Annotated in this window: 50 protein-coding genes, 1 other RNA gene and 1 pseudogene (2 of these 52 running past the window's edge); 28 read left to right on the top strand and 24 right to left on the bottom strand. The window is 57.4% G+C overall.

The window, feature by feature from the left end; translation table 11 throughout:
• From fdrA to AC4ICF_RS17790, 5 genes are all read left to right on the top strand, one after another.
• Positions 1-533, top strand: partial view of an acyl-CoA synthetase FdrA gene (gene fdrA / locus AC4ICF_RS17810; protein ID WP_163330124.1) — the 3' end only. It extends 1,009 nt beyond the left edge of the window; only the last 533 of its 1,542 coding nucleotides appear in the window; the start codon falls outside the window, past its left edge; it ends in the stop codon at positions 531-533.
• Positions 533-1,948, top strand: coding sequence for a YlbE family protein (locus tag AC4ICF_RS17805; RefSeq protein ID WP_316380169.1), 1,416 nt, complete (start codon positions 533-535; stop codon positions 1,946-1,948). The genes fdrA and AC4ICF_RS17805 overlap by 1 nt, the downstream gene beginning before the upstream one ends.
• A gap of 11 nt (positions 1,949-1,959) precedes the next feature.
• Positions 1,960-3,504, top strand: coding sequence for a xanthine permease (locus tag AC4ICF_RS17800; RefSeq protein WP_316380170.1), 1,545 nt, complete (start codon positions 1,960-1,962; stop codon positions 3,502-3,504).
• A gap of 120 nt (positions 3,505-3,624) precedes the next feature.
• Positions 3,625-4,581, top strand: coding sequence for a carbamate kinase family protein (locus AC4ICF_RS17795; RefSeq protein ID WP_316380171.1), 957 nt, complete (start codon positions 3,625-3,627; stop codon positions 4,579-4,581).
• Position 4,582: 1 nt separating this feature from the next.
• The gene (locus tag AC4ICF_RS17790; protein ID WP_316380172.1) at positions 4,583-5,962 is read left to right on the top strand and encodes an amidohydrolase family protein; all 1,380 of its coding nucleotides are present in this window, start codon (positions 4,583-4,585) and stop codon (positions 5,960-5,962) included.
• 18 nt (positions 5,963-5,980) lie between these two features.
• On the opposite strand, the gene AC4ICF_RS17785 is transcribed toward AC4ICF_RS17790, so the two are convergent.
• A complete protein-coding gene (locus AC4ICF_RS17785; protein WP_316380173.1) occupies positions 5,981-6,901 on the bottom strand; it encodes a LysR substrate-binding domain-containing protein in 921 nt (306 codons plus the stop codon).
• Between the two features lie 215 nt (positions 6,902-7,116).
• On the opposite strand from AC4ICF_RS17785, the gene AC4ICF_RS17780 reads away from it, so the two are divergent.
• The 5 genes from AC4ICF_RS17780 to AC4ICF_RS17760 all read left to right on the top strand — a co-directional run bounded on the left by AC4ICF_RS17780 (position 7,117) and on the right by AC4ICF_RS17760 (position 11,899).
• The gene (locus tag AC4ICF_RS17780) at positions 7,117-8,448 is read left to right on the top strand and encodes an MFS transporter (RefSeq protein WP_041908551.1); all 1,332 of its coding nucleotides are present in this window, start codon (positions 7,117-7,119) and stop codon (positions 8,446-8,448) included.
• A gap of 36 nt (positions 8,449-8,484) precedes the next feature.
• Positions 8,485-9,234: an SDR family NAD(P)-dependent oxidoreductase gene (locus AC4ICF_RS17775; protein ID WP_316380174.1), complete on the top strand. Its 750-nt coding sequence runs from the start codon at positions 8,485-8,487 to the stop codon at positions 9,232-9,234.
• Between the two features lie 12 nt (positions 9,235-9,246).
• Positions 9,247-10,092, top strand: a complete 846-nt coding sequence (locus AC4ICF_RS17770; protein WP_233003280.1) for a transketolase — start codon at positions 9,247-9,249, stop codon at positions 10,090-10,092.
• Positions 10,092-11,090, top strand: coding sequence for a transketolase family protein (locus tag AC4ICF_RS17765; protein WP_166712139.1), 999 nt, complete (start codon positions 10,092-10,094; stop codon positions 11,088-11,090). Before AC4ICF_RS17770 ends, AC4ICF_RS17765 begins: the two co-directional genes overlap by 1 nt.
• A 74-nt stretch (positions 11,091-11,164) precedes the next feature.
• Positions 11,165-11,899, top strand: coding sequence for a class I SAM-dependent methyltransferase (locus tag AC4ICF_RS17760; protein WP_233003281.1), 735 nt, complete (start codon positions 11,165-11,167; stop codon positions 11,897-11,899).
• On the opposite strand, the gene AC4ICF_RS17755 is transcribed toward AC4ICF_RS17760, so the two are convergent.
• Positions 11,893-12,495, bottom strand: a complete 603-nt coding sequence (locus tag AC4ICF_RS17755) for a short chain dehydrogenase (protein WP_163330128.1) — start codon at positions 12,493-12,495, stop codon at positions 11,893-11,895. The two genes, AC4ICF_RS17760 and AC4ICF_RS17755, sit on opposite strands and share 7 nt — an antisense overlap.
• A 97-nt stretch (positions 12,496-12,592) precedes the next feature.
• Between AC4ICF_RS17755 and AC4ICF_RS17750 the strand changes: the two genes are divergently transcribed.
• Both AC4ICF_RS17750 and AC4ICF_RS17745 read left to right on the top strand, forming a co-directional pair.
• Positions 12,593-13,480 carry a LysR family transcriptional regulator gene (locus AC4ICF_RS17750; RefSeq protein ID WP_163330129.1) on the top strand — a complete coding sequence of 296 codons (888 nt, stop codon included), beginning with the start codon at positions 12,593-12,595 and terminating at the stop codon, positions 13,478-13,480.
• A 20-nt stretch (positions 13,481-13,500) separates the two neighbouring features.
• Positions 13,501-14,682: an aminotransferase-like domain-containing protein gene (locus AC4ICF_RS17745; protein ID WP_316380175.1), complete on the top strand. Its 1,182-nt coding sequence runs from the start codon at positions 13,501-13,503 to the stop codon at positions 14,680-14,682.
• 54 nt (positions 14,683-14,736) lie between these two features.
• Here the strand turns inward: AC4ICF_RS17745 and AC4ICF_RS17740 are convergent, their stop codons facing one another.
• A complete protein-coding gene (locus tag AC4ICF_RS17740) occupies positions 14,737-15,156 on the bottom strand; it encodes a nuclear transport factor 2 family protein (RefSeq protein ID WP_316380176.1) in 420 nt (139 codons plus the stop codon).
• 97 nt (positions 15,157-15,253) lie between these two features.
• Here AC4ICF_RS17740 and AC4ICF_RS17735 point away from each other — a divergent pair, with 97 nt between their 5' ends.
• Positions 15,254-15,985: a helix-turn-helix domain-containing protein gene (locus tag AC4ICF_RS17735; protein WP_316380177.1), complete on the top strand. Its 732-nt coding sequence runs from the start codon at positions 15,254-15,256 to the stop codon at positions 15,983-15,985.
• On the opposite strand, the pseudogene AC4ICF_RS17730 reads toward AC4ICF_RS17735, so the two are convergent.
• The 7 genes and pseudogenes from AC4ICF_RS17730 to AC4ICF_RS17700 form a co-directional block, all read right to left on the bottom strand.
• Positions 15,975-16,115: pseudogene (locus tag AC4ICF_RS17730) on the bottom strand (HigA family addiction module antitoxin); the annotation flags it as partial. The gene AC4ICF_RS17735 and the pseudogene AC4ICF_RS17730 overlap by 11 nt on opposite strands.
• A 78-nt stretch (positions 16,116-16,193) precedes the next feature.
• On the bottom strand, positions 16,194-17,363 hold the full coding sequence (locus tag AC4ICF_RS17725; protein WP_116343831.1) for a beta-barrel domain-containing protein: 1,170 nt from the start codon (positions 17,361-17,363) through the stop codon (positions 16,194-16,196).
• Between the two features lie 10 nt (positions 17,364-17,373).
• Positions 17,374-19,569 (bottom strand): type I secretion system permease/ATPase, encoded by a 2,196-nt coding sequence (locus AC4ICF_RS17720; protein WP_116343805.1) that lies wholly within the window; start codon positions 19,567-19,569, stop codon positions 17,374-17,376.
• Complete coding sequence (locus tag AC4ICF_RS17715; protein WP_316380178.1) at positions 19,566-20,969, bottom strand: TolC family outer membrane protein; 1,404 nt, start codon at positions 20,967-20,969, stop codon at positions 19,566-19,568. The genes AC4ICF_RS17720 and AC4ICF_RS17715 overlap by 4 nt, the downstream gene beginning before the upstream one ends.
• 82 nt (positions 20,970-21,051) lie before the next feature.
• A complete protein-coding gene (locus AC4ICF_RS17710; RefSeq protein ID WP_439209993.1) occupies positions 21,052-31,155 on the bottom strand; it encodes a BapA/Bap/LapF family large adhesin in 10,104 nt (3,367 codons plus the stop codon).
• Positions 31,156-31,920: 765 nt separating this feature from the next.
• On the bottom strand, positions 31,921-32,277 hold the full coding sequence (locus AC4ICF_RS17705) for a hypothetical protein (RefSeq protein WP_028014145.1): 357 nt from the start codon (positions 32,275-32,277) through the stop codon (positions 31,921-31,923).
• Between the two features lie 204 nt (positions 32,278-32,481).
• Entirely contained in the window at positions 32,482-33,399 is a 918-nt protein-coding gene (locus AC4ICF_RS17700) for a LysR family transcriptional regulator (RefSeq protein ID WP_316380180.1), read from the bottom strand.
• Between the two features lie 98 nt (positions 33,400-33,497).
• Between AC4ICF_RS17700 and AC4ICF_RS17695 the strand changes: the two genes are divergently transcribed.
• Positions 33,498-34,220, top strand: coding sequence for an SDR family oxidoreductase (locus AC4ICF_RS17695; protein ID WP_316380181.1), 723 nt, complete (start codon positions 33,498-33,500; stop codon positions 34,218-34,220).
• Positions 34,221-34,273: 53 nt separating this feature from the next.
• Here the strand turns inward: AC4ICF_RS17695 and AC4ICF_RS17690 are convergent, their stop codons facing one another.
• The 3 genes from AC4ICF_RS17690 to AC4ICF_RS17680 form a co-directional block, all read right to left on the bottom strand.
• Entirely contained in the window at positions 34,274-35,020 is a 747-nt protein-coding gene (locus tag AC4ICF_RS17690; protein WP_316380182.1) for an SDR family oxidoreductase, read from the bottom strand.
• Between the two features lie 101 nt (positions 35,021-35,121).
• Positions 35,122-36,003, bottom strand: a complete 882-nt coding sequence (locus tag AC4ICF_RS17685) for a helix-turn-helix domain-containing protein (protein ID WP_316380183.1) — start codon at positions 36,001-36,003, stop codon at positions 35,122-35,124.
• An 18-nt stretch (positions 36,004-36,021) separates the two neighbouring features.
• Positions 36,022-36,627, bottom strand: a complete 606-nt coding sequence (locus tag AC4ICF_RS17680; protein WP_316380184.1) for an NADPH-dependent F420 reductase — start codon at positions 36,625-36,627, stop codon at positions 36,022-36,024.
• Between the two features lie 119 nt (positions 36,628-36,746).
• Between AC4ICF_RS17680 and AC4ICF_RS17675 the strand changes: the two genes are divergently transcribed.
• From AC4ICF_RS17675 to AC4ICF_RS17665, 3 genes are all read left to right on the top strand, one after another.
• Positions 36,747-37,652, top strand: coding sequence for a LysR family transcriptional regulator (locus tag AC4ICF_RS17675; protein WP_316380185.1), 906 nt, complete (start codon positions 36,747-36,749; stop codon positions 37,650-37,652).
• Between the two features lie 129 nt (positions 37,653-37,781).
• Positions 37,782-38,558 (top strand): isocitrate lyase/PEP mutase family protein, encoded by a 777-nt coding sequence (locus AC4ICF_RS17670; RefSeq protein WP_316380186.1) that lies wholly within the window; start codon positions 37,782-37,784, stop codon positions 38,556-38,558.
• Entirely contained in the window at positions 38,542-39,588 is a 1,047-nt protein-coding gene (locus AC4ICF_RS17665; protein ID WP_316380187.1) for a bifunctional transcriptional activator/DNA repair enzyme AdaA, read from the top strand. Before AC4ICF_RS17670 ends, AC4ICF_RS17665 begins: the two co-directional genes overlap by 17 nt.
• Positions 39,589-39,729: 141 nt before the next feature.
• Here the strand turns inward: AC4ICF_RS17665 and ssrA are convergent.
• Together ssrA and smpB are read right to left on the bottom strand one after the other, a co-directional pair.
• Positions 39,730-40,093, bottom strand: a transfer-messenger RNA (tmRNA) gene (ssrA, locus tag AC4ICF_RS17660).
• Positions 40,094-40,182: 89 nt separating this feature from the next.
• A complete protein-coding gene (smpB, locus tag AC4ICF_RS17655) occupies positions 40,183-40,665 on the bottom strand; it encodes an SsrA-binding protein SmpB (RefSeq protein WP_008502505.1) in 483 nt (160 codons plus the stop codon).
• 156 nt (positions 40,666-40,821) lie between these two features.
• On the opposite strand from smpB, the gene AC4ICF_RS17650 reads away from it, so the two are divergent.
• Both AC4ICF_RS17650 and AC4ICF_RS17645 read left to right on the top strand, forming a co-directional pair.
• Positions 40,822-41,259, top strand: coding sequence for a type II toxin-antitoxin system RatA family toxin (locus tag AC4ICF_RS17650; protein WP_008502504.1), 438 nt, complete (start codon positions 40,822-40,824; stop codon positions 41,257-41,259).
• Positions 41,249-41,536, top strand: a complete 288-nt coding sequence (locus AC4ICF_RS17645; RefSeq protein ID WP_316380191.1) for an RnfH family protein — start codon at positions 41,249-41,251, stop codon at positions 41,534-41,536. Before AC4ICF_RS17650 ends, AC4ICF_RS17645 begins: the two co-directional genes overlap by 11 nt.
• Positions 41,537-41,639: 103 nt before the next feature.
• Here the strand turns inward: AC4ICF_RS17645 and bamE are convergent, their stop codons facing one another.
• The 3 genes from bamE to nadK all read right to left on the bottom strand — a co-directional run bounded on the left by bamE (position 41,640) and on the right by nadK (position 44,742).
• Complete coding sequence (bamE, locus tag AC4ICF_RS17640) at positions 41,640-41,978, bottom strand: outer membrane protein assembly factor BamE (protein ID WP_316380192.1); 339 nt, start codon at positions 41,976-41,978, stop codon at positions 41,640-41,642.
• 138 nt (positions 41,979-42,116) lie between these two features.
• Positions 42,117-43,778: a DNA repair protein RecN gene (gene recN / locus AC4ICF_RS17635; protein ID WP_316380193.1), complete on the bottom strand. Its 1,662-nt coding sequence runs from the start codon at positions 43,776-43,778 to the stop codon at positions 42,117-42,119.
• An 85-nt stretch (positions 43,779-43,863) separates the two neighbouring features.
• Positions 43,864-44,742 (bottom strand): NAD(+) kinase, encoded by an 879-nt coding sequence (gene nadK, locus AC4ICF_RS17630; RefSeq protein ID WP_008502500.1) that lies wholly within the window; start codon positions 44,740-44,742, stop codon positions 43,864-43,866.
• Positions 44,743-44,864: 122 nt separating this feature from the next.
• Here nadK and grpE point away from each other — a divergent pair, with 122 nt between their 5' ends.
• Positions 44,865-45,458, top strand: a complete 594-nt coding sequence (grpE, locus tag AC4ICF_RS17625; RefSeq protein WP_032644906.1) for a nucleotide exchange factor GrpE — start codon at positions 44,865-44,867, stop codon at positions 45,456-45,458.
• Between the two features lie 51 nt (positions 45,459-45,509).
• Here the strand turns inward: grpE and AC4ICF_RS17620 are convergent, their stop codons facing one another.
• Positions 45,510-46,796, bottom strand: a complete 1,287-nt coding sequence (locus AC4ICF_RS17620) for an HlyC/CorC family transporter (protein ID WP_439209997.1) — start codon at positions 46,794-46,796, stop codon at positions 45,510-45,512.
• 19 nt (positions 46,797-46,815) lie between these two features.
• A complete protein-coding gene (locus tag AC4ICF_RS17615) occupies positions 46,816-47,607 on the bottom strand; it encodes a cytochrome C assembly family protein (protein ID WP_116343829.1) in 792 nt (263 codons plus the stop codon).
• A 166-nt stretch (positions 47,608-47,773) separates the two neighbouring features.
• Here AC4ICF_RS17615 and ffh point away from each other — a divergent pair, with 166 nt between their 5' ends.
• The 7 genes from ffh to AC4ICF_RS17580 all read left to right on the top strand — a co-directional run bounded on the left by ffh (position 47,774) and on the right by AC4ICF_RS17580 (position 53,190).
• Positions 47,774-49,135 (top strand): signal recognition particle protein, encoded by a 1,362-nt coding sequence (gene ffh, locus AC4ICF_RS17610; protein ID WP_096218409.1) that lies wholly within the window; start codon positions 47,774-47,776, stop codon positions 49,133-49,135.
• A 116-nt stretch (positions 49,136-49,251) separates the two neighbouring features.
• Positions 49,252-49,500, top strand: a complete 249-nt coding sequence (gene rpsP, locus AC4ICF_RS17605; RefSeq protein WP_022649067.1) for a 30S ribosomal protein S16 — start codon at positions 49,252-49,254, stop codon at positions 49,498-49,500.
• Between the two features lie 15 nt (positions 49,501-49,515).
• Positions 49,516-50,055: a ribosome maturation factor RimM gene (gene rimM, locus AC4ICF_RS17600; protein ID WP_003863136.1), complete on the top strand. Its 540-nt coding sequence runs from the start codon at positions 49,516-49,518 to the stop codon at positions 50,053-50,055.
• A 31-nt stretch (positions 50,056-50,086) separates the two neighbouring features.
• Positions 50,087-50,854: a tRNA (guanosine(37)-N1)-methyltransferase TrmD gene (trmD, locus tag AC4ICF_RS17595; protein WP_008502493.1), complete on the top strand. Its 768-nt coding sequence runs from the start codon at positions 50,087-50,089 to the stop codon at positions 50,852-50,854.
• 43 nt (positions 50,855-50,897) lie between these two features.
• Positions 50,898-51,245 (top strand): 50S ribosomal protein L19, encoded by a 348-nt coding sequence (gene rplS, locus AC4ICF_RS17590; RefSeq protein WP_002914145.1) that lies wholly within the window; start codon positions 50,898-50,900, stop codon positions 51,243-51,245.
• A 132-nt stretch (positions 51,246-51,377) separates the two neighbouring features.
• Positions 51,378-51,782: a DUF2946 domain-containing protein gene (locus tag AC4ICF_RS17585; protein ID WP_316380194.1), complete on the top strand. Its 405-nt coding sequence runs from the start codon at positions 51,378-51,380 to the stop codon at positions 51,780-51,782.
• A gap of 37 nt (positions 51,783-51,819) precedes the next feature.
• Positions 51,820-53,190, top strand: a complete 1,371-nt coding sequence (locus AC4ICF_RS17580) for a PepSY-associated TM helix domain-containing protein (protein ID WP_491466113.1) — start codon at positions 51,820-51,822, stop codon at positions 53,188-53,190.
• Positions 53,191-53,192: 2 nt separating this feature from the next.
• On the opposite strand, the gene AC4ICF_RS17575 is transcribed toward AC4ICF_RS17580, so the two are convergent.
• From AC4ICF_RS17575 to AC4ICF_RS17560, 4 genes are all read right to left on the bottom strand, one after another.
• Entirely contained in the window at positions 53,193-53,678 is a 486-nt protein-coding gene (locus AC4ICF_RS17575; RefSeq protein ID WP_316380196.1) for an OmpA family protein, read from the bottom strand.
• 12 nt (positions 53,679-53,690) lie between these two features.
• Positions 53,691-54,911, bottom strand: a complete 1,221-nt coding sequence (gene dgcN, locus AC4ICF_RS17570) for a diguanylate cyclase DgcN/YfiN (RefSeq protein ID WP_316380197.1) — start codon at positions 54,909-54,911, stop codon at positions 53,691-53,693.
• Positions 54,904-55,392, bottom strand: coding sequence for a regulatory sequestration protein YfiR (gene yfiR, locus AC4ICF_RS17565; protein ID WP_226857725.1), 489 nt, complete (start codon positions 55,390-55,392; stop codon positions 54,904-54,906). Before yfiR ends, dgcN begins: the two co-directional genes overlap by 8 nt.
• A gap of 201 nt (positions 55,393-55,593) precedes the next feature.
• Entirely contained in the window at positions 55,594-55,968 is a 375-nt protein-coding gene (locus AC4ICF_RS17560) for a DUF2799 domain-containing protein (protein ID WP_116343787.1), read from the bottom strand.
• Between the two features lie 213 nt (positions 55,969-56,181).
• Between AC4ICF_RS17560 and aroF the strand changes: the two genes are divergently transcribed.
• Positions 56,182-56,720, top strand: partial view of a 3-deoxy-7-phosphoheptulonate synthase AroF gene (aroF, locus tag AC4ICF_RS17555; RefSeq protein WP_041908638.1) — the 5' portion only. The gene runs 532 nt beyond the window's last position; the window shows 539 of its 1,071 coding nt (coding positions 1-539); the start codon lies at positions 56,182-56,184; its stop codon lies beyond the right edge, outside the window.

Genomic DNA, 56,720 nt, shown 5'->3' with positions numbered 1-56,720 from the left:
AGCAGAAATACATTCGCGGCCTGTTCTGCGGCGGCACCCTGTGCGATGAGGCGATGTTCGCGGCGCTTGCGAAATTCGACGACGTTTACAGCAACATCCAGCCGGATCCGGCTAAGCGCCTGAAAGACATCAGCGTCAGCCAGGCCCACACCTTCCTCGACTTTGGCGACGACGATTTCACCAACGGCAAGCCGCACCCGATGATCGACCCGACCAACCGCATCAGCCGCCTGCTGCAGGAGGCACGCGATCCGGAGGTGGGCGTCATCGTGATGGACTTCGTGCTCGGCTTTGGCGCGCACGAGGATCCGGTCGGCGTGATGATCGACGCCATCAAGGAGGCGCAGGCGATCGCGAAGGCCGATAACCGTCCGCTGGAGATCCTCGGCTACGTGCTCGGCACCGACCAGGATCCGCAGTCGCTGGCGCAGCAGTGCCAGCTGCTGACCGATGCAGGCGTCATCTGGGCCAGCAGCAGCACCAATACCGGATTATTGGCTCGCGAATTTGTCTGCAAAGGGGAGAAAGCATAATGACGACCTTATTCAACCAGCCGCTGAACGTCATCAACGTCGGCATTGCGATGTTCAGCAACGATCTCAAAAAACAGCACGTCCCCGTCACTCAACTGGACTGGACGCCGCCGGGGCAGGGCAATATGCAGGTGGTGGAGGCGCTCGACCAGCTGGCGGAAAAACCGCTGGCGGAGAAGATCGCCGCCGCGAATAAAATCGCTCTTGAGCGCATTATTCAGTCCCATCCGGTGCTGGTGGGTTTCGAGCAGGCCATTAACGTTGTGCCGGGCATGACCCGCACCACCATTCTGCACGCCGGTCCGCCTGTCGCATGGGAAAACATGTGCGGGGCGATGAAGGGCGCAGTCACCGGGGCTCTGGTGTTTGAAGGGCTGGCGACGGATCTGGAGGATGCCGCAAGGCTCGCCGCTTCAGGCGACATCACCTTCTCGCCGTGCCACGAGCACGACTGCGTGGGCTCGATGGCGGGCGTCACCTCCGCATCAATGTTTATGCACATCGTTGAGAACAAAACCTACGGCAACCGCGCGTTCACCAACCTCAGCGAGCAGATGGCGAAGATACTGCGCATGGGCGCCAACGACCAGAGCGTGATTGACCGTCTGAACTGGATGCGCGACATGCTCGGCCCGATGCTGCGCGACGCGATGAAGATCGTTGGCGAAATCGACCTGCGCCTGATGCTGGCCCAGGCGCTGCATATGGGCGACGAGTGCCACAACCGCAACAACGCGGGCACTACGCTGCTGATCCAGGCGCTGACCCCGGGGCTGATTCAGGCGGGCTATCCGGTGGAGCAGCAGCACGAGGTGTTCGAGTTTGTCGCCAGCAGCGACTACTTCTCCGGCCCAACGTGGATGGCGATGTGTAAAGCCGCGCTGGACGCCGCCCACGGCATTGAGTACAGCACCGTCGTCACCACCATGGCGCGCAACGGCTACGAGTTCGGCCTGCGCGTCTCCGGCCTGCCGGGGCAGTGGTTCACCGGCCCGGCGCAGCAGGTGATTGGCCCGATGTTTGCGGGCTATAAGCCGGAAGACTCCGGGCTGGACATCGGCGACAGCGCCATCACCGAAACCTACGGCATCGGCGGCTTTGCGATGGCGACGGCCCCGGCCATCGTTGCGCTGGTGGGCGGCACGGTGGAGGAAGCCATCGACTTCTCCCGCCAGATGCGCGAGATCACCCTCGGCGAAAACCCGAACGTCACCATTCCGCTGCTCTCGTTTATGGGTATCCCGACCGCCATCGACATCACCAGAGTCGCGGGCAGCGGCATTTTGCCGGTCATTAATACCGCCATTGCCCATAAGGACGCGGGCATCGGCATGATTGGGGCGGGCATCGTTCACCCGCCGTTTAGCTGTTTTGAAAAGGCGCTGTTGACCTTCCGCGATCGCTACTTTTTATAAGGCAAGCATCCATGAAAAACATGAAACTGGAGTGGAAAAGAGGTGACTGGGCGGCTTATTTCGGGTTGATGACCAACAACCTGACCAATTTGCTGACCATGATGGGGCTGCTCATTTTTGTCGTCGGCATCCCGAAGGAGATTGTTTATGGACGCATCGCGCCGGCCTTCGGGCTGGCGGTGCTGGTGGCGAGTATTTGCTACGCCTGGTTTGGCCTGCAGATGGCGCGCGCCACCGGGCGTACGGACGTCACCGCGCTGCCGTCTGGCCCGAGCGCGCCGTCGATTTTTACCGTCACCTTCCTCGTACTGATGCCGGTTTATCAGCAAACGGGCGATGCAGATTTCGCAATCCAGATCGGCCTGGTGTGGTGCTTCGTGGAAGCGATGATCCTCGCGGGCGGCTCGTTCCTGGGAGAGACCATCCGCAAGATGATCCCGCGCACCGTGCTGCTGTCGTGCCTGTCCGGACTGGGACTGCTGCTGCTGGCGATGAACCCGATGCTGCAGGCGTTCGAAGCGCCTACCGTGTCGTTCATCGTTCTGCTGCTGATCTTCATCAACTGGTTCGGTAAAAAGCCGATTTTCGCCAAAATCCCGACAGGTCTGCTGTTGCTGATTGCCGGTACGGCATTAGCGTGGATCTCCGGTCTGCAAAGCCCGGAAGCGATCAAAGCGTCCATGTCCTCCTTTGGCTTTAACCCGCCGGAGGTGCACGTGGACAGCTTTATGCAGGGGCTGCCGCACGCGCTGCCGTATCTTGCATCCGCCGTGCCGCTGGGGCTGGCGAACTATATCTTTGACCTGGAGAACATCGAAAGCGCCCATGCGGCGGGGGATGAATACCCTACCCGCAAGGTGATGCTGGCGAACGGCCTGGCGTCGATGCTCGGCTGCCTGATGGGCAACCCGTTCCCGGTGACGGTCTATGTCGGCCACCCTGGCTGGAAAGCGATGGGCGCCAGCATCGGCTACACGCTCGCCTCCGGGGTGACCATGTTCATCGTACCGCTGTTCGGACTGGGGGCGTTTATGCTCGCCATTATTCCGATGACCGCCATCGTGCCGATTCTGGTGTTTATCGGCGTCGTCACCGCCAACCAGGTGGTGAGGGAAACGCCCAAAGTGGAGGTGCCGGTGATCTTTATCTGCCTGTTCCCGTGGATCGCCAACTGGGCGCTGACCATGATGAACAGCGTGATGGGGGCGGCAGGCACCAGCGCGACGAAAATCGGCACCGATGTGCTGCACAGCAAGGGGATTTACTACGAGGGCCTGGTGCATCTCGGCAACGGCGCGCCGCTCGCCAGCATGCTGTGGGGCTGTATCGCCATTTTCGCCATCATTAACAAGCCGCTGCGCGGTGCCGTGGCTGCGGCGGGTGGGGCATTGCTGGCGCTGTTCGGGGTGATCCACGCTCCGGTCGTGGGCTTTGCCGAGGGCAGTTCGCTGATGTTCGTCACGGCCTACCTGATGATGGGCGGCATGTTTGTGGTGAAGCATTTCCTCGATAGCCGGGAAGTTGCGAGCGCTGCTGCACCAGTATCTGAAGCTTAAGGCATTGCCCCCTCACCCTAACCCTCTCCCCAAAGGGGAGAGGGTGTAATCGTCCCCTCTCCCCTTTGGGGAGAGGGCCGGGGTGAGGGGAACATACCGCACCGTTGCGAAGGAAAACGTATGAAAGAGCTTATGGTCGTCGCCATTGGCGGCAACAGCATTATCAAAGACAACGCCAGCCAGTCGGTTGAACATCAGGCACAGGCGGTTAAAGCGGTGGCAGACTCCGTGCTCGAAATGCTGGCCTCCGACTATGACATCGTGCTTACCCACGGTAATGGCCCCCAGGTGGGGCTGGATCTGCGCCGCGCTGAGATTGCCCACGAGCGAGAGGGGCTTCCCCTGACGCCCCTGGCAAATTGCGTGGCGGACACCCAGGGCGGCATCGGCTACCTGATCCAGCAGGCGCTTAACAACCGCCTGGCGGCGCGCGGGGAGCAAAAGGCGGTCACGGTTGTCACCCAGGTGGAGGTGGATAAAAACGATCCCGGCTTTACGCACCCGACGAAACCGATCGGCGCGTTCTTCAGCGAGGCGCAGCGCGACGAGCTGCAGCAGGCGCACCCGGAATGGCACTTTGTTGAGGATTCGGGCCGGGGCTATCGTCGCGTGGTGGCCTCCCCACAGCCGCTGCGCATTGTCGAAGCCGATGCGATCAAGACATTGACGCAAAAGGGCTTCGTGGTGATCGGCGCGGGCGGTGGCGGTATTCCCGTGGTGCGCTCGGCGCAGGGCGATTACCAGAGCGTCGACGCGGTGATTGATAAAGATCTCTCCACCGCGCTGCTGGCGCGCGAGATCCGCGCCGACGTGCTGGTGATTACCACCGGCGTGGAAAAGGTGTACGTCAACTTCGGCAAGCCGAACCAGCAGGCGCTGGACACCGTCAGCGTGGCGCAAATGACGCGCTACATGGACGAAGGCCACTTCCCGGCGGGCAGCATGCTGCCCAAAATCGTCGCGTCGCTGGAGTTTTTACGCCACGGTGGCAGGCGCGTGATTATCACCTCGCCGGACTGCCTGCCCGCCGCTCTGCGTGGTGAAACCGGTACCCATATTGTGAATGAAGGAAGATAAGATGAATGAGAATAAAAGCCGCCGTGAGTTTATCAGCCAGAGCGGCAAAATGGTCACCGCCTGCGCGCTGTTTGGCGCAACCGGCTCCGTCGCGTATGCTGCCGACTCTGCAAAACCAACCAGCGAGACGGGCAAGCCGATGAACATCACCGCGAAGCATTACTATCTGGACAACGTGCTGCTCGAAGCCGGGTTTAATTTCGACGGCAGCGTGGCGACGAGCACCCGCACCGAGCTGAAAACGCTGGAGATCAAAGACGGGAAGATTGTCGCCCTGCGCGACAACGGCAGCCACGCCGACGCGACCCTGCCGCGCTACGATGCGGGTAAAAAGCTGATGCTTCCGGCAATGCGCGACATGCACATTCACCTGGATAAAACCTTCTACGGCGGCCCGTGGCGCTCCCTGAACCGCCCTGCAGGCACCACGATTCAGGACATGATCCGCCTTGAGCAGAAGCTGCTGCCGGAACTGCAGCCCTATACCCAGGAACGCGCGGAGGCGCTTATCGACCTTATCCAGTCGAAAGGCTCCACTATCGCCCGCAGTCACTGCAACATTGAGCCGGTCTCCGGCCTGAAAAATCTGGAAAATTTACAGGCGGTCTTATCGCGCCGTAAACCCGGCTTTGACTGCGAAATCGTCGCCTTCCCGCAGCACGGCCTGCTGCTCTCCAACTCAGAAAAACTGATGCGCGAAGCGATGCAGGCCGGGGCGCACTACGTGGGTGGGCTGGACCCGACGAACGTTGACGGTGCCATGGAGAAATCCCTCGATCTGATGTTCCAGATTGCGCTGGACTGCGACAAAGGGGTGGATATTCACCTGCATGAAACCAGCCCGGCGGGCGTGGCGGCGGTGAACTATATGTTGGAAACCGTGGAGAGAACGCCGGAGCTGAAGGGCAAGCTGACCATCAGCCACGCCTTCGCGCTGGCGACGCTCAACGAGCAGCAGGTGGATGAGATTGCCACCCGCATGGCAGCGCAGCAGGTGACCATCGCCTCCACCGTGCCGATTGGCACCCTGCACATGCCGCTGAAGCAGCTGCGCGACAAGGGGGTGTTCGTGATGACGGGCACCGACAGCGTAATCGACCACTGGTCGCCGTACGGCCTGGGTGACATGCTGGAGAAGGCGAATCTCTACGCCCAGCTCTACATTCGCCCGAACGAGCAGACGCTCTCCCGCGCGCTCGGTATCGCCACCGGCGACGTGCTGCCGCTGAACGACAAAGGCGAACGGGTATGGCCAAAAGCGCAGGACGACGCCAGCTTTGTGCTGGTGGATGCCTCCTGCTCCGCCGAAGCGGTGGCGCGCATTTCGCCGCGCACCGCGACGTTCCACAAGGGGGATCTGGTCTGGGGCACGGTCGCCTGACGCCACGTTGGGGTATCGCTACAGGTGATACCCCGACAATCGCAACTCACGGTCAATCCACTCGACGAACTGCTGGATCTTCCACGCGCGTTCGTTCATGTGCGGCATCACCAGATGGTGCGCGTTGATGGCGATACCCATTTCATCAGGCAGCACCTGCACCAGCGAGCCATCCTTCAGGTGATCGGTAGCCATCATTTTGCTCTCCAGAATAAACCCAAGCCCCATGCGCGCCGCTTCAAAGCTCATGTAGGAGCGGTCGAAGCTGAGGCTGAAATTAAGCCAGGGCCTGTCGATATTGTGCCAGGCGAACCATTTTTCCCAGTTCACCAGGGTGCTGGTGGACGAGATAAGCGACTGTTGCAGCAGATCGGCGGGCGTGCTGATGGGATGCTCTTCTGCATAGTCCGGCGAGGCCAATACCACCAGCGTGTCGTTTTTAATGGTCATCACCCGGTAGGCGTCCCAGTCCGGAATACCGTGACGGATATCAATGTCGATATTATCTCTGGCGAACTGCAGGTTCTCATAGGAGCAGGTGAGATTGATGGTGATATCAGGATATTCGGCGCGGAATCTGCCCAGACGGCGCAACAGCCAGGACAGCCCGAAGGTGGGGGAAGAGTGCACGCGGAGCACAGCATTGTCTTTTTCTTTCACGATCTGATCGGTGGCGCGCCCGATGGCGCTCATTGCCGCCGAGACCTCCCGCAGATATTTTTCTCCCGTCGGGGTGAGTTGAACCCCTTTGCCGCTGCGGATGAATAACTTCTTGCCCAGCCACGATTCCAGCGACGCGATCTGGTGGCTTACCGCTGACGGCGTGACGTTGAGCTGTTCCGCCGCCTGATGGATGCTCAGGGCGTTGGCAACGGCGATAAACGCCTGCAAATTTCTGAGCGAGGGCAGCGATAACGTCTGGCGATCCTGCGCGGGCATGGCCTACTCCTTAAACGATAATTGATAAAAAACATAACATTGAGACTGCGAGCGGGCAATTTTATCCCGATGTTATTTTTTTGAGCTGTATCGCGAATCAAATTTATCTCAGCAATAAATGAGCTTTATTGAATGGCGTTTCATGGTTGAGCCGATATATTGACGTTGAACGCAATAATAAAACGACTCACGGTGTTCGAATAATGAGGTAAGTTATGTCTCGTATAGAACAAGCTGTCCCCTACATAAAGACTAAAAAAACCAATTACCGTTTCGTTGTGCTGGCATTAATTTTTATTGTTTACGCCATTAACTATGCTGACCGAACAAATATTGGTGCGGTACTTCCGTTTATCATTGACGAATTTCATATCAATAATTTCGAAGCCGGTGCCATCGCCAGCATGTTTTTTTTGGGATACGCCCTGAGCCAAATTCCTGCGGGCTTTTTTATTGCCAAAAAGGGAATTCGCGGCATGGTGGCACTGTCGATATTCGGCTTCTCTGCCTTTACCTGGCTGATGGGCACCGCAACCTCGGTTCTGGGCCTGAAGTGTATCCGCCTGGGGCTGGGGTTAACAGAGGGGCCGTGCCCGGTCGGGCTGGCCTCCACCATTAATAACTGGTTTCCGCCAAAGGAGAAGGCCACGGCCACGGGCGTCTACATCGCCGCCACCATGTTCGCGCCCATCCTCGTGCCGCCGCTGGCAGTGTGGATCGCCATGACCTGGGGCTGGCGCTGGGTCTTCTTCTCCTTTGCGATCCCCGGTCTGGTCATTGCCGTCCTGTGGTATCTGCTGGTACGCACCAAGCCGTCCGAGAGCGCATTCGTCTCTAAAGCGGAGCTGGAGACCATTACCGCCGGTCAGGAGACCCCGGACGCCAGACGGGAAAACATCGTGATTTCACCGGGCTTTGCACGCCTTGACCGGCTGATCCGCGTGCGGGAATTAGCCCCGGTAAGCACGGTGAAAGGGCTGTTTACGTCGAAGAATATTCTCGGCGACTGTCTGGCCTATTTTATGATGGTCAGCGTGCTGTACGGACTGTTGACGTGGATCCCGCTCTATCTGGTGAAAGAGAAAGGCTTTACGTTTATGAGCATGGGGCTGGTCGCCAGCATGCCGTGCATCGGCGGATTTATCGGTGCGATTTTTGGCGGCTACGTCTCCGACAAACTGCTCGGCCGCCGACGTAAACCGACCATGATGTTTACCGCCATCAGCACCGTTTTAATGATGGTCATTATGCTGAATATTCCGCAAAGCACCGTGGCGGTTTGCGTCGGGCTATTTTTTGTCGGCCTCTGTCTGAATATTGGCTGGCCCGCTTTTACAGCTTATGGCATGGCTGTTGCGGACAGTAAAACCTATCCCATTGCCGCGTCCATTATCAATAGCGGCGGTAATCTCGGCGGATTTGTTTCCCCAATGCTGGCAGGTTATCTGCTGGATAAAACAGGCAGTTTTAATTCCGTGTTTATTTATTTCGGTATTTGCGCAGCCATTGGCTTAATTATGATTATGCTGCTGGAAGAGCCGAAATAAAACATTAAATCTCTCTTGTCCGAATGGAGTAAATATATGTTACTGAAAAATAAAGTCGCCGTTATTACCGGCGCGGCTTCCGTACGCGGTTTGGGTTTCGCTACGGCGAAATTATATGCCGAACAGGGCGCGAAAGTGGTCATTATTGACTTAGACGCCGAAGCCAGTCGGGCTGCCGCCGCGAGCCTGGGCGACCAGCATCTGGGCCTTGCGGCGAACGTCAGCAATGAATTACAGGTTAATGCCGCCATTGAGCAGGTGCTGGGGAAATACGGGCGCATCGATATTCTGGTGAATAACGCCGGCATTACTCAGCCGATCAAGCTGATGGATATCAAACGCGAAAATTACGATGCGGTGCTTGACGTCAGCCTGCGCGGCACGCTGCTAATGTCCCAGGCGGTTATTCCCACTATGCGCGCGCAAAAGTCGGGCAGCATCGTCTGCATTTCATCGGTATCGGCCCAGCGCGGCGGCGGCATCTTTGGCGGCCCACACTACAGCGCCGCAAAAGCGGGCGTGCTGGGGCTGGCAAAAGCCATGGCGCGCGAGCTGGGGCCAGACAATGTGCGCGTAAACTGCATCACGCCGGGGCTTATCCAGACGGACATTACCGCAGGCAAGCTGAGCGATGAGATGAAAACGTCCATTCTGGCGGGCATTCCGCTTAACCGCCTCGGAGACGCGCAGGATATTGCCCGCGCCGCGCTGTTCCTCGGCAGCGACCTCTCTTCTTACTCCACCGGTATCACGCTTGACGTGAACGGCGGGATGCTGATCCATTAAGGAGATACGACGATGACGGATACCACAGTTCAACAGGTTGCCGCCGCGGCCTGGCGCATTCGCCGCTACGCGCTGCGCATGGGCGAAGTGCAGGGGCAGGGCTACATCGGGCAGGCGCTGGGCTATGCCGATGTGCTGGCCACCGCGTTTGCCCACGGGATGAACCTTAAGCCGGGCGAGCCGGAGTGGGAGGGGCGTGACCGTTTTTTGCTCTCTCACGGCCACTACGCCATTGCCTGTTACGCCGCCCTGATTGAAGCGGGAATCGTTCCTGAAGAGGAGCTGGAGACCTACGGCGCGGACGACAGCCGCCTGCCGATGTCCGGCATGGCAACCTACACGCCGGGCATGGAGATCTCCGGTGGTTCGCTGGGGCAGGGCTTAAGCATTGGCGTTGGCATGGCGCTGGGGCTGAAGCGCAAGCAGAGCGCGGCATGGGTCGTTAACTCCATGTCGGACGGCGAGCTGGACGAAGGGTCAACCTGGGAAGCGGCGATGTCGGCGGCACATCACGGCCTGTCGAACCTGATCGTGCTGGTGGACATTAACCGCCAGCAGGCGGATGGCAACTCGCACGCGATCCTCGGCTTTGAGCCGCTGGAGGATAAATGGACCTCCTTCGGCTGGTACGTGCAGCGCGTCAACGGCAACGATGTCCCTTCACTGGTAACGGCGTTTGATAACGCCAAATGCTACCCGGAAAACCAGCCGCGCGTCATTTTGTGCGACACGCTGATGGGCAAGGGCGTGCCGTTCCTCGAAAAGCGTGACAAGAACCATTTTATTCGCGTGGATGCTGACGAGTGGCAAAAGGCACTCGCCGTGCTGGATGCCAACAAACCTGAAGGAGTGCTGTAATGAGCCAGACCACGGAGAAAAAACCGCGTTTAACCACGTCGGCGATGATTGCCTCTATCGCGGAAGAGGGCCAGGAGACGCGAGCCGCACCGTTCGGCCACGCGCTGGTGAAGCTGGCGGAACAGCGACCGGAGGTCGTCGGCATGACGGCGGATCTGTCGAAGTACACCGATCTGCATATTTTCGCTCAGGCCTACCCGGAACGCTTCTTTCAGATGGGCATGGCCGAGCAGTTGTTAATGGGGGCCGCGGGCGGCATGGCGAAAGAGGGTTTTATTCCTTTCGCCACCACCTATGCCGTCTTCGCCACCCGCCGCGCCTACGATTTTATCCATCAGGTGATTGCTGAAGAGCACCTGAACGTGAAGATCTGCGCGGCGCTGCCGGGGCTAACCACCGGTTACGGGCCGAGCCACCAGGCGACGGAAGATATTGCGATTATGCGCGGTATTCCGGGCATGACGATTATCGATCCCTGTGACGCAATCGACACCGAACAGGCGGTGCCGGCGATGGCAGCGCACGATGGCCCGGTGTATATGCGACTGCTGCGTGGCAAGGTGCCGGTGGTGCTGGACCAGTACAACTACCAGTTTAAGATTGGCAAAGCCGTGCTGCTGGAAGAAGGGCGCGACGTCCTGATCATCGCCTCTGGGCTGATGACCATGCGCGCGCTGGAGGCGGCGAAGCAGTTGCGTAAAGATAACGTCAGCGTGGCGGTGCTGCACTCGCCCACCATTAAGCCGCTGGACGAAGAGACGATCCTGGCGCAGGCTGCGAAGCCGGGACGGCTAGTGATTGTGGCGGAAAACCACAGCAGCGTGGGCGGGCTTTGCGAGGCTGTCGCGTCTCTGTTGATGCGCAACCGCGTTAACGTGGATTTCGATACCGTCGCGCTGCCGGACGCGTTCCTGGATGCGGGCGCGCTGCCCACCCTCCATGACCGCTACGGGATCTCAGCCACAGCTATGGTGGAGAAAATCCGTCGCAGGCTGTGATTTATAAGACGGATACGTTGTCAACGGGCGAGGGGTGCTTTACCCTCGCCACTGTTGCGATAAAGGAGTCCGTCATGGCACAAAACATCTACGACAACCCGGCATTTTTTGAAGGCTATGCCCAGCTTCCGCGCTCGGTTCAGGGCCTGGACGGCGCGCCGGAGTGGCCCGCGCTCAAGGCAATGCTGCCAGATTTAACCGGTAAATCGGTTGTTGATCTCGGCTGCGGCTACGGCTGGTTCTGCCGCGCGGCGCGCGAGCTGGGCGCGTCTGACGTCACGGGTGTTGATATTTCAGAAAAAATGCTCGCCCGCGCGGCTGAACTGACTGATGACAACCGGATTCACTATCAGCGTAGCGATCTGGAATCTCTGGCGCTGAAAGCGAATAGCCTCGATCTGGTCTACAGCTCGCTGGCGCTGCACTACCTGCCGGAGCTGGACACGCTATTCGCCAACGTTCAGCGCGCGCTCAAACCCGGCGGCAGCCTGGTCTTTTCGATGGAGCACCCGATATACACCTGCGCTACCCGTCAGGGCTGGCTGACCGACGACCGCGGCGAGCGGTTCTGGGGAGTGAACCGTTATCAGGACGAGAGCCAGCGCGTCAGCAACTGGCTGGCGGACGGGGTGATTAAATACCACCGCACGCTGGGCACCACGCTTAACGCACTGATCAAAGCGGGGTTAACGATAAGCGAAGTTAATGAGTGGGGGCCAACGCAGGCGCAGATTGAGGCCTGGCCTGCATTGGCCGAAGAGGCGGAGCGCCCGATGCTGGTGCTGATCGCCGCCCGTAAGGATCAATAACCGACTTTATACACCCGCCCGCTCTGCACCCCTTCCACGCTGCGGCGGTAGGCCTGCGCCACGGTCGCGGCGGGAACGCTTTCAAAGCCGGGGAAGAACCCGTCATACGCTTCGGCGGACTCCGTCAGTACCGTTGGGCTAATCAGGTTGATGCGGATCCCGCGCGGGAGTTCGCAGGCTGCAGCGCGGACAAACCCTTCCAGCGCCGCGTTTACCGTGGTGGCATTCACACCCTGCGCAATCGGCTCGTGCGCCACAATCCCGCTTATCAGCGTAATCGAGCCGCCTTCGTTCAAATAATGCTGGCCGGTCAGCGCCAGACGCACCTGCCCCAGCAGCTTATCCTGCAGGCCCTGGTTGAAGTCGCTGTCTTTCATGGTCGCGAGCGGGCCAAAGTAGAGGCCACCGCTGGCGGAGACAATCGCATCCACCGGGCCGATTTTCTCAAACAGCGCCTGGACGCTCGCCTGCGAGGTGATATCCACCTGATAGTCGCCCTGCGTGCGACCGACGCGGATGACCTCGTGACGACGGCTTAATTCTTCGGTTACGGCACGCCCGACAGTACCGCTGGCACCAATAATGACGATTTTCATAGCAGACTCCTTATGTTGTGAGCCTTCATTCTTTAATAAATAAAAAGTCAGATAAACTGGTCTAAAGTTAGATGATTACTAACCAAAGGTTCGGAATATGGATAAGCTTCGCGGGATGGAGACGTTCATTGCGGTAGTGGAAAGCGGCAGTTTTACCGGCGCGGCGTCCCGGCTGGAGATGTCGGCGGTCATGGTGGGAAAGTATATTGCGCTGCTGGAATCGCAGCTCGGTACGCGGCTGCTGGAGCGCAATACCCGTCGCCAGAGCCTGACCGACGCCGGACGCGTTTATTTCGAAGAGGCCAGGCGGGTGCTGGAGCAGGTCTCGATTGCCGAAAGCGCGGTTGAACGGCTGCGCGCCACACCCGCCGGAACCCTGCGCGTCACGGCACCCACGTCGTTTGGCGGCTGCGTTGTCGCGCCTTTGACCGCCACTTTTTTGCAGCGCTACCCGGAGGTGCGCATCGAACTGGATCTCACCAATCGAATGGTCGATCTGGTAGAGGAGGGGGTCGATCTGGCCATCCGCATTGGCGACATTCGCAATGACGATCTGGTGGCGAAATACCTGTGCCCCTACAACATGGTGATCTGCGCCGCGCCGGACTATTTAGCGCGTCACGGCACGCCGCAGACGCCTGCCGATCTGGTGGATCATCTTTGTCTGTCGCACACGGTGTGGACCGCGCGCAACGAGTGGCGGCTGCCGGGCGTGGAAGGGGAGGTGCGCTGGAAGCGGGATGCCGTCTTACGGTGTAACGACGGCTACGGGTTACGCATGGCGGCGCGAGCCGGGGCGGGGCTGCTGCTGCAACCGGAGGTGCTGGTGGCGGAAGAGCTGGCAAGCGGCAGGCTGATACGGGTGCTGGAGCCGTTCACGCCCGCGCCGAGGCCGGTGCATTTACTGTGGCGTCAGGATTTACGCCCCCTCCCTAAGCTAACGGAATTTATTGCTCATATTCTGCTAAGATTGGGCACAATATAAAAAAAGAAGGTAATCAAAGAATGTCTGCAAACAAACTCGCCAGCAGCGCGCAGGGCCTGCAATCATCCGCCATCCGTGAATTATTAAAACATAGCAAAATGGCGGGCGTGATTTCGCTGGGCGGCGGTATTCCCAACCCGGACCTCTTCGATCGCGAAGGGCTTAAAATCGCCGCCGATGCCGTGTTGTCGCAGAATTTTGGCGAGGCGTTCCAGTATGGCCTGACGGAAGGCGTACCGGGGCTGCGCGAAGAAATTAAACGCATCTGCGAAGGGCGCGGCATCGCCTGTAAGGCCGATGACGTGGTCATTACTTCCGGCTCTCAACAATCTCTGGACGTGCTGGCGCGTGCGTTGATCAATCCTGGCGATACGGTTGTCGTTGAACGTCCAACCTATCTCGCCGCGCTGCAGGTCTTTGGCCTGGCGCAGGCCAGTTTTGAATCCGTCGGTACCGACGGCGACGGCATGAAGGTCGATGAGCTTGAAGCACTGGTGGGAAAGAAAACCATCAAGGCGGTTTATATCGTTCCAACTTTTGGTAACCCTGGCGGCGTAACGCTTTCTGAAGCGCGTCGCAAACAGCTGGTGGAACTCTCGAAGCGCTATGATTTCGTGATTATCGAAGACGATCCGTACAGCGAAATTAATTACACCGACGACGTATTCCGCCCGCTGATTGCCCATGCGAAAGATATCGGCAATGAAGATAACGTGGTGTACACCTCTACCTTCTCCAAAATCCTCGCGCCGGGCACCCGCGTGGGCTGGGTGCTGGTGCCGGAGTGGCTGAAACGCGCGGTGGTGAACCTGAAGCAAACCACCGATCTGCACACCAGCACGCTGTCGCAGCTGATGACCTACGAGTACCTGAAAACCGGGCGTCTGGCGAACCAGATTAAAATGATCCGCGAGGCCTATCGCCAGAAATACCAGACGTTCGCAACGGAACTGGAAGCCGAGCTGGGCGATGTGATGTCGTTCCACAAGCCGAAGGGCGGGATGTTCCTGTGGGCGAAAATGAACAACGGCATGAATACGACGAAATGGCTGGAAAAAACCTTGAGCAACGGTGTGGTGTTTGTACCGGGTGAGTTCTTCTACTGCAACGAACCGGACCAGACAACGCTGCGCATGTCATTCGTCACCCCAACGGATGAGCAGCTGAAAGAAGCGGTTCGACGCCTGAAGATCTCGCTGTAAGAGGAGGCGCATAACGGCAGAGGCTGTTATGCGCCGTTCGCGTTTAGGGTGAGCTTATTGCGTGGCGTGGGCGAGTGCGCGGTCTGATGCCTCTCCGCCAATCACCAGCGTGACCTCATGGATACGACAAATTTTTCCTTCTCGCAGTGCGGCAAACATATACACCTCAATCTCTGCCTGCCGACCATCCGGATACGTCACGGTAACCCAGTGCCGGTCTGCCAAAAGACCATCGTGACAGGCGAACTCCTCAACCCTGAATGCTATCTCGCGGATCTGCGATCGAACGTGGTTCAGGTGCTGCACAAAACCCTGATAATCAAGCGCGTGACCGTCCGTAACTTGCTGGTAATCGGGCGTAAAAAGCTCTGCCGGATCGACATCGCCTTTGAATAAGTTGGTTAACAGGCTAGCCATTTCCTTGCGCTGCTCGGTGTTGTCAGGGTGGGCTACCAGGGATGTGATAATGCTCATGCGGGCTCCTCAAATGGTTGAATCAACATTATCCTTGACAGCTGAAGACGCGGTTTCTGTAATACGTCGATGAATAACGATTTTCGGCCAAAATGGTATGATCAGTATTGAAGTGCTCCTTCATCCCGGCGGGTACCGAACGCCGTGGCACAGCCATGGCACCGGCCAGTTGTGGCGCATTGCAACGGGGCTGCTGGTCATTGAGACGCAGCAGGCGCGCTCGGTCGTGCCGGCAAAACATATCGGCTGGATCCCGCCAGGCCAGCAGCACGCCGCCTTCTCTGAAAGCGCGATTGAAGGCTGCGCTATCTATCTTGACCCTGCTTGCTGTGCAATGCTTCCCGATGCTCCCGCGCTGTTCGAGCCGGACGATCTCACCCATGCACTGTTTTCCCGTTTATGTGGTGCAGGGAGCGAGTACGATCCGCGAAAGCTGACTTTACTGCTGGATGAGCTTGCCATGACGCCTCAGGTTCACTTTTCTCTGCCCGTGCCGACGGATCCGCGTCTGAAGAACGTGGTCAGCCGCTTGCTGCAGTTTGTCGATGATAATCAGACGGTCGAGAGTCATGCCAGCCATGCCGGGATGAGCGTACGTACGTTTAACCGTCGGTTTAGCGCCCAGACGGGAATGAACTTCGTCAACTGGCGGCAGCTGGCGCGCGTCATGCAGGCAATGGAGTGGCTGGCGGCGGGGAAGCCGGTGGGATGGATTGCGCTGTCCTGCGGCTACAGCAGCGTCAGCGCATTTATTGAAGTTTTCAAAATGTGGACCGGTAAAACGCCGGGGCAGTGGGCGATTAAAGGTGGCGCTGAAGAGCCGGTTTGATCGCCATATCGGCAGTAAGCTTGCGATTGTTATTGACCAGCGCGCTGATGGTGTTGCGGTGAACATTGAGCATCTCCGCCAGATCGCTGATTTTCAGATTGAGCGGTTCAAGATACTCATACTGCAACACATCGCCCGGCGGCGCTACGCTTGCACGGGCCTACAGGTATGCAGGCCGGGTGAGGCGGAGCCGCCACCCGGCGATTGACTATCGCTCCCTCAGCGCCTCTTTTGCCCGATTAAACGGCTTGATCAGATAATCCAGCACCGTTTTCTCCCCGGTCTTAATGTCCACCGTCGCAATCATCCCCGGCACGATTGAGAAGTGCCTGCCCGCCTTATTCACCAGGTAATCCTGGCTGGTGCGGATAAATACGCGGTAATAGAACACCTCCGGCTTGGCCTCGTCCTGGATGGTGTCCGGCGAAATGGTCTCCACCACCCCGTGCAGCCCGCCGTAGATGGCGTAATCGTAGGCGGTGATCTTCACCAGCGCCTCCTGGTTCGGGTGGATAAAGGCGATATCGCGCGGCGAGAGCCGGGTTTCAATCAGCAGGTGATCGTCTACCGGCACAATCTCCATCAGCTCGCCGTTGGGCGGGATCACCCCGCCGATGGTGGTGACTTTAATGTTTTTCACGATCCCGCGCACCGGGGATTTTACCGTCAGGCGGGTGACGGAATCCTCGCGGCCTTTCAGGATCGCCGAGACCATATCCACCTCCGCGTTGGCCTTGGATAACGCCTCGCGCGCCTGAACGTAATACTGGGAACGCACGTCGGTGAGCTTCAGCTCCAGGTCGCTTTTCTGCCGCTGCAGGCGCAGCACTTCCACGTGGCTGGCGGCACCGGTTTTTACCAGCCGCTGGGTGATCGCCAGCTCTTTGTTTGCGAGATCTAATGCTGAACGCAGTTCACGCTGCGTGTCCTCCAGCTGCGCGCGGCGCGAGTTGTAGAGCCGCGTTTCGGCGGCGGTCAGTTCGGTCCATTTCTCCAGCGAAGGCGGGAACTTCAGCGGCAGATCGTTTACCTCGGCGTACAGACGGGCGCTGGAGGCCAGCGACGCACGGTAGCGCGCAGCGCTTTCGCCGACGTTCGATTCGGAACGCGTCGGATCCAGCCGCGCCAGCACCTGTCCGGCCTGCACCTGATCGCCCTCGTGAACGTTCAGCTCGGTGAGGATCCCCCCATCCAGCGACTGCAACACCTGCTCGCGCGAGCTGGGGATCACTTTTCCGGTTCCCGTTGAGACTTCATCCAGCATCCCAAACCACGCCCAGACGCCCAGCGCCACAAACATCAGCAGCGAGAAGATCACGATCCGCCGCGCGCCGGAATAGCCGCTTTCGGAGTCGAGCGCATTATCCAGATCGTCCATCGCGGCCACGTCACGCTGACTGATTTTCATTTTTCCACTCCCGTCCGGTTGCTGCCTGCTGCTGTTGCTGCATGCGGCTGTTATTCAGCGCCTGTGCCTTTGGCGCGTCCATGACCAGCATCCCATCTTTCAGCACGACCACGCGCTCCACCAGCTCCAGCACCGGCACGCGGTGGGTGGCGACGACCAGCGTCCGGTTGCCGAGCCATGCTCCCAGGCGCTGGATAAATTCCCGCTCGGTGTGCTCATCAAGGGAGGCGGTCGGCTCGTCCATCAGCACGATATTCGGATCGCGCAGCAGCATCCGCGCCAGCAGAATCGACTGCCGCTGCCCGCCGGACAGCCCCACGCCGTTCTCCATAATCGGGTAGTCCAGCCCCTTCGGCAGCTTCAGCACAAAGCTGGCCGCACCGCACATCTCCAGCACCTCGAAAATCTCTTCGTCGGTGGCGCGCGGCATGCCGAGGGTGATGTTCTCGCGCAGGGTGCCGTAAAACAGCCGCGCGTTCTGGGTCATAAAGCCGACGTTGCGCCGCACGTCCGCCACGTCGAGATGCGGCAGGCTGAGGTTGTCGAGCCGCAGTTCGCCGCCCGCCAGATCCATTCCGCCCGCCATCGCCTGCAGCAGGGTGGATTTGCCCGCGCCGTTGCGCCCGAGGATCGCGACTTTCTCGCCCGGCCTGATCTCCAGGCGGTTAATGCGCAGCGCCATGCGCGGATCTTCCGGGTGGTAGCGGAACTGCGCCTGCTCGAAGAGATAGTGTCCGCGCAGCACGTCCTGGCGGATCGGCGTCTCTTCGCGCTGGTTCTCGGTCGGCAGCTGCATAATGCTGTCCAGCCCCTCTTTGGCGGCCTTTACCTGCTGCCAGCGGGCCAGTACCCCACACAGCGTCGCCATCGGCGCGATCATCCGCGAGGCCAGCATTGAGGCGGCCACCACCGAACCGGTGGTTAAGGTGCCGTCGATCACCATCGGCGCGCCGACTACGATCACGGCGGCGTAGACCAGGCTCTGGACGGTCATTCCCCAGCTGATCAGGTTCTGCGTCAGCTCGCGGGTGCGCAGGCCGGATTCCGCGGTAATCTGGATATAGCTGTTCCACTGCTGCAAAAAGCGGTTCTCCGCCTGCATCAGCTTGATGTCCTCCAGCCCCTGCACGCTCTCCACCAGCACCGCGTTGCGCAGGGTCGATTCATGGGCCGACTGCTTCGCCAGCTCCGCCAGCTTCTTTTGCAGCAGCAGGCCGGGCAGGACCATGATCACAGCCGCCACCGGGGCGATCCACGCCAGCTGCGGCGCGATGATCGCCAGCACTACCACAAACAGGAAGAAGAAGGGCAGATCGACAATCGTCGAGATGGTGGAGGAGGTGACCATCTCGCGGATCTGCTCCAGCTCGCGCAGCTGGGAGATAAAGCTGCCGGTGGAGCGCGGAATGGCGCTGTGGCGCAGCCGCAGGGCGTGACCAAACACGCGATCCGAGACGCGCAGATCCGATCGCTTGCCCAGCAGATCCATAATGTGCCCGCGCGCGACGCGCAGTACAAAGCCAAACAGGGTGGCGATCAGCACTCCGATGGTCAGCACGTAGAGCGTCGGGTAGGACTGGGCGGGGATCACCCGGTCATACACCTGCATGGAAAAGACAATGCCGGAGAGGGAGAGCACGTTGATGAACAGCGCCGCCAGCATCACCCAGCTGTAGGGGCGCAGGTCGCGCATCACCAGCCGGTAGAGCCAGTCCGGGCGGTATTTTGAGATGTAGGCATCCACGCGGCTGTCCTTCAGCGCCGCCAGCGGACGCAGGGCGATAACGTGGCGGATGGCGGGTAACATCGCGCTCATCGACAGGCGGTTGGTGTACGTCTTGTCGTCGAAAAAGCTGACCTCAAGCGTGTCCTCACCGTCGAAATTCTCGATCACGCCGATTTTTCCGTCGCTCAGCGCCACCACCACCGGCAGACGCCAGCTGTTGATCGACTGCTGATCGGCCGTTAGCAGCTGGAACGTTAGCCCGGCTTCACGGGCAAGCTGAGTCAGCGCGGGCACCATCGGTTTGCCTTTCAGCCACGGTGCGCCTGCGATCAGCGCGCCGGGCGAACAGGCGACGCGGTAGCGCGTGGCAACAAAGCCAAACGCCTGCGCCCACTGCGCCAGCGCCTCATCCGTCATCGTTTCCCCCTGAGGGATGTCGCGTTGCTTCATGGCTGGATCTCCACGGTCTGGATGGTGCGGTTATCAAGATCGAACGCATGACGCAATTGCCCGGTGTTATAGAGGCAGTTGAGCTGCAGCTGGTGCAGCTGACCGAGGGTCTGCTGCTGGGTAAAGCGTGCCTGATAGACCTCCTGCTCGGCGTTAAGCACGTCCAGCAGGGGGCGCGAGCCGAGATCGAGATACTGTTGCTGATAGAGCTCGCGGGTGCGGGCGCTGAGTGCCTCCTGGCGGCCCTGAATTTGCAGCGTGCTTTGCAGGCTCATCACCTGACTGCGGGCCTCCAGCAGCTTCTGGCGCACATCGAGGCGCGTACGCTGAATGGTCGACTGCGCCGCCTCCACCGCGTGTCCGGCGGCATTACGTCGGGCGGTGAGCCCGCCGCCCTGATAGAGCGGCATCTGGACTTTCACCCAGGCGGAATACTGGGTGCGATCCCGCGTTTCGTTACCCGCGTAGCGATCGTTCAGGTAATGACGGACCTCCGGCTCCAGCGAGACGGTTGGCGTCATCTGCGCGTCGGCGTAGTCGAGGTTAGCCTGGGCGACGTTCGCCTGTGCCCAGGCGGCGAGGACCGCAGGCACCAGGCGATCGTCCGGCTCGACGATATCGCAGCTGCGGGCCAGTTTCTGTGGAAAATCATTGCTGATATCATTCAGGCTGTTCCAGCCGAGAAAGCTCATCAGCGTGGCGCGGGCGCTGTCGAGGCTGGCCTGATACTGCATCAGTTGGGCGCGTGCCCCTTCAATGCGCGCGTCGGTCTGCACCACGTCAGAGAGCGAGGTGGCCCCTTCGTCGTTACGCAGGCGGGTCAGCTTGCCGATTGAGGAGAGGGCGTCGAGCTGCTCTTTGGCGGTGTCGACCATCTGCTGCAGAGTTTGCACCTGCACCATGGCGATGGCGGTATCGTGAGCGATGGTGTCGATGCTGACCAGCACGTTGGCCTGCTGCTGGGCGACTCCGGCGTTTTCGGCCCGCACCTGGCTGGCCACTTTGCCGAAGTCGTAGAGCATTTGCGAAAGAGAGAGCACCAGCGACGGCGTAAAGCCGTTCTGATCGCCGTCGTGGGAATACCCGTTGTCCATGCCGGCGTTAATCTGCGGATAGTATTTCGATTTGGCGACGTCGACCTCTTCGTTCTGCTCGTAGAGTTTGCCCACGGCTTCAGCGATCGCCGGATGCCAGGTGACGGCGCGATTAACGGCTTCGCCAAGCTGTAGTGAACCGGGAGCGGCTTTGCCTGCCACCGGGGCGACGCGGCCATTCAGTGAGGGGAGTTCCTGCGTTTCGCGGAGTTGTCCGGTATTGATGGTTGCCGCCGGGTTTGCCGCGATGGCGGGTACAGATATCAGGCAGCACGAGAGCCACCAGTAAGGCATCTTTATTCCCATGTCTTGTCCCTAATAAAAAAGTACAGCTTTATTATTTATGCCCGGGCGCTGTGCGCGCCCGGGTCATCTCGTGCAGGTGCTATCAGGTAATGATGTGTTGCTGGTTCACAAGCTCTTCATACGTGGTCTGCACGTTATCAAGCGTAACGAGTGCAGTATTAGTGTAGGTGCTCCCTGCGCCGTCACGGTCGATGGAGATCACAGTGTTGCTACCGCTTTGCGTGACATTGATATAACTCCCCAGCGAGGCGGTATTACCGTCCCAGCCCACCAGCAGGTCGCCAATGTCGATCTTGTCTCCCTGTGCCAGGGAGAAGTTCGTCCAGTGGTCGCCGCCGGCGCTGGTGATGTTGCCCCCCGTCGCGTTGCCCGCCGTGCTGTTCAGCACCTGATAAATCAGCGTGTCGCCGTAGGCCGTACCGCTAATCACATCGTTATGCTCCGAACTGATAAATTTCGGCGCCATATCGATGGTCAGCGACGCGGTGTCCGTGGTGCCGTTGGCATCGGTCAGGGTGTAGTTAAAGACCTCCTTCGTGGTAATGGTAGAGAGCGATATCCCCGGGTTGAGCGTATAGGTGTAACTGCCGTCTGCGGCAATCGCCAGCGTGCCGTAGTGACCCGTGATGCTCGACAGCGTGGTGCCGGTGTAGGGATCCAGCGTAGTGGTAACGCCGTCGTAGCCGGTAATGCTCACGCGGGTATCCACCGAGTGCAGCTGGTCCATCGTCCCTGCGGAACCGGTGCCGTCGAAAATGTTGCCGTCAACGGTGTGGGGGCCCGTGGCGTCGAACTGCGACAGCGAGTAGCTGGTGCCGGTGACGCTTGGGGTGATGGTGATATTTCCTACTCCCAGCGGCCCCATTCTGCCGGTATAGCTCAGGGTGTAGGTCCCCGCCTCCAGGTCGAGACCCGTCAGGTTGACCGTTGCCGTGCCGCCCAGCAGCAGCCCGCCGTTGAACGAGCCGGTTCTGACGGTGGTGGCGCCGTTGGTCAGCGTCCAGTCAACCGTCAACCCTGTCAGCGTCAGCAACGAGGCGACGTTAAACGACAGCACCACGTTGTGCAGCGCAGTATTGGCATCCACCACGAAGGTGCCGGATCCGGAACCCTGGGTTGAAGCGAGCAGCGCGGCGTTCCAGCTCGCCGACCCGACGGTTGTATCCGAGTACGCGGCGGTGTGGTGTACCGACGTCACGTCCATCGCGGTGCTAACATCATTCACCGCATCCATCGGCTGCGCGGTTGGGGTGATGTTGAGCGAAGCCGTGTCTTTCGTGCCGTCCGGCGCGGTAATGGTGTAGACGAAGGTATCCGGGGTGCTGATGTGGTCAACGCCGACGCCGCTATTCAGGGTGTAGGTGTACTCCCCGGCCGCGTTGATGCTCAGCGTACCGTACTCGCCGGTAATGTTCGTCAGACCGCTGCTGTTCACCGCTACGCCGTTAACCTCCGTCACCAGCGTGCCGACTGGCGCAATATCATCCGACAGAACGTCCCCGGTAGTGCTCGCGCTGACGCTCGCCACGCTGTAGACATGATCCTGCAGCACGTCCAGCGTGTAGGCCGTCAGGGCGGTGATCCCCGCAGCCGTATTCAGCAGGAACAGGTACTCACCGGCCGGCAGCTGCAGCGTCAGCTGAGGCGAGGTGCCGCCCAGTAGCGGCGCGCGCAGCCAGCCTGGTTCAATGCGCATCTGCTCGAAGGTCTGCGTCGCGTTGTTGAACTTGTAGATGTACAGGTCGAACACCGATGCCAGGGCCACGCCGCCAACGGAAGCCTGGATGGTCATGGTGCGGGTAGTGCCTTCCTCCACGTTATAGATGATGGGGTTGGTCATATCGTCCAGCAGGTTCAGCCCCAGCGTGTTGCCGAGATTGATCCCCACCAGGGTAAAGCCGCCCTGGGACGACGTACCGTTGTCAATCGCGTTGACGGTGGTATCGAAGGTCAGCGAGTTCGTATCGTCAACCGCGACAATACCGCTGGTGGCGGTACCGCTGCCCAGCGATAGCACCAGATTCGCCGACGCGCTGACGCCGTTATGGGTGATGGTGTAGCTGAAGCTCTCCGTCCGGCCAATCACCGATGCGCTGGTGTTGGTCAGATCGTAGGTGTAACTGCCGTCGCGGTTAATGGTCAGCGTACCGTACTGACCCTGGATCACCGTGCCGTCGGCAGTGACACTGGTGGTGACACCCTGGGCGTTAGTGACGGCCGTGACCGTTGCCCCTGCCGGAGCGTTGTCGCTGCCTGCGGTTGGGTCAACGTCGGTGATCACGTTACCGCCGAGGCTGGTGTCGCCCGTAACGGTGCCCGGCCCGGTCTCTTTCACCGCCACGTCGAGGCTGGTGTAGGAGCCGGTTGCCAGCAGGTTGGTGTTATAGCTCAGCACGCGGTAGTTGCCGTCCGCCAGCCCGGTCAGGTTCAGCGAAACGCCTGTGGCCCCCAGGGTCAGCAGGTCGGCAAACTGCGGCTGTCCGGTATCGACTACGGTAGTCCAGGTGTTGTTAACGGTGTCAAAGCGCTGTACCACCAGCTCAAGGGTGTTGAGCAGAGAGAGCACGGCCCCCGTGGCGTTGGCGTTCACGACGATGTCCGCGCTGCCGCCGCTGCCCACGGTGAAGTTCACCTGAGCGGAGTCATTACCGAGCAGCGTCAGGACGTTGCCCACGGCACCAACCAGCAGGAAGCCGTAGTCGCTGTACTGGCTGTTGGTTACGGTGGCCGTGGTGCTGAGCTCCAGCTCTTCGACGTTATTGCTGGCAGAGAGTGGCACCACCGGCGCGAGCGCCGAGCCGGGCTGCGAGACGTTGCCCGCCGCGTCGGTGGCGGTGATTTGCAGCGTCTGGCCTTCTGTCTGCTTGTTAACGAAGGTGTAGCTGTAGGTGCCGTTGCTGCCCGCTGTGGTCGTTACCGTTGAACCGTCCGGGAGACGGATCGTGACGGTACTGCCTGCTTCAGCATTCCCGGTTAATACGCTACCGTCGGCGTTAAAGGTCCCTGTCGGGGCCGTTGGGGCGGTAAGATCGACGATCACCGTCGTCACGGCCGATGCCGGGCTGGTATTGCCTGCGGCATCGGTGGCCGTGGCGGTGAAGTTATGGGTGCCTTGCGTCAGCGTGGTGGTTTCTGGCAGCGTCCAGTTGCCGTTGGCATCGGCGGTGACGGTGCCCACCAGCGTGATGCCATCGTAGATCCGTACCGTCGCGTTCGCTTCGGCGGTCCCGCTCAGCGTTGGGCGCGTATCGTTGGTCGGAGTGGTGCCGGTTACCGGTCCGATGACGCTGCCCACATCATCAACTACCGAGCTAATGACCGGCGCGGTCGGAGCAAGGGTATCAACGTTAATGGTATACCCGGCGGTTGGCGCGCTGGCGTTGCCTGCGGCATCGGTGGTGGTAAAGGTCAAATTGTGCGAGCCGTTGCCCAGCGCCGGGGAAGGCGTAAAGCTCCATGCCCCGCCGGTGGCCGTTACGCTGCCAATCTGCACGCCGTTATCGAAAATTTTCACCGTAGAACCCGCTTCTGCCGTACCGCTGAGGGTTGGCTGCGCGTCGTTGGTTGTTCCACCGTCTGCTATCGGCGTTGCCGCATTGCCGACATCATCGAGGATGCTGGTGAGCACCGGCAGCGCTGGCGGCGTGGTATCAATCGTCAGGCTGAAGCTGGCTGACGACGCGCTGGTGTTGCCTGCGGCATCCGTGGCCTGCGCGGTGAAGCTGTGCGCACCCTCTGTCAGCGTGGTATTGAGTAAGATACTCCAGCTGCCGCTGCCGTCTGCGATGCCCGTTCCGACCAGCGTGGTTCCCTCATAGATATTCACGGTGGCAAACGGTTCGCTGGTGCCAACCAGCCGCGGTACGGTGTCGTCGGTCGTCTGCCCGGATGTGATTGGACCGGTAATGGTCCCCACATCGTCTATCGCCTGGCTGATAACCGGCGCGGTGGGTGCCGTGGTATCGACAACCAGCGTAAAGCCCGGCGAGGCGGGGCTGACGTTCCCGGCGGCATCGGTCACCGTGGCGGTCCAGGTGTGGCTACCAGCGGCCAGCGGTGCGGACGGCGTAAAGCTCCATGCGCCGGTACCGTCTGCCAGTGCGGTGCCGACTGGCTGACCGTTTTCATAGACAGTGACCGTGGCGTTGGCCGTCGCGGTGCCGCTCAGCGTTGGCGTGGTGTCGTCGGTGCTCTGCCCGGAAGTAAGCGGGGTTTGAATACTGCCCACGTTATCTGCCGCGGCTGAAATGACCGGCGCAGACGGCACGCCCGTATCCACCGTCAGGTTAAACGGTGCCGTTGCCGTACCCGCGTTGCCCGCCGCGTCGGTGGCATTGAAGGTGATGGCATGCGGTCCGTCGGGCAGATCGGTACCCGGTGTGAAGGTCCAGTTGCCCTGGGCGTTGACCACGGCGGTGCCAATTTCGTTGCCATCAACAATCACGTGCACTGTAGAACCTACGTCGGCCGTGCCGTTGAAGGTCGGACGCGCGTCGTTGGTGCTGTTACCCGACGTGAGCGTCCCCGTGGTCGGTGCGACATCGTCAATCACGCTGGTTACCAGCGGCACGCCGGGGCCTGCGGTATCGACGGTGAAGGCGAAGACCGACGAGTTAGCCGAGGCGTTGCCCGCGGCATCCGTTGCGTACGCGCGCAGGGAGTAGCTGCCGTCGTCCAGCGGCGTGGTGGGGGTGAAGGACCAGTTACCGGTTCCGTCGACGGTCGCCGTACCAATCTGCGTACCGTTATTCAGGATGTGGATAGTGCTGCCTGCCTGTCCGGTGCCGCTAATCGTTGGGGTGTTGTCGTTGGTTGCCTGCCCGCTGGTGAGGTTGCCCGTGACGCCGCCAGGGACGTTATCACTCACCGTATCCAGCGTTGGAACCGTTGGTGCCGTGAGGTCAACCACCACGCTCCATGGGGCTGAGACTTCGCTGACGTTGCCCTGCGGGTCGGTCGCCAGGACGGTGAAGCTGTGCGAGCCTTCGATGAGTGCGGTCTCTGGCGTAAAGCTCCACGCGCCGGTGCCATCCGCCGTAACCACGCCAATCTGGGTAGCGCCATCGAAAATGGTCACCACGCTGTTCGCGTCCGCGGTCCCTGTAAGAGTTGGCGTGGCGTCGTTCGTTTCGCTGCCGCTGGCTACCGGGGTGGCGGTATTGCCCACATTATCCGTTACGCTGGTGATGACCGGCGTAGTGGAAAGGGTATCCACCACGAGGGTGAAGTCCGCCGAAGGACCGCTCTGATTTCCCGCCGGATCGGTCTCGCGGATGGTCAGAACATTACTGCCTTCTGGCAGAGCGGGCGTGGTGTAGCTCCAGGTGCCGGTATTACCGACCACCACGCTGTCCAGCAGCACGCCGTTGTTGTAGATGGAGATGGTATCACCCACCGCGCCGGTGCCGGTGAGGGTCGGCTGGCTGTCGTTGGTGGTCTGGCCGCTGGTCAGCGGACCGGTGACAGGACCCACGTCGTCAATGACCGAGCCAATGGTTGGTGTACCCGGGGCGGTAAGATCGATGGTCACGCTGGCCGCCGGAGAGCGGCCGCTGGTGGCACCGTTGAGGGTCGCGGTCACCTCGAAGGTATGCAGCCCTTCACCAAGCGCGGCTGGCGTATAGCTCCAGTTGCCGCTGCCGTCGGCGGTCACCGTTGTCAATGGCGTCGTGCTACCGTCCTGATAGATAGTAATCACGCTGCCCGCTTCGGCCGTACCGGTAAGCGTTGGCGTGGTGTCGTTGGTGGTTTTGCCTTTCACATCGCCGGTGACCGGGTCCGCGTCATCGACGATTGCCGTGATGACGGGCACCTGCGGCAGCTCAAGCGGCGAGTCGGTGACGATAAAAGGCACATCGGCGCTTGGATTGCCTGCGGCGTCCGTGGCGGTCACGGTCAGCGTGGTTGGATCCAGCTGCGCCGGGCTCAGCGCAATGGAGAAGCTGCCGTCGCTGCCGACAACTCCGGTACCAATGATCGTGCCACCGCTGTCCTTAACGGTAATGGTACTTCCCTCTTCGCCGGTACCGGTCAGCGGTGTGCCTGTCTCAGGCAGACTCATGTTGCCCGGATTGGCCGGAGCGACGGTATCGACCGTCACGCTCAGCGGCGCTGAACTGCCTGAGAGGTTACCCGCCGGATCGCTGGAAGCGACAGTGAAGACGTATGTATCATCCGCCAGCGTCGCGTCTGCAGTCCAGCTCCAGGTGCCATCCGGCTGCACGGTGACCGGCACGGCAGATGGCGCGCCGTCTACGGAGACGATAACGGTAGCGCCTGGTTCACCGGTGCCGGTAAGGGTCGGCGTGCCGTCGTTCGTATAAAGCACGTTGTTGGACAGCAGGCTGTTATCGACGGCGCTAATGACGGGGATCTCAGGCGCAACGGTATCGAGCGTGACGCTAATGACCGGGCTCGGCGCGCTGACGTTACCCGCCGCGTCTACGCCCGCAACGGTGATGTTCAGCAGGCCATCCGCTTGTGTTGGCAGCACAAAGCTCCATTCTCCGTTAACGACATCGACACGGCCCAACTCAACGCCATTGTTGTAGACGATGACCGTGTCGCCAGTCGTGCCGGTTCCTCCGACGGTTGGCGTCGCATCGGTGATTAAGCCTCCATTCGGCTGGCCCCCGACGGCGTCAAATACCGGGACATCCGGTGCTACGGTATCCACGGTAATCGTAATCGCCGGCGAAGCGTCAGAGACGTTGCCCGCCTCATCGGTGGCGGTGGCGGTGTAGACGTGGGTACCTTCCCCAATATTACTGTCAGGACGCCAGCTCCAGTTGCCGTTGCTGTCTACCGTGACGGTGCCCACGACGGTCGGAGTGCCGTTGACGGTGTCAGTAATGTTAATAACATCGTTCGCCGTACCGGTGCCGCTGAGGACCGGGCGCGGATCGTTGGTGGTTCCACCATCGGGAACGGGGCCGGTTATCTGGCTGACGCTGTCGGTAATCACCGGTGCTGCAGGTGCGACTGGCGCATCGGTGTCAATGGTGATGGTGACCGGCTGGGACGGGGCGCTTTCGTTGCCCGTGCCGTCCATGTTGGTGACGGTCAGGGTAATGTCATAGGTGCCGTTAGGCAGCGGGGTGGCTGGCGTCCAGGTCCAGTTGCCGTTGCCGTCCACGAGCACGTCATCAAGCTTGACGCCACCGTTGTAGATCGTCACGGTATCGCCCGGATTGCCGGAACCGCTCAGGGTCGGCGTGGTGTCGCGGGTGGTTTCTCCCGGGTTCAGCGGCGTTTCTGTGCCGTCAGGATTGACGGTGATTGCCGGGATATCCGGCGTGGCAGGCGCGACGGTATCCACCGTCAGTTCAAACGGCGTTGAGATGGTGGTATTGCCCGCGGCATCCGTGGCATGCACCGTCAGCGTGTGCGGGCCGTCGGTAAGCGGGATAACGGGGGTAAAGCTCCAGCCGCCGCTGCCGTCGAGGGTCGCGGTGCCGAGCAGGGTGGTGCCGTCATAGACGGTGATTACCGTATCTGCCGGCGCGGTGCCCTGCAGCTGCGGCTGGGTGTCGTCGGTGGTGTCGCCGCTGGTGAGCGGCCCGTTAACACCGCCGACGTCATCGGTAACGGTGGCGATAGTAGCCGCCGCTGGCGGCGTGGTATCGACGGTCAGGGTAAAGCCGCCTGACGCCGGGCTGGTATTACCCGCTCCGTCGGTGGTGACGGCGGTAAAGGTATACGTGCCGTTGCCAAGCGGCGTGGCGGGGGTAAAGGACCACGTGCCATTGCTGTCGACCGGGACCGTGATGAGATCGACGCCGTCCTGGCGAATGGTGACGGTTGAGCCCGGCTCAGCGGTGCCGTTGATGGTCGGCGTGGTGTCGTTGGTGCTGTCGCCAGGATTGAGCGCGCCGAGGCGCTCTGGCACATCATCCACTACCTGGGTAATGACCGGCGCATCCGGGGCCACGCTGTCAATGGTGATGCCCCAGCTGTTGGAAACGTCGCTAATGTTGCCTGCCGCGTCGGTCGCGACGGCGGTCAGGGTATGGGGACCCTCGGCGATGGGGATGTCCGGAGTAAAGTTCCACGCGCCGAGGCCATCGGCGACGGTCGTACCAATATCAACCCCGTCCACGCGAATGGTCACCGTGGCATTTGCTGCGGCGGTACCGCTGAGCGTCGGGGTTGAATCGTTGGTGGTCTCATTGAGGTCGAGCGAGCCGGTACGTTCGGGAACATCGTCAACCACCTGCGTAATGACCGGGGCGGCTGGCGCAGTCCCGTCGACGATAATGGTCCACGCGTTCGATTGTCCGCTCGGGTTACCGGCGGCATCCGTCGCCGTTGCCGTCAGCACGTACGTACCATCGGCCAGCGGTGAGGGCGGCGTAAAGCTCCACAGGCCGGATGAGGGGACGGCCACCGTGCCGATGATATCGCTGCCGTTGAAAATCGTGATGGTCGAACCGGGTTCGCCCGTGCCGTTCAGGGTCGGCGCCCGGTCGTTGGTCAGCCCATTCTGCTCCACGGGTCCGGTTGTGTTCAGTACGTCGTCAATCACCGACACGATAACCGGCGCCTGCGGTGGGGTGATATCCGGCGCCGCTGCGGAGGTTGCTGGCCCCGTGTTGCCCGCAGCGTCGGTGGCGTCTGCGGTCAGGATTTCGCCGTTGAGCTTAGGCGGGGTCAGCGTCAGGCTAAAGTTGCCCTCGCTGTCGGCCACCGGGGTGCCAAGGATAGCGTCGCCTTCACGGATGGTTACCGTGCTGCCAGGTTCCGCGGTGCCGGTGATGGTGCCGCCATCATTCGAAACGACGAGGTCACCGGGGGCCAGCGGCGGCGTGGTGTCCACGGTGAAGATGATAGGCTCCGAGGCCGCACTCTGGTTTCCGGCTGCATCGGTTTCAACGACGGTTATCGAGTGCGTCCCGTCCGGGAGCGGGCCGCTCGGCGTGACGCTCCAGGTGCCGTTCGGCAGTACCGTCGTGGTTCCAATCGCCACACCGTTATCGTAGATAGTGATTGTTCCACCGGGCTCGCCCGTTCCCGCCAGGATCGGCTTTGAAGCGTCGGTAGGCGTGCCAGCGGTTATGGTTCCTCTGATCGCACCCGTGTCGTCGGTCAGCACAATCGCGGTTGGCGTGGTCGGCGGGGTAAAATCAACGGTGAGGGTAAATACCGGTGAGGCCGGTCCGAGGTTGCCGGCGGCGTCGGTTGCCCGCACGGTAATCTGGTGGGTGCTTTCAGTCAGGTCAGCTGACGGGGTAAATGTCCAGGTGCCGTTGCTGGCGACGAGCGCCGTACCAATCGCGACTCCGCCGTCATAGATGGTCACGGTGGAGCCCGCCTCCGCTGTGCCGCTGAGCTGCGGGCGTGGATCGTTGGTGCTGCCGCCGTTTGTGACCGACCCCGTTTGAGGATCAACATCGTCCGTCACGCTGCCGATGGTCGGGGCATCGGGTGCGGTGAGATCCGGCGCCGTAATCGTTGTGCCCTGGCTGGTATTCCCGGCCGCATCCGTCGCGGTGGCGGTCACCTGTTCGCCGTTGGTCAGCGGATTGCCGAGAGACACGGTAAAGTTGCCGTCACTGCCGGTTTGCCCGGTGCCAATGACGTTGCCGTTCGCGTCTTTCAGCGTGATAGTACTGCCGGGCTCGGCGGTACCGGTGACGCTTTTACCGTCCGACGAGAACTGAAGGCTGGATGGCGCGTTCGGCGGTGTTGTATCCGGGTTGGTTGGATCGACCGGCGAGCCGGGGGTAGGGCTGCTGTTACCTCCATCGTCGTCGTCTCCCCCTCCGCCACCGCCGGTGCTTGCCGCCGCTGCGATACCGCCAGCTGCAACAATGCCGCCCAGTGCCCATGGCCAGATGGCGGCTCCACCGGCATCGCTTCCGGATGCGGCCAGCAACGCGTCCGTAGAGGCGATGGATTCGTACGTAGCGGCTCCGGTTGGATCTTCAATCCACCATAGCGCACCGTCACTCTCCTGGAGCACCAGCTGGCTCACGCCTTGCGCGTCGGTGACGTAGAAGTTTTTAAGGGTGATCACTTCCCCTGAGTGCAGGGTCACCACCAGATCGTTACCACTTCGCGCGAAGTGGGAGACATCGGCTCGCTCTACATGAAGCTCAACGATAGAGGAATGGCTCAGCGTAACCTGTGTGCCTTCCGTAGTCGTTTCCACGCCAGTGAGTTTTGATATAACAGAGATTTGGCTCATTTAGGTATTACTCCAGCAGAGTTATCGTGAACGACGAGCAAGACGAGCCATCTCTGGAGAAGGTAAAGGGCGCCCCCGGCGGAGTTACTGTTTATTAAACAGCACTCACCGTCTTTTTTAGAGCGAACGATGCCCGCCAGGATTCAGAGTGGCAACATCAGAGCGAATGTAATTACTTATCAGACAGAATGTTTGCTATGCGTATTTTTGCCTTATAAAACCCTGTAATTAATAGAGGAATTGGTTTTGAGGATATAAAAATGATATAGCCAGAAAACGGTGAATGTGCAAATTAAGCTTTCGTAAATAAAGGGGTAAGTCGTAAAGAGGGCATTAATTTATTGATGGGGATTATGTATTTATTTTCTTATTGGCTTGTTTTTATTGATTTTTTTATTTTTAAATTGCGTATTTTATTTGTGCTCTAGATGTAATTAAATAATTGGTAGTGACGTTTTTGAATGTAATTAAAAATGTTATTATTTAAATCTGCTTAATTTGTGTTTAAGTTAGGGTAACATTTTTGATGTAGGATATATTATATTAATTAGAATTTAAAATATATTCTTATATGTTGTGGGGATTCTGCTACTGCGAGCGGAAATATAATAACCTGCTTTATTTTCAATGCGGTTCATTCATTTGCCTGATATGGATGTCGAAAAAATATGGCCACGGGGATGGGCAGTCGGACGTTTGCATTAATACTCTCTGTTCGAAGCAATAAAAAGGGCCGATAACGCGGCCCTGAGGTGAGTGTGTCGGTTATTCAGTGACTTTCTTTTCCAGCTCGCTGGCACCTTCTTTGGTTTTATTCCAGCCTTTCTCAGCGCCTTCTTTAGTGGCATCCCACCCTTTCTCGGTGCCTTCTTTGGTTTTATGCCAGGCTTTCTGGGAATCTTCGCTGACTTTGCTGCCAAAGCTTTCGCTCTTACCTTCCGCAGCATGCTGCTGTTTCAGCTTCAGCTCTTCACCTTTGTTCTGCTCTTCGTGCAGTTTTTGCTTCGCTTCGTTGGCGTTTGCGTTCGCCGCAGCGACGGTATCGTCAGTTGCATGTGTGGTCGCAGCAAAAACTGGGGAAGCCAGCAGAACGGCAGATAATGCGATAATTGTTTTTTTCATAATATCCTCATTTAACGTTATCGGTTATGAGCGTGATTCAGCATGGCACAGACGAAGCGGGGTGGCTTTAGGAAAAAACTGTAATGAGATCAAAGTATCTTGTGTCCGTTTTTACTTTTCCATGGGAGGAAGGCGGTATCGTTGATGTTTCTCAAAGGGCGGCGGCAGGGTAAGGAAAATCTGCATGACAGGGTCTGCGCCCTGTTAGCGATGAACAGTTTGCGTTGCGGCTGGCTGTCGCCACTGGCGGACGTGCTCGATCAGGGCTCTTAGCTTGGGCGCCATATTGTGACGCTGGGGGAAATAGAGATAAAAGCCTGGAAAAGAGGGAAGAAACGTATCCAGGAGGGCAACAAGCTGCCCCGATTCAATATACGGTATGAATGTATCCTCTGTGGCTAGGGTTATGCCGCCGCCGGCCAGTGCCAGGCTGAGCATGAGGCGCAGATCGTTTGTGGTGATCTGCGGTTCAATCGCTACATCGAAGGGAACGCCCGCCTCCACAAATTCCCAGCGATAGGGGGCAACGTCCGGTGCAGGGCGCCAGCCGATACACCGGTGAGTAACCAGCTCGCGGGGGTGCTCAGGTACGCCGTGAGCCGCCAGATAGGACGGGGAAGCCACCACCCTCTCACGCTGCTGGCCCGTAAGGGGAACGGCGATCATGTCTTTTTCAATAACTTCACCCAGCCTTACCCCGGCGTCATAGCCCGCCGCCACGATATCGAACTCCTCATCCGACACGAAGATATCAAGTGATACCGCAGGATGCGCAGCCGCAAACGACGCGAGCAGCGGGCCAGAGAGAAACGCTTCCGCAATTGAGGTGACCGCGATTCTGAGCTGGCCGCGGGGTGTGCTGTCCGACGCCACGTCTTCAAAGGCCGCTTCAATATTGGCGACGGGGCCCTGCAGCGATTTACGCAGCTGTTCACCTGCTTCAGTGAGGCTTACCGAGCGCGTGGTGCGCATCACCAGCAGGGTTTGAAAACCATCTTCAAGACGTCTAATCCCCTGACTGACAGCGGAGCGGGTTATGCCCAGCCGCACGGCGGCAGCGCTGAAGCTGCGCTCCTCGGCGACCGCCAGAAAAACGGGTAACAGATTGAGATCGATTTTCATTGTTTAACATTGCTAACCAGTGAGTCCAGTAAGGGCAGGATACAAGAAACAATGATGAGTATCTATTATCACCTTGAACTCAACTGAAGGAGCAAAACATGAACAAAGTCATCTTAATTACCGGTGCCTCAAGCGGTATCGGAGAAGGTATTGCCAGAGAGCTGGGCAAGGCAGGCGCGAAGGTTTTCCTGGGCGCTCGCAGGCTGGATCGCATTACCGCCCTGGCTGCTGAAATCCGCAGTGCAGGAGGGGAAGCAGAGGCCGCAGTCTTAGACGTTACCAGCCGCCAGTCAATGGCTGACTTCGTGCAGGCAGCGCGTGAAAAGTGGGGCCGCATTGACGTGCTGATTAATAACGCGGGCATCATGCCTCTTTCTCCGCTTTCGGCAGGCAAGCAGGATGAGTGGGAGCGCACCATTGACGTGAATATCAAGGGCGTGCTGTGGGGGATAGGCGCAGTTCTGCCGATTATGGAAGCCCAGGGCTCGGGACAAATCATTAATATTGGCTCGATTGGTGCCTTGTCCGTTGTGCCCACGGCAGCCGTGTACTGTGCGACCAAATTTGCCGTACGGGCGATTTCGGATGGTTTACGTCAGGAAAGTTCTAACATCCGCGTGACCTGCGTTAACCCTGGGGTGGTGGAAAGCGAGCTGGCCTCGACCATTACGCACCCGGAAACCATGGCGGCGATGGACGCGTACCGTGCCATTGCCCTTAAACCTGCTGATATCGCCCGCGCCGTGCGCCACATCATCGAGGCGCCTGAGAGTGTCGATACAACAGAAATCACGATCAGACCGACGGCATCTGCGAACTAACGTCGCGGATGAAAATTTGCGGGTCAGGCCGTTGCCTGACCCGCTTTACTTTCTTACCACGGCTGCTCGGTCGGCATAATAAACAGCTCTGCCACGTCCACATGTTCCGGTGCCTGCAGCACGTAAACAATCGAGTCGGCGATATCATCGGCTTTCAGGAACGTCATCTTCTCCTTCAGCTGTTCCATCTGCGCGCGATAATTGTCGTCACTGATATGCTCGAATAATTCACTTTCTACGGCACCCGGCTGGAGCGATGTGACGCGAATGTTGAACTGCGGCGCCAGCTCCATACGCAAAATATCCGAGAAGGCGGCAACGGCGTGCTTCGTCGCACAGTACACCCCAAGCCCGGGGAACGTTTTGCGCCCGGCGATCGACGAGGTATTGATGATGTGACCAGACCGCTGCGACTGCATAATCGGCAGTACGGCCGCTACGGTGTTAAACAGGCCTTTTACGTTCACGTCTACCATTCGGTGCCATTCATCGACTTTGAGGCTGGCAATATCAGAGAGCGGCATCAGCCCGGCGTTATTGAAGGCGATATCAATGTGGCCATAGCGTTTGTGCAGTGTCGCGACCCCTTCATTAACCGAGGCCGGGTCAGTGACGTCCATAACCAGCGCAATGGCTTCACCGCCGGCAGCCTCAATTTCAGAGACCAGCGCCTGCAGGCGATCCAGGCGGCGGGCGGCGAGACCGACCCTGACGCCCTGTGCCGCTAATTTTTTTGCCGTGGCGGCACCAATCCCGCTTGAAGCACCGGTGATGAGAGCGACTTTATCTTTAAGTTCCATAACTGATCCTCGTGAGAGTTAATTTCAACGCTTCAGAAAGAACGTCTGAAGTACGGGTCAATAATGGATGTTTCAGGCGGTGGCTTCGCGCGGGCTTTTGCTCAAACTGTCGGACTTTTGCTGCGAACGATATCGCTGCGATAGTGCGAGGGCGTTACGCCGTTATGCCTGAGGAAGACGGCAGCAAAGTGGCTGGGGCTGGTGTATCCCACGTTCAAAGCAATATTGATAATAGAATCATTGGTTTCCGACAGCATGCGGCGCGCTTCCTCCATGCGTAGCCGGATAAAATAGTGGGAAGGCGAAAGCCCGGTCGACTGTTTGAAGGCGCGGCTGAAATGGTATTCGCTGAGATCGGTAAGCTTAGCCAGCCGTGCCAGGTCAAACGGCTGGGCCAACCCTTCTCGCATTGCCGTGAAGACCCGGTGCAGTTTAAATGCCTGTAGCCCCCCACGGTGTCGTTTCGTACGCGTGCCGTAGGTGCGAACCAGGTGTACCGCCAGCGCCTGGGCAATTCCCTGGATAAAGGGGCCGCTTGGGGGAGTATGCAGATACAGCTCCTGGCGTATCTGTTCCAGCAGGGCGGATAGCGTTTCGTCGCGCGCGCCGGAGACTTCCCGCAGTTCACACTCCTGCATCATGGCCACGCCGATATACACGTGCATGACGACGAACGGTATATTTGGCTCGGCTTGCCACCGCATTTCAGTGGGAGAGGCCGCCGTTGTGAGAAAGAAATCGCCTGCGGTAACGCGGTTTGCTAACCACGCCTCACCGGGGGAGCGCTCCTCAACAACGGCTTGACCAGAGAGGATCCAGACGATAAAGGGCTCCGGAACCGCCGGAATAATGACGTTTTCCTGGACTTGTCTGCGGGCCAGAATTTGAACGAATACATCCCGGGAAGATTGCGCCCGATGCTCCCTGAGCAGCTTGCCGGGAAGGTATTCTTCAAACGTCTCTGCGGAAGTTCGCTGAGTCATCGTTATCGTTGCCTTTTGCTATGCCAGTTGCACCAGATTAATCGCCGGAAGAGGCCCACCAGGGAATTGTTGTAGCGTCCCGCCGATCTCAAGACTGCCTAAATCAATGCTTGCGAAGCCCAGCTGCCCGGCTAACGCTTTCACTTCCGCCTTCGCATCTGCATCGTCTCCGGAGATAAAGACGACACGACGGCCACCCGCTTGCGCCGGATCCTGAGCCAGCACCCCTGCAAGAAGGGTATTGAAGGCTTTGACGACGCGTGCTCCCGGCGCCCACTGGGTCACAACCTGGCTTGAGTTTTTCCCCCCCAGTTCTGCCAGCTTATAGCCTGGCAAAAGTACCGGGTTCGTGGCATCAATCAGGATGCGTCCATTCCAGGTAATTCCGCTTAACGCGGCTTCGGTTTTGTCCCAGTTAGTGCTGACAAAAACGATGTCGGCTTCAGCGGCCTGCTGAGCGGTGCCGGCGCGAGCACCACGACCCAATCCTTCAACCACATCAGACAGGCTTTCCGGCCCGCGGCTGTTGCTCAGAATAACGTTCATGCCCGCATTTACCAGCTGTTTCGCAAAGGCTTGCCCGATTGCACCAGCGCCGATAATACCTACAGTTGTTGTTTTCATGCGTAATTTCCTTCAGGAAGAGTAGTGAACATGCGTAGAGAGTAGTAATCTTCGACCTATCTGAATAGCCTATATAATTAGATGGATTCCATCTGCCGGAGCGATACATGCTGGACGGTATGTCTGTTGATCAACTGCGCACATTTATTGCCGCCGTTGATGAGGGAAGTTTTTCGGCCGCCGGGCGTAAACTGCGGCGCGCGCAGTCGGTTGTCAGCGCGACGCTGGCCAATCTTGAGGCGCAGGTCGGGTTTCCATTATTCGATCGCTCAGGGCGTTATCCGAAACTGACGGCGGCGGGCGTCGCGATGCTGGAAGCGGCGCGCCTTGCCGCTGCCGGGATGGACGCCTTTAAGGCTAAGGCGCGCACCTTAGCCGAAGGCCTGGAGCCTGAACTGGCGGTCTCCGTCGATGTGATGTTTCCCGTTGCGCAGCTCACCGCTGCGGTGCAGGCGTTTCATCAGATCTTTCCCGACACGCCGCTGCGTTTGTATGTGGAAGCGTTAGGGGCGGTGCTCCAGCCTCTGCTGGACGGCCACTGTCGGGTGGCGATTATCGGCTCGCTGCCGCATATTCCGCCTGAATGTACCTCAGAATTTCTTCTCAGCGTGCCAGCCGTGGCCGTTGTCTCTCCTGAACATCCGCTGGCTAACCTGCCAGGGCCGATCCTCCGCTCGCTTTTAGCGGAACACGTTCAGCTGGTGCTGGCCGATCGCTCGTCGCTTACCGTGGGCCGGAGCTTTGGCGTGATGTCGTCAAAAACCTGGCATTTGGCCGATATGGGCGCGAAGCACGCCTTCCTGCGCGCCGGGCTTGGTTGGGGCTATATGCCGCTGCCAGTGGTTGAGGAGGATCTTGCGACGGGTAAACTGGTCACGTTGAATTTGCAGATGCAGCCTGATGTCGGACCGGGCTTTGCCATGCAGGCCGTGCATTTAGAAGAACATCCTCCAGGCCCGGCTGGGCGCTGGTTCATTAATAAGCTTAAAATGCAGGTTAGCGCATCTGGTTTACACCAGATCTGACTGGTCTTTCAAACGGGCCGCTCTGCGAATCCAGACTACGCTTGCTAAAAAAATGGTCGTCTGAATTTCGGTTGTGACGTTCTTACTGAATGCTTAGATTCATTTTCAATCTATTGAGAGGAGATGAATATGAATTTTGCAGAACTCCACAACCAGCATGAGCCCCTGCTGATCGCCAACGTTTGGGACGCCGCCAGCGCTGTCGCAGCGCAAGAAGCAGGCTACCAGGCACTGGGAACGTCCAGTGCAGCAATAGCGTCCACGCTGGGATATGAAGACGGGCAGGGAATGCCGTTTGATGAGTTATTTTATGTGGTCACCCGTATCCGGGCTGTCAACAGCCTGCCATTGAGCGTTGACATGGAAGCCGGATATGGTGATTCAGCCGAAGAGATAGTCGCTAATCTCAGGCGCCTTGCTCAGACAGGCGTATCAGGCGTCAACCTTGAAGACAGCAGAGTCATTAATGGGGGGCGTCAGCTTGACGATGTCTCTGATTTTTCCCGTAATCTGGGAACAGTAAGCAATGCGCTGAGAAGAGAAAACTGTAGCCTGTTTCTGAACATCCGGACTGACGCCTACCTGCTCGGGCATGAAGACGCATTGCAGGAGACGATATTACGGGGTCAGCGCTATAAAGCAGCAGGTGCTGATGGCCTTTTTGTTCCCTGTCTGACGTCAGAGAAAGACATCAGCCTCATTGCAGAGGCAACGGGTCTGCCCCTGAACGTCATGTGTATGCCCGATCTTCCGTCGTTCGACAGGCTTAAGCTGGCCGGGGTAAACCGCATTTCAATGGGCAATTTTGTTCATTCAGTCATGCAGTCAAGGCTGAGTGATGTAATGCATACGATTCGAACTCGTCAGACGTTTGCAGGACTTTTTAGCGATGAAAATAACCGATAAGAATTTGTGTGATATCTGGTATCAGGCATTACTCGAACGAGATTCAGAATATACCGGCGTATTTTTTGTTGGCGTCAAAACCACTGGCGTATTCTGCATTTCGGTATGCCGGGCGCGAAAGCCCAGGCGCGAAAATGTCGAATTTTATAAAGATGCCAAATCTGTCCTGGCGGCCGGGTTTCGTCCCTGTAAAGTCTGCAGACCCGCTGAAAATGCGCACAGCGCGCCATTATATGTTGAACAGGCGCTTGCGCTTGTCAGGCGCGATATTAAATCCCGCGTGGCTGACGCGCAGCTTCGCCAGCAGGGGATCAGTCCGGAGCGGGTAAGGCGTTGGTTCCTGCAACATCACGGCATCACTTTTCAGGCTTTCCAGCGAATGCAGCGGGTGAACGTTGCCCTGCAGGAGCTGAAAAGCGGGCGAGCGGCTACTGACGTTGCGCTGGACAATGGCTATGAATCCCTGAGCGGGTTTGGTTACACCTACAAGCGGCTTACTGGCGCAGCGCCGACTCAGGCAGCCGAGGTGATTGTCATTCATCGGTTTACCACTACGCTTGGGCCTATGTTTGTCTGTGCGACAGAGCGGGGAGTCTGTCTGCTGGAGTTTACCGATCGCCGGATGTTAGAAACAGAGTTCCGCGATATCCAGCGTTTATTTAACGCCAGAATTGTCACCGGAGAAAACAGCCATACCCGGCAGGCAGTAAAAGAAATCAGCGAGTATTTTGCTGGAACTCGCCGACAGTTTGAGCTCTCTGTAGATGCCCCTGGCAGCGATTTTCAACAATCCGTCTGGCATGAGTTGCGTGCTGTTCCCTATGGACAGACCTCGCACTATCAGGCCATTTCGCTAAGGATGAATAAGCCCAATGCTGTACGCGCCGTCGCTGCTGCTAATGGTGCAAACCGGATTGCGATTGTGATCCCTTGTCACAGGATAATTGGCAAAGATGGAAAGATGACGGGTTACGGCGGCGGTATTTCGCGCAAGGAATGGCTTATTGAACATGAGCGAAACAATGTTTGATGGCGTAATGTTCCAGTGTAGCCGGAATGTTTTGCGAACTTCGCGGGATAAATTGCAGCCACAAAAAAGCCCGCAGGGCTTGCGCCGTGCGGGCTCTTAGGACTTCATCGGATGACTCTGGTAATCACCGATGGAGAATTTTGGTGGAGCTGGCGGGAGTTGAACCCGCGTCCGAAATTTCTACATCCTCGGTACTACATGCTTAGTTTGTCTTTACATTCGCACGCCAGCTGCGGACAGACACGCCACTAACGAACTAGCCTGATTAGTTTTAACGCTTCAACCCCAGGCAGGGCTTCCACGCGATCTCTTTTGGGTTTGACCTCTCTTTGATCCCCGTCTTAAGAGCGGAAGCTAGGGAGAGAGGGCTCAGAGCAGGTTATTAAGCTGCTAAAGCGTAGTTTTCGTCGTTTGCGACTATTTTTTTGCGGCTTTTAACGAGGCAAACCGCCCCTCGGCATGCACCTTGGGTTTCGCAAATCCCGTCGAATCCAGAATCAGCCCCAATAGTGTTGAACTGAGTATACCAGATTTCACTTCCTGGATACCAGCCCGGAACGCTAACTTATTGAATAGTACAATAAGTGTGCAGAATCAACGTCCTGCGTTTTTCATGATGCGCGCTTTATCCAACTGCCACTCGCGCTCTTTCAGGTCAGTACGTTTATCGTGCTGTTTTTTACCTTTCGCGACGCCAACTTTCACTTTGCACCAGGCGTTTTTCCAGTACAGCGACAGGGCGACCACGGTGAAACCTTCACGGTTGATGCGTCCGTAGAGGGATTCCAGCTCACGCTTGTTCAGCAGCAGCTTGCGGGTGCGCGTTGGGTCACATACGTAGTGTGACGAGGCGACGGTCAGCGGCGTAAAGTTCGCGCCGAACAGGAAGGCTTCGCCATCTTTAAGAATCACGTAGCTGTCGCCGATGTTGGCTTTCCCGGCGCGCAGCGATTTTACTTCCCAGCCCTGCAACGCAAGGCCAGCTTCGAATTCTTCTTCAATGAAATACTCGTGGCGAGCACGCTTGTTGAGCGCAATGGTCGCCGAGCCTGGTTTATGTGCTTTTTTCTTCGTCATAAGTGTCGTAAAGCCGTCGGTAATCTGATTTCAAAAAGTCACCTCATTGCGTCCTGTGAGGTCTAACGCGCTATCTTAGCACGAGATGAGCCTTAGCGTTTTTTTAACAGGTGATAAATGTTATTATTTGTCCGTTGTGTGACCATGGAAAATGCTATGCCTCAGATTAGCCGTACTGCGCTTGTGCCTTACAGCGCGGAACAAATGTATCAGTTAGTGAACGATGTTCAGTCTTATCCAGAGTTTATTCCGGGATGTACCGGGAGCCGCGTTCTGGAGTCTGGCCCGACGCAGATGACTGCGGCGGTGGATGTCTCCAAAGCGGGGATCAGCAAGACGTTCACCACCCGCAATACGCTGACCAACAATCAGAGTATTTTGATGCATCTGGTGGATGGCCCGTTTAAAACGCTGATGGGGGGCTGGAAGTTCACACCTCTGAGCGCTGATGCCTGCCGCATTGAGTTCCATCTGGACTTTGAGTTCACCAATAAGCTGATTGAGCTGGCGTTTGGCCGCATCTTTAAAGAGCTGGCGTCGAATATGGTTCAGGCGTTCACCACCCGCGCCAAAGAGGTTTACAGTGTCGCATAAGATCGCTGTTGAAGTGGTATACGCGCTGCCGGATAAGCAGTATCTGCAGCGCGTGACGCTGGAAGAGGGGGCAACCGTAGAAGCGGCTATCCTCGCGTCCGGTATCCTTGAGCTTCGTAGCGATATCGACCTGGCGAAGAATAAGGTCGGGATATACAGCCGTCCGGTGAAGCTTGGCGACGTGCTGAAAGAGGGAGACCGGGTGGAGATTTATCGTCCGCTGATCGCCGACCCGAAAGAGCTGCGTCGCCAGCGTGCGGAGAAAGCGAGTAAGTAGCGTGTTTTCCCCTCAACCTGACCCTCTCCCCAAAGGGGCGAGGGGATAAAAGAAATACAAAAAAGGTGCTCAATGAGCACCTTTTTGCATTTCTGGCTTCTGATTATTTGGTCAGGGCAGGCTTGTTGTCGATGTTGGTCAACACGCCGGTGCTGCTGAAGGTCAGCGTCAGGGTCTGCTGGGTCGCATCTTCATGACCCGGCTTCTGACGGAATACATAGAACCAGGTATTAGTGCCGAATGGATCGGTCATCATCGGGGTTCCCAGTGTATAAGCGACCTGCTGTTGTGTCATCCCCACACGGATTTTGGACACATCGTTAGGGGTAAGGTAGTTCCCCTGGTTGATGTCAGGACGGTAAACCACTTTCTCCAGAGTGGAACAGCCTGCGGTCAACATCAGAAGAACCGCTGCGGCAGCGGTCAGCATTTTACAACGCATAGTGATTTGATTCCTTTTCGGGCCCGAGCAGAACGCGGCTCATATGTAATATGCCGATGATAATAGACCTTGCCCCACTTTGAAACCGGTCTGGCGGCGTTTTTGTTGTTCTGTATGACCCTGAGATCCCGAAAAAGTTTATGCCGCCAGCAGTTCTTTCGCGTTCGCGAGGGTATTACGCGTGACTTCGCTGCCGCCGAGCAGACGTGCCAGCTCCTGCAGACGCGCACGTTTATCCAGCGGCTTCATGTGCGTTTCGGTCATTTCGCCGTCGGTTTCTTTACTGACGATGAAGTGATGATGACCGCAGCCCGCGACCTGCGGCAGGTGGGTGACACACATTACCTGCGTTGACTCACCTAGCTGGCGCAGCAGTTTACCTACCACCGCCGCCGTTGGGCCGCTGATGCCGACATCCACTTCATCGAAAATCAGCGCCGGGGTTTCCATTTTACGCGCGGTAATCACCTGAATCGCCAGCGCAATACGCGACAGTTCACCGCCGGATGCCACTTTGGAGATTGCCTGCAGCGGCTGCCCCGGGTTGGTAGTGACGCGGAACTCGATGCGATCCGCTCCTTCTGCCGTCAGGTGGTTCTCTTCAAAACGGACATCAATGGTGAAGAAGCCGTGCGGCATCGCCAGCGTGTGCATGCTATCGGTGATGTGCTGGCCGAGCTCCTGAGCGTAATGCTGGCGGATCTCATGCAGTTTTTTCGCCGTGGTCAGCGCCTGCTGATGATGCAGGTTAACGGCCAGAGAGAGGGTTTCCTGCGAATCAGCCTGATCGTCAAGCTGCTGCTGTTCTTCCAGCAGAGACTGATAGTAGCCTGGCAGTTCTTCCGGCGTGACATGGTGCTTGCGCGCCAGTGAGATCTGACGGGAAAGGCGCTGCTCCAGCTCAAACAGACGGTTCGGGTCGAGGTCCAGCCGCTCACAGTAATGACGCAGTTCGTCACTGGCTTCAGAGATTTGAATCGCGGCCTCTTCCAGCATATCCAGCACGCCAGAAAGCTTGCTGTCCATGCCGGCCAGCTCGGTGACCAGTTGACGGACATTATACAGCTGGCTTTGGAGATTCACGTCTTCGCCATCTGCCAGCATGTTGAGGGCATTCTGGCTGGTTGAGAGCAGGTGGCCGCTGTTGGCCAGGCGCTTGTACTCTTCGTCGATTTGCTCAAACTCACCCGCCTGCGGGTTGAATTCGTTCAGCTCTTTTAGCTGATACGCCAGTAGCTCCGCACGTGCGGCGCGCTCCTGGCTTTGCTGCTGGTGCTGAGCGAGCTCGCGGCAGCTCTGATGCCACAGGCGGTAGTGCTCCGCCATGAGTTGAGTAAGCGCATACTCACCCGCATAGCCATCAAGCAGGGCTTTCTGCTGTTCTGGTTTGACGAGTTGCTGATGCGCATGCTGACCGTGGATCTGGATAAGCAGCTGGCCGAGTTCGCGGAGCTGGGAGAGCGGGACCGCCGTGCCGTTGATAAAGCCACGTGAGCGTCCGTCGCTGCTGATCACGCGGCGAAGTAAACACTCACGTCCATCTTCGAGCTGATTCTGTTCCAGCCAGCGCTGGGCCGCAGGGGTGTCTTTCAGAGAGAAACGCGCGCACAGATCGGCACGGTTTGCGCCCATGCGCACCATGTCGCCCTCTGCACGGCCGCCAAGGCACAAGCCGAGGGCATCAATGGCAATGGATTTACCCGCACCGGTTTCCCCGGTGATCGCCGTCATGCCGCTGTGGAAATCGATCTCAAGCTCACGAACAATGGCAAAGTTGCTGATGGTCAGTTGTGCCAGCATAATTGTTTTCCTGTATGAAAAACCATAACTGTGTTTTCATACAGTATAAACTGGTTTTTTATACAGTAAAGTCCTGGATGCAAAATCAGAACAATTTTTTTGACCAGCCAAGCTTCGAGCTTAATGTGTTGAAATAGCTGTAATCTTTCGGGTGAATCAAATTCAGGTGGTAATCACACCGGCGAATAAGAACATCTTCACCTTCCTGGATCGGCAGCGCGATCTGGCTGTCGCAGCTGATCTCCAGGTCGTTACGGCGGTGCGAGAAGCGCAGACGTATCGTGCTGTCTCCGTTAATCACCAGCGGGCGGGCGGAGAGCGTGTGCGGGAACATCGGTACCAGGGTGATGGCATCAAGAGAGGGCGTCAGGATAGGGCCGCCCGCAGAAAGCGAGTAGGCGGTTGAGCCGGTTGGCGTGGAGATAATCAGTCCGTCAGAACGCTGGGAGAAGGCAAAGATTTCATCGATATAAACTTCGAACTCAATCATGTGCGCCACTTTACCGGGGTGAAGCACCACCTCGTTAATCGCGGTGCTGATGCGCTTCTGACAGTCCTGCTGGCACACCTGCGCTTCCAGTAAGAAACGTTTTTCACTGATATAGTGACCTTCCAGCACGTCGGCCAGCTGCTGTTGCGCATTGTCCGGGTCGAGGTCGGTTAAAAAGCCGAGATTGCCGCGGTTGATACCGATGACCTTGATGTCATAACGCGCCAGCGTGCGTGCCGCGCCGAGCATATTGCCGTCGCCGCCCACCACCACGGCGAGATCGGCCTGTTGGCCAATTTCCGCCAGCGTGCCGGTTTTGACGCTCTTCAGCTGCAGTTCCTGCGCAATCTGCTGCTCGACCATCACTTCATAGCCTTTGCTACACAACCAGCGATACAACATTTCATGTGTCGTCAATGCGGTAGGGTGACGCGGATGCCCGACGATCCCAATACACCTGAAATGATTATTCATTTTCTGGAGGTCCTTGTGCCTGATGAATGATGACAATCTCTCTTGTTCCCTTGAATCCAGGAAACTGATCCCCATAATAAGCGAAGTTAGCGAGATGAATGCAGAAAAACGCGGAGAAATTCATGAGTAGTAAAGAACAGAAAACGCCTGAGGGGCAAGCCCCTGAAGAAATTATCACGGAACAGCACGATGAGGTTGAGGCTGTAGAGCCAGACGCATCTGCTGAGCAGGTGGACCCGCGCGATGAAAAAATTGCGAATCTGGAAGCCCAACTGGTAGAAGCACAGAATCGCGAACGCGACACCGTTCTGCGCATCAAGGCGGAAATGGAAAATCTGCGTCGTCGTACCGAGCAGGACGTTGAGAAAGCGCATAAATTTGCGCTGGAGAAATTCGTCAACGAACTGCTGCCGGTGATCGATAGCCTCGATCGCGCGCTGGAAGTGGCTGACAAAGCGAATCCGGACAACGCGGCGATGATCGAAGGTATCGAACTGACGCTGAAATCCATGCTCGACGTGGTGCGTAAGTTTGGCGTGGAAGTGATTGCGGATACCGATGTGCCGCTGGATCCAAACGTTCACCAGGCCATCGCGATGGTTGAATCTGAAGAGATTGAAGCCGGTAAAGTGCTGGGCGTGATGCAGAAAGGTTACACCCTGAACGGCCGTACCATTCGCGCTGCGATGGTGACCGTCGCGAAAGCGAAAGCGTAATTTGCTACCTGTAGTGCCGGGTGGCGGCATTCGCCTTACCCGGCCTACGTTTTATTCGGCAATACTTTCCCGAAGTGGCGTGACGGGCAGCACCTTCACCTGCTTAATCATATTGTCCTGCACGTCCAGGATATCAATATCGTACTGCTCAATGCGCACCCGCGTGCCCGCCGCCGGGATCTCTTCCAGCGCTTCCAGAATCATCCCGTTCATGGTACGAGCTTCATCTTCCGGCAAATGCCAGTTAAAGGCTTTGTTGAGTTCCCGAATGTTCGCGCTACCGTCAATCAGCACCGAACCGTCGTTTTGCGGGGTAACCTCTTCCGCGAGGGAAGGCGACATTGACGTGGTAAAGTCCCCGACAATCTCTTCCAGAATATCTTCGACCGTCACCAGCCCCTGAATATCGCCGTACTCATTGACCACCAGGCCGACCTTCTTCTTGTTGCGCTGGAATTTCACCAGCTGCGTGCTGAGCGGGGTTCCTTCCGGCACGTAGTAAATCTCGTCGGCGGCGCGCAGCATCACCTCTTTGGTGAACTCATTTTTCTCGGTCATCAGACGGTAGGCTTCGCGCACGCGCAGCATGCTGATGGCGTCATCCAGCGAGTCGCGATACAGCACGATGCGCCCGTGCGGGGAGTGCGTCAGCTGGCGGACAATGGCTTTCCAGTCGTCGTTGATGTCGATACCGACGATTTCGTTACGCGGCACCATGATGTCGTTCACGCTCACCTTTTCCAGATCCAGCACCGACAGGAGCATATCCTGATTGCGCCGGGAGATCTGCGAGCGGGATTCGTTCACAATGGTGCGCAGCTCTTCTTTGCTGAGCGCGCTGCTGATAGTGACGTCCGCTTTGATTCCCACCATCCGCATCAAAACACGCGTCACCATGTTCAGCAGCCAGACCAGCGGCATCATCAGGATCTGCAGCGGCGCCAGCAGGAAGCTGCTCGGGTAGGCCACCTTTTCCGGGTAAAGCGCGGCGATAGTTTTTGGCAGTACTTCGGCAAACACCAGCACCACAAACGTCAGCACGCCGGTGGCAATCGCCACCCCGGCGTTGCCGTACAGACGCATCCCAACGATGGTGCCGAGGGCTGAGGCCAGAATGTTGACAAGGTTGTTGCCGATAAGCACCAGGCTTATCAGCCGATCCGGTTTGCGGAGCAGTTTTTCAACGCGACGGGCGGCACGGTTACCCTGTTTAGCACGATGACGCAACCGGTAACGGTTTAAGGTCATCATGCCGGTTTCCGAGCCGGAGAAATAGGCGGAGATGACCACCATGACGATCAGGATAACGATCAGCGTGGTGGTAGAGATGTGTTCCAGGGGGAACTCCTTTTGTTACTTAGCCAGCAAATTGCTGTATGAAGCGGCTGCCAAAATAGGCAAGGGTGAGAATGCCCGCACCCGCGACGTTGAACCAGACGACGCGACGACCGCGCCAGCCTTCATGGTAATGGCCCCACAACAGGACAATATAGACAAACCACGCGATGATGGAGAGCACTGCTTTATCGATATTCTCCACGCTGAACAGGTTCTTCATGTAAAACAGGCCCGTGCAGAGCGTGAGCGTCAGCAGCACCACGCCTATCTGCGTGATGTGGAACATCTTACGCTCAATGACCATCAGTGGCGGCATTTCATGGTTGAACGCCAGCCTTTTGTTTTTCAGTTGGTAGTCAATCCAGGCGAGCTGCATGGCGTAAAGCGCGGCGATAATCAGCGTCGCGTAGGCAAACAGCGACAGGCCGATATGCACCAGCATCCCCGGCGTCGCCTCCAGATGCGTAATGAATTCATTAGGCATAAAGGTGGCGAGAGCCAGATTGATCAGCGCGAAGGTATAGACAATCGGCAGCAGCAGCCAGCCGCGATTTTTAGACGCAACGATGGTCATTACCGTACAGATCATCAGGCTGACCAGCGAGCCGACGTTGAGGACGCTCAGGTTTTGCACGCTGCCGTCGCCGGGAATAATGCGTGATTCCAGCGCAAACGCGTGGCTTATCAGTGCAATGACCGCCGAAAGAATAGCCATGCGCCGCCAGCCGCTGTTTTTTTGCAGCAGTCCGGGAATAATCAGCGCGAGGCTGACAGAGTAGGCAACAAGGGCGATCAGTGCGAAAACAGGCATATAGGCATCGACAGTTGTCTTAATAAGAAAGAGAAGCAGTATAACGTTACGTGACGCCTGCTCCAACCGTTGCATAACAACAAAGGCGCCTTCATGTTATACTCCGGCAAAATTCTGTGTATGTGTCGCTCAATGCGGCCCAACGTTTCTACTCAGGCGAGAGACAATGTTTGATAATTTAACCGATCGTTTGTCGCGCACGCTGCGCAGCATCAGCGGCCGCGGACGCCTTACTGAAGAGAACATCAAGGAAACGCTGCGCGAAGTGCGCATGGCGCTGCTGGAAGCAGACGTGGCGTTGCCGGTTGTTCGTGATTTTATCAACCGCGTAAAAGAGAAGGCGGTTGGTCATGAAGTTAACAAGAGCCTGACCCCGGGTCAGGAGTTCGTCAAAATCGTTCGTAACGAACTGGTTTCGGCGATGGGCGAAGAGAACCAGGTGCTTAACCTGGCCGCTCAGCCGCCGGCCGTGGTGCTGATGGCGGGCCTGCAGGGGGCGGGTAAAACTACCAGCGTCGGTAAACTGGGTAAATTCCTGCGTGAAAAGCACAAGAAGAAAGTGCTGGTGGTCTCAGCGGACGTCTATCGCCCGGCGGCGATCAAGCAACTGGAAACCCTGGCCGAGCAGGTCGGCGTGGATTTCTTCCCGTCCGACGTTGCCCAGAAGCCTGTCGACATCGTTAACGCCGCGCTGAAAGAAGCGAAGCTGAAGTTCTACGACGTGCTGCTGGTGGATACCGCCGGTCGTCTGCACGTTGACGAAGCGATGATGGACGAGATCAAACAGGTGCATGCCTCTATCAACCCGGTAGAGACCCTGTTCGTTGTCGATGCCATGACCGGTCAGGATGCGGCGAATACCGCGAAAGCGTTTAACGAAGCGCTACCGTTAACCGGCGTGGTGCTGACCAAAGTGGACGGTGACGCCCGCGGCGGTGCGGCGCTCTCCATTCGTCACATCACCGGTAAGCCGATTAAATTCCTCGGCGTGGGCGAGAAAACTGAAGCGCTGGAGCCGTTCCACCCGGACCGTATCGCATCCCGTATCCTCGGCATGGGTGACGTGCTGTCGCTGATCGAAGATATCGAGAGCAAGGTTGACCGCGCGCAGGCCGAGAAGCTGGCCAGCAAGCTGAAAAAAGGCGACGGTTTCGATCTGACCGACTTCCTTGAGCAGCTGCGTCAGATGAAAAACATGGGCGGCATGGCAAGCCTGATGGGCAAACTGCCGGGCATGGGCCAGATCCCAGACAACGTGAAAGCGCAGATGGATGACAAGGTGCTGGTGCGTATGGAGGCGATCATCAACTCAATGACGCTGAAAGAGCGGGCTAACCCGGACATCATCAAAGGTTCCCGTAAACGTCGTATCGCAGCTGGTTGCGGCATGCAGGTGCAGGACGTTAACCGTCTTCTGAAACAGTTCGACGACATGCAGCGCATGATGAAGAAAATGAAGAAAGGCGGCATGGCGAAGATGATGCGCGGCATGAAAGGCATGATGCCTCCCGGTTTTCCAGGGCGTTAATCGCTTTTGAGATTGCTTTTTGCCCGAAAATGAGTAAAATTTTCGGGCTTTTAATATGACACCCGGGCTCCGTTCCTCGATGGGGCCCGGTTGTTTTATTCACACAAGAGGATGTTATGGTAACTATTCGTTTAGCACGTCACGGCGCTAAAAAGCGTCCGTTCTACCAGGTTGTTGTGACTGACAGCCGTAATGCACGCAACGGTCGCTTCATCGAGCGCGTTGGTTTCTTCAACCCACTGGCCTCTGGCGCAGAAGAAGAAACCCGTCTGGATCTGGATCGTATCGCTCACTGGGTTGGCCAGGGCGCTACTGTTTCCGATCGCGTTGCTACGCTGATCAAAGCAGCAAACAAAGCAGCTTAATCTGTCACGGTGGTCATGATGAGCAATAAAGCACCTGTTGAACCGATCGTATTGGGAAAAATGGGTTCTTGCTACGGTATCCGTGGTTGGCTCAGAGTGTTTTCCTCCACTGAAGACGCTGATAGCATTTTTGATTACCAGCCCTGGTTCATCCAGAAAGCCGGTAAGTGGGAAGAGGTCGAGCTGGAAAGCTGGCGTCACCACAATCAGGACATCATCATCAAGCTGAAAGGCATTGACGATCGTGATGCCGCGAATGCGCTGACTAATTGTGAAATTGTCGTGGATTCGTCGCAGTTGCCACAGCTGGAAGAGGGCGACTACTACTGGAAAGACCTTATGGGCTGCCAGGTAGTTACCACTGAAGGTTACAGCCTGGGGAAAGTCATCGATATGATGGAAACCGGGTCAAATGACGTTCTTGTCATTAAGGCAAACCTGAAAGATGCATTTGGCATCAAGGAGCGGTTGGTTCCGTTCCTCGATGGACAGGTTATCAAGAAAGTCGATCTCACTACTCAAACCATTGAAGTAGATTGGGATCCTGGTTTTTAAATTCTCCGGATAAACGGTAAAAGACGGCGCTATGTGGATTGGCATAATTAGCCTGTTTCCTGAAATGTTCCGCGCGATTACCGATTACGGGGTAACTGGCCGGGCAGTAAAGAATGGCCTGCTGAGCATCCAGAGCTGGAGTCCTCGTGACTTTACTCATGACCGGCACCGTACCGTGGACGATCGTCCTTACGGCGGCGGACCGGGGATGCTAATGATGGTGCAACCCTTACGGGACGCTATTCACACAGCAAAAGCCGCGGCAGGTGAAGGCGCGAAGGTGATTTATCTGTCACCTCAGGGACGCAAGCTTGATCAAGCGGGCGTGAGCGAACTGGCGACGAATCAAAAGCTGATTCTGGTCTGTGGACGCTACGAAGGGATAGATGAGCGCGTAATTCAAACCGAGATTGACGAAGAATGGTCTATCGGCGATTACGTTCTCAGCGGTGGTGAGTTACCCGCAATGACGCTGATTGACTCCGTCGCCCGGTTCATTCCGGGGGTTCTGGGCCATGAAGCTTCGGCAACGGAAGATTCTTTTGCCGATGGATTGCTGGACTGTCCACACTATACTCGTCCTGAAGTGTTAGAAGGGATGGAAGTACCGGCGGTGTTACTGTCTGGAAACCATGCCGAGATACGTCGCTGGCGTTTGAAGCAGTCGCTGGGCCGAACCTGGCTTAGAAGACCTGAACTTCTGGAAAACCTGGCTCTGACTGAAGAGCAAGCAAAGTTGCTGGCCGAGTTCAAAACTGAACACGCGCAACAGCAGCATGAACATGATGGGAATGCGTAATACGCTCCCGAATATCAGTTTACCCAGGATAAGAGATTAAATTATGAGCAACATTATTAAGCAACTTGAACAAGAGCAGATGAAGCAGGACGTACCTTCCTTCCGTCCAGGTGACACCGTGGAAGTGAAAGTATGGGTTGTTGAAGGTTCCAAAAAACGTCTGCAGGCATTCGAGGGCGTGGTTATCGCTATTCGTAACCGCGGTCTGCACTCTGCATTCACTGTTCGTAAAATTTCCAACGGCGAAGGCGTTGAGCGTGTCTTCCAGACTCACTCTCCGGTAGTTGACAGCATTGCTGTTAAACGTCGTGGTGCTGTACGTAAAGCTAAACTGTACTACCTGCGTGAGCGTACTGGTAAGTCTGCTCGTATTAAAGAGCGTCTGAACTAAGATTCGCTTAAGCGACATCCTGTTAGAAAGGGCTGGCCGAAAGGCTGGCCCTTTTTTTATCCTATCGCACCTATCGCGTTAACCCTTTCGTCATAAATCATTTACAATGCTTGCCTCTTCCGTGGAGGGTAAGTGATTAACGTACTGCATCAGCATAACTGGAAACGCGCAGCGGCATGGACCGCGCTGTTTGCGATCCTGCTGATCGTGATCGCACCGCTTATCTCCGTCTCGCTGCAAAAAGATCCCATGAGTGCCATGCCGGGGATGCACCATGACATGAGCATGATGTCGATGGATGAGCACCACGGCGATATGCCGCACAGCATGCCGGTTGACCATGCGGAAGCCTGTGGCTACTGCGTGCTATTAGCCCACGTGCCGGGCATGATACTCGCGCTGATTGTGCTGCTCAGTGTCGTGCTGCACAGGCTGCGTCTGAAGCCGCCGCGTCAGGCGGTCAGCCACTGGCATTTTTTCCCCTGGCTTTATCCCGATACCCGCGCGCCGCCGCGGCAGTCTGCTTTTTCCCTTTAAAAAATATCGATAACTTTTTGCCTTAAAAAGGAAAAGTATGACTACCTGCACTCCGCGCGCGGCATGGGGAAACCTGCTGCGTCGACTCCATTTCTATGTCGGGCTGTTTGTCGGCCCGTTTATCTTCTTCGCCGCGCTGACCGGTACGCTGTACGTGGCGACACCGCAGCTGGAAAATATTCTGTACCGGCACGCGCTCCACACGGATTCGGTGGGGGAACTACAACCGCTGGCGGAGCAGATCGCCGTGGCGGAAAAAACCATCGGCACCAGTCTGCGTTTACACGCCGTGCGTCCTGGCCTGGTTGCGGGTGAAACCACCCGTGTGATGTTTGCCGACCCGTCGCTTGGCCCATCGGAAACCCGCGCTGTTTTTATCGATCCCGTCACTCTTGCGGTGCGTGGCGATATGACGGTGTATGGTACCAGCGGAATTTTACCGTTACGCCAGGCCATTGATTATCTGCATACGTCCCTGATGCTGGGTAACGTTGGTCGGATCTACAGCGAGCTGGCCGCCTCGTGGATGTGGGTCGCCGCGCTGGGCGGGATTGCGCTGTGGTTTTATACCCGGCCAAAACGTCGGATCAACAATCGTTTTCAGAACCGGCGTCGCCTGCATGTCACGCTGGGCTGGGTGCTGCTGGGGGGAATGTTGCTGTTCTCTGCGACGGGCCTGACGTGGTCTCAGTGGGCGGGCGGCAACGTGGATAAACTTCGTGCGCAGATGAACTGGCTAACCCCACAGGTGAACACCACGCTTTCGGGTGCCCCCGTCACGATGGATGAACACGCTGAACATCGCGGACATCATGGTGGCATGATGATGCCCGACGTGACGATAGAGCTGACCCGGTTTGATGGCGTATTGCACGCTGCCCGTCGGGCAGGGATTGATGCGAATAAACTCGAAATCCGCCCGGCGAAAAGCGCTGACCAGGCATGGACCGTGACGGAAATTGACCGCAGCTGGCCGACCCAGGTGGATGCCGTTGCGGTGGATCCGAATTCCATGCAAATTCTGGACAGAACCCGCTTTGAGGATTTCCCGTTAATGGCAAAGCTGACCCGCTGGGGCGTGGATTTCCATATGGGGATCTTATTCGGGCTGGTGAATCAGCTGCTGCTCGTAGCCTTCGGCCTTGCCCTGTGCGTGCTCATCATCTGGGGATACCGGATGTGGTGGATGCGTCGTCCGGCGCGATCTGCAATGAATCCGGTGCAGACGCTCTCTCAGAGCTGGCTTGCGCTGTCAGGGTGGGGAAGAGGCGTTACGGTGATAATCAGCGTACTGCTGGGGCTGGCTTTGCCGGTGATGGGCGTGAATCTGACACTGTTTGTTCTGATTGACTGGCTGCGCTGGCGAGCGGCAACAGGCGTGTCGCTCACCGAATCATCCGCTAAATAATCCTATGGCGTGCTGATAATCACTGACACCCGGCGGTTTTCAGCACGTCCTTGTGCAGTACTATTGCTCGCAATCGGGTATTTTTTTCCTAATCCCTGGGTGGTGAGATTAGTGCGCGGGATATTCGCTCCCTTCGCCCACGCGGCGGCAACGGCATCGGCGCGTTTTAAGGACAGTGCTTCGTTGTAACTTTCTTCACCGTAGTTATCCGTATGACCGTCCATTCGCGCGTGATTCAGGCCAGTTTTCGCCAGGCGAGAGGCCATGGATTGGATCTGTGCTTCACTGTCCGGGCGCAGCCTGGCGTCATTTTTATCAAAGAGGATGGTATCCGACAGCCCCAAAGACCAGTCGCCGTTCAGTTCGTTAAAACCGTATGACTTCATCGCCGCGATTTGTTCAGGTGTGAATTTGCCCTGGGGCGGCGACTGGCAGCCAGCCAGAACCAGTGAGGCCAAAACTAACGGCGCGAAATATCGTTTTAACATAGAATTTCCTTTCTAACTTATTGTTTTTGTACGCTGGTTTTTAACCTGGTACATATTGCGGTCGGCTTTCTCCAGTAATGCTTCAACGGACGCATTTTCCCACGCCAGAGCAAAGCCAATGCTGAGTGACATCGATGCTTTTTGTCCGTTATGCAGATCAAACGGACGGATAAACTGCTGCGCTAGCGCAGCACAAATGTGTTGAACCTCAGTCTCAGAATGCACACCGTAGAGCACCATGGCAAATTCGTCACCGCCAAGGCGGTAGGATTGATGGCGTTTATCGCCAAACTCCATCATCCTGCTGGCGACTTCAATCAATACGCAGTCTCCTGCCGCGTGCCCCCAGGTGTCGTTGATAAATTTAAAATTGTCACCGTCGAGGAAGAGCAGGGCCGAGTTTTTTCTGGCTGAAGGGTCGTTCATTAAGGCCGCAATGCTGTTACGAAACGCCGCACGGTTGGCAAGACCGGTGAGCGGGTCGTGCATTGCGGTACGCAGCAGCTGGGCGTTTTTGGCCTGGAGCTTAAGCTGCCACTCCTCCATCTCATCCAGCAGGCTGTTGAAGTCTTCACCAAACTGGTGAAATTCTTCGATACGGCCATCTTTCACCCGGCGGGAGAAGTTGCGGTTTGTGCGCACGTCATGCACAACGTCAGTGATATTTTGCAGCGCCGTTACCATGCCGCGGTGCAGAGAGTGGGTAATAGTAAGCGCGACGACGGTTGCAAAAAGAATACAGCCGGTGAGGACGGCAAACGACATCCAGATAAAATGACCGATCAGACTGTCACGCGCGGTAAGGCGAATTTCGCCGATTGCCACGCCGTTATGCATGATGGGCTGTGCAACCGGAACGGGGAAAAGCCAGCGGCTCACCAGCGCGCCCAGCGTGTCATTGTTATCCTTCGGGTTCCAGGACCAGTAGGCGAAGCGCTTTTTATGCCTGTTGATGACTTCTGCTACGGCAAACTGCCCCTGCTTACCCAGCGCAGCGAGCGTTTCGTTGGCCGCCAGTGAATCGTTGAAAACCAGCGAGGCTTCCAGGCTGTGGCTCATTGTGGCGCCGGTTAATTCGAGATTTTTTTGCGCGTACTGTTTTAATGTTACGACCGAGGCAAAACAGAGCAGCAGCCATATTAACGTCATCGTGATGATGACGCTTATCATGCTGTTTCGCCTCAGCGTTCTTTTAAACGTCGGACGTGGCGTCGAGGTGAAATCTTTATCCATGCTGCTTATTCCGTGCAAGCATTAATACATCCGGGTTGACCCTGACGCCACTGCGTGTCAACGCATCCAGATTGACGGAAAACCGCACCTGGCCACGATCGATTATCAGGCAAAAGGCACTGCCAATAACACATTCCGGATTTTGCTCTGAGATTAATAGCAATGCTCTGCCCTGATATTGACTTATTAATTCAAGTTGTTTCGCAGGTGGTTCAGTCCCGAAATAAACAGCATCGCATGTCGCGGCCAGGGCTTCCCGATCGTTACGTACAATAACGGGGGTATAGGGTAACTCGTTATTCCCCTGGTCGCCGCTGAGCGCGTGCGTATAGTGAGAAGTGGCGTAAATACAGAGCTTAGGCTGACCGGAAAGCGACGGCCATCGCGTATAGCTCACGATGCCTGAGACAATCGAACGTACCGATTTATCTGTCTCCGTGAGCGCGCCTGCCATCGCCGGGCCCACCATAAGGAACAGCATTAGCACCAGAGTGAGTCGGAACAAAGAGTTCAAGTATAAATTTCTCACCAGAATCCGCCGTACCGCTCCGGAAATAGATGTCCTTAAGAGTTGCGGGCAGAATACCATTGTTTATCAGAGCCGTCATTATGTCAGAAATAGCCCATGGCTTACCTAAGCTAAATCCTACAGTTGTTTATTTTCCAAAGAATAAAAGCAAACTTAATTAAGCCTGCTGGAACGCATACTTTCATCCATTCCTTTTTGCCATGACGCGTGCAGTTTCGCTGCATTTTCAACGGTATCACAACTGGCGGGATAAGATTTGCCCGCTAATCCCCATGCGTGAATAAAGCCTTCTTCGCATACTTTTTTCTGACCATCAGCATAGCCACGGAGATATTCACTACGATCAATATTGGGGTCGTTAAAACTATCGGCCAGGGTCTGGTTATCTTTAACCGGCAGGCCATTCATGGCGTCTTCTTTACCCGCACTGAACCAGTCCGGGCTCGTCCAGTTGGGCTGGAAAGTGTAAGGATTAATCTGGCAGCCCGATAAAAACAGCGACAGCAGGACGAGAGCAATCGATCGCATAATCCTTCTCCTTTTTCTTCAGCATAGCTTGGCGGAAGAAAGTTAGGGTGTAATTTTAAATTTACGTTTTTAGCGGCTGATTTTTGCAATTAATTGGCTGATGTAAAGTAATGTGTACGTATTTTGGATTGAAATGTTTACTTTTTATGGTATCGTGGTTTCACCTCACTGAGGAAAACAACTATCGCAAACGAGCTTTACAGGATCGCTATCATGCAAAAAGACGCGCTGAACAACGTACATATCACTGACGAACAGGTTCTGATTACCCCGGATCAACTGAAAGCGGAGTTTCCGCTGAGCGCCGCGCAGGAGGCTCAGATCGAGCACTCTCGCCAGACCATTTCTGACATAATCGCCGGCCGCGATCCGCGCCTGCTGGTGGTATGTGGTCCTTGCTCTATTCACGATCCTGAAACCGCCATTGAGTATGCTCGTCGATTTAAAGCATTAGCGGAGGAGGTCAGCGATAGCCTCTATCTGGTGATGCGCGTCTATTTTGAGAAGCCACGTACGACCGTCGGCTGGAAAGGGTTGATTAACGATCCGCACATGGATGGCTCGTTTGATGTGGAAGCAGGCCTGAAGATTGCGCGTCGCCTGCTGGTGGAGCTGGTCAGCATGGGGCTGCCGCTGGCAACCGAAGCGCTGGATCCGAACAGCCCGCAGTACCTGGGCGATCTGTTCAGCTGGTCCGCGATTGGTGCGCGTACGACTGAATCGCAAACCCACCGCGAGATGGCGTCTGGCTT

This window comes from Enterobacter sp. ECC_219_Taxon_10 (assembly GCF_058354905.1).
The sequence above is the reverse complement of the archived record's forward strand: the minus strand, read 5'-3'. Positions and strand labels throughout refer to the sequence as shown.

What these genes read in the sequence shown, in the direction of transcription:
- AC4ICF_RS17805 (WP_316380169.1), top strand. Translation starts at nt 533, where the DNA reads ATGACGACCTTATTCAACCAGCCGCTGAACGTCATCAACGTCGGCATT.
- AC4ICF_RS17800 (WP_316380170.1), top strand. Translation starts at nt 1,960, where the DNA reads ATGAAAAACATGAAACTGGAGTGGAAAAGAGGTGACTGGGCGGCTTAT.
- AC4ICF_RS17795 (WP_316380171.1), top strand. Translation starts at nt 3,625, where the DNA reads ATGAAAGAGCTTATGGTCGTCGCCATTGGCGGCAACAGCATTATCAAA.
- AC4ICF_RS17790 (WP_316380172.1), top strand. Translation starts at nt 4,583, where the DNA reads ATGAATGAGAATAAAAGCCGCCGTGAGTTTATCAGCCAGAGCGGCAAA.
- AC4ICF_RS17785 (WP_316380173.1), bottom strand. Translation starts at nt 6,901, where the DNA reads ATGCCCGCGCAGGATCGCCAGACGTTATCGCTGCCCTCGCTCAGAAAT.
- AC4ICF_RS17780 (WP_041908551.1), top strand. Translation starts at nt 7,117, where the DNA reads ATGTCTCGTATAGAACAAGCTGTCCCCTACATAAAGACTAAAAAAACC.
- AC4ICF_RS17775 (WP_316380174.1), top strand. Translation starts at nt 8,485, where the DNA reads ATGTTACTGAAAAATAAAGTCGCCGTTATTACCGGCGCGGCTTCCGTA.
- AC4ICF_RS17770 (WP_233003280.1), top strand. Translation starts at nt 9,247, where the DNA reads ATGACGGATACCACAGTTCAACAGGTTGCCGCCGCGGCCTGGCGCATT.
- AC4ICF_RS17765 (WP_166712139.1), top strand. Translation starts at nt 10,092, where the DNA reads ATGAGCCAGACCACGGAGAAAAAACCGCGTTTAACCACGTCGGCGATG.
- AC4ICF_RS17760 (WP_233003281.1), top strand. Translation starts at nt 11,165, where the DNA reads ATGGCACAAAACATCTACGACAACCCGGCATTTTTTGAAGGCTATGCC.
- AC4ICF_RS17755 (WP_163330128.1), bottom strand. Translation starts at nt 12,495, where the DNA reads ATGAAAATCGTCATTATTGGTGCCAGCGGTACTGTCGGGCGTGCCGTA.
- AC4ICF_RS17750 (WP_163330129.1), top strand. Translation starts at nt 12,593, where the DNA reads ATGGATAAGCTTCGCGGGATGGAGACGTTCATTGCGGTAGTGGAAAGC.
- AC4ICF_RS17745 (WP_316380175.1), top strand. Translation starts at nt 13,501, where the DNA reads ATGTCTGCAAACAAACTCGCCAGCAGCGCGCAGGGCCTGCAATCATCC.
- AC4ICF_RS17740 (WP_316380176.1), bottom strand. Translation starts at nt 15,156, where the DNA reads ATGAGCATTATCACATCCCTGGTAGCCCACCCTGACAACACCGAGCAG.
- AC4ICF_RS17735 (WP_316380177.1), top strand. Translation starts at nt 15,254, where the DNA reads ATGATCAGTATTGAAGTGCTCCTTCATCCCGGCGGGTACCGAACGCCG.
- AC4ICF_RS17725 (WP_116343831.1), bottom strand. Translation starts at nt 17,363, where the DNA reads ATGGACGATCTGGATAATGCGCTCGACTCCGAAAGCGGCTATTCCGGC.
- AC4ICF_RS17720 (WP_116343805.1), bottom strand. Translation starts at nt 19,569, where the DNA reads ATGAAGCAACGCGACATCCCTCAGGGGGAAACGATGACGGATGAGGCG.
- AC4ICF_RS17715 (WP_316380178.1), bottom strand. Translation starts at nt 20,969, where the DNA reads ATGGGAATAAAGATGCCTTACTGGTGGCTCTCGTGCTGCCTGATATCT.
- AC4ICF_RS17710 (WP_439209993.1), bottom strand. Translation starts at nt 31,155, where the DNA reads ATGAGCCAAATCTCTGTTATATCAAAACTCACTGGCGTGGAAACGACT.
- AC4ICF_RS17705 (WP_028014145.1), bottom strand. Translation starts at nt 32,277, where the DNA reads ATGAAAAAAACAATTATCGCATTATCTGCCGTTCTGCTGGCTTCCCCA.
- AC4ICF_RS17700 (WP_316380180.1), bottom strand. Translation starts at nt 33,399, where the DNA reads ATGAAAATCGATCTCAATCTGTTACCCGTTTTTCTGGCGGTCGCCGAG.
- AC4ICF_RS17695 (WP_316380181.1), top strand. Translation starts at nt 33,498, where the DNA reads ATGAACAAAGTCATCTTAATTACCGGTGCCTCAAGCGGTATCGGAGAA.
- AC4ICF_RS17690 (WP_316380182.1), bottom strand. Translation starts at nt 35,020, where the DNA reads ATGGAACTTAAAGATAAAGTCGCTCTCATCACCGGTGCTTCAAGCGGG.
- AC4ICF_RS17685 (WP_316380183.1), bottom strand. Translation starts at nt 36,003, where the DNA reads ATGACTCAGCGAACTTCCGCAGAGACGTTTGAAGAATACCTTCCCGGC.
- AC4ICF_RS17680 (WP_316380184.1), bottom strand. Translation starts at nt 36,627, where the DNA reads ATGAAAACAACAACTGTAGGTATTATCGGCGCTGGTGCAATCGGGCAA.
- AC4ICF_RS17675 (WP_316380185.1), top strand. Translation starts at nt 36,747, where the DNA reads ATGTCTGTTGATCAACTGCGCACATTTATTGCCGCCGTTGATGAGGGA.
- AC4ICF_RS17670 (WP_316380186.1), top strand. Translation starts at nt 37,782, where the DNA reads ATGAATTTTGCAGAACTCCACAACCAGCATGAGCCCCTGCTGATCGCC.
- AC4ICF_RS17665 (WP_316380187.1), top strand. Translation starts at nt 38,542, where the DNA reads ATGAAAATAACCGATAAGAATTTGTGTGATATCTGGTATCAGGCATTA.
- smpB (WP_008502505.1), bottom strand. Translation starts at nt 40,665, where the DNA reads ATGACGAAGAAAAAAGCACATAAACCAGGCTCGGCGACCATTGCGCTC.
- AC4ICF_RS17650 (WP_008502504.1), top strand. Translation starts at nt 40,822, where the DNA reads ATGCCTCAGATTAGCCGTACTGCGCTTGTGCCTTACAGCGCGGAACAA.
- bamE (WP_316380192.1), bottom strand. Translation starts at nt 41,978, where the DNA reads ATGCGTTGTAAAATGCTGACCGCTGCCGCAGCGGTTCTTCTGATGTTG.
- recN (WP_316380193.1), bottom strand. Translation starts at nt 43,778, where the DNA reads ATGCTGGCACAACTGACCATCAGCAACTTTGCCATTGTTCGTGAGCTT.
- nadK (WP_008502500.1), bottom strand. Translation starts at nt 44,742, where the DNA reads ATGAATAATCATTTCAGGTGTATTGGGATCGTCGGGCATCCGCGTCAC.
- grpE (WP_032644906.1), top strand. Translation starts at nt 44,865, where the DNA reads ATGAGTAGTAAAGAACAGAAAACGCCTGAGGGGCAAGCCCCTGAAGAA.
- AC4ICF_RS17615 (WP_116343829.1), bottom strand. Translation starts at nt 47,607, where the DNA reads ATGCCTGTTTTCGCACTGATCGCCCTTGTTGCCTACTCTGTCAGCCTC.
- ffh (WP_096218409.1), top strand. Translation starts at nt 47,774, where the DNA reads ATGTTTGATAATTTAACCGATCGTTTGTCGCGCACGCTGCGCAGCATC.
- rpsP (WP_022649067.1), top strand. Translation starts at nt 49,252, where the DNA reads ATGGTAACTATTCGTTTAGCACGTCACGGCGCTAAAAAGCGTCCGTTC.
- rimM (WP_003863136.1), top strand. Translation starts at nt 49,516, where the DNA reads ATGATGAGCAATAAAGCACCTGTTGAACCGATCGTATTGGGAAAAATG.
- trmD (WP_008502493.1), top strand. Translation starts at nt 50,087, where the DNA reads ATGTGGATTGGCATAATTAGCCTGTTTCCTGAAATGTTCCGCGCGATT.
- rplS (WP_002914145.1), top strand. Translation starts at nt 50,898, where the DNA reads ATGAGCAACATTATTAAGCAACTTGAACAAGAGCAGATGAAGCAGGAC.
- AC4ICF_RS17580 (WP_491466113.1), top strand. Translation starts at nt 51,820, where the DNA reads ATGACTACCTGCACTCCGCGCGCGGCATGGGGAAACCTGCTGCGTCGA.
- AC4ICF_RS17575 (WP_316380196.1), bottom strand. Translation starts at nt 53,678, where the DNA reads ATGTTAAAACGATATTTCGCGCCGTTAGTTTTGGCCTCACTGGTTCTG.
- dgcN (WP_316380197.1), bottom strand. Translation starts at nt 54,911, where the DNA reads ATGGATAAAGATTTCACCTCGACGCCACGTCCGACGTTTAAAAGAACG.
- yfiR (WP_226857725.1), bottom strand. Translation starts at nt 55,392, where the DNA reads ATGCTGTTCCTTATGGTGGGCCCGGCGATGGCAGGCGCGCTCACGGAG.
- AC4ICF_RS17560 (WP_116343787.1), bottom strand. Translation starts at nt 55,968, where the DNA reads ATGCGATCGATTGCTCTCGTCCTGCTGTCGCTGTTTTTATCGGGCTGC.